The 57671-nt window shown below is 63.8% G+C and carries 51 protein-coding genes and 1 tRNA gene (1 of these 52 running past the window's edge); 24 read left to right on the top strand and 28 right to left on the bottom strand.

Translation table 11 applies throughout. From position 1 onward, the window contains the following. From topA to PQ627_RS10390, 3 genes are all read right to left on the bottom strand, one after another. Positions 1-2627, bottom strand: partial view of a type I DNA topoisomerase gene (topA, locus tag PQ627_RS10400; RefSeq protein ID WP_274260698.1) — the 5' portion only. It extends 97 nt beyond the left edge of the window; the window shows 2627 of its 2724 coding nt (coding positions 1-2627); its start codon is at positions 2625-2627; the stop codon falls past the left edge of the window. A gap of 124 nt (positions 2628-2751) precedes the next feature. Continuing rightward, positions 2752-3462, bottom strand: coding sequence for a helix-turn-helix domain-containing protein (locus PQ627_RS10395; protein ID WP_337993560.1), 711 nt, complete (start codon positions 3460-3462; stop codon positions 2752-2754). Then, positions 3459-5108 (bottom strand): DUF7059 domain-containing protein, encoded by a 1650-nt coding sequence (locus PQ627_RS10390; protein WP_274260694.1) that lies wholly within the window; start codon positions 5106-5108, stop codon positions 3459-3461. Before PQ627_RS10390 ends, PQ627_RS10395 begins: the two co-directional genes overlap by 4 nt. Positions 5109-5202: 94 nt before the next feature. Between PQ627_RS10390 and PQ627_RS10385 the strand changes: the two genes are divergently transcribed. Then, positions 5203-5646, top strand: coding sequence for a hypothetical protein (locus PQ627_RS10385; RefSeq protein ID WP_274260692.1), 444 nt, complete (start codon positions 5203-5205; stop codon positions 5644-5646). 53 nt (positions 5647-5699) lie between these two features. Further along, complete coding sequence (locus PQ627_RS10380; RefSeq protein WP_274260690.1) at positions 5700-6227, top strand: hypothetical protein; 528 nt, start codon at positions 5700-5702, stop codon at positions 6225-6227. An 8-nt stretch (positions 6228-6235) separates the two neighbouring features. Here PQ627_RS10380 and trhO read toward each other — a convergent pair whose 3' ends face one another. Beyond that, positions 6236-7132 (bottom strand): oxygen-dependent tRNA uridine(34) hydroxylase TrhO, encoded by an 897-nt coding sequence (trhO, locus tag PQ627_RS10375; protein WP_274260688.1) that lies wholly within the window; start codon positions 7130-7132, stop codon positions 6236-6238. Positions 7133-7259: 127 nt separating this feature from the next. Here trhO and PQ627_RS10370 point away from each other — a divergent pair, with 127 nt between their 5' ends. Both PQ627_RS10370 and PQ627_RS10365 read left to right on the top strand, forming a co-directional pair. After that, on the top strand, positions 7260-7955 hold the full coding sequence (locus tag PQ627_RS10370) for a GNAT family N-acetyltransferase (RefSeq protein ID WP_186313490.1): 696 nt from the start codon (positions 7260-7262) through the stop codon (positions 7953-7955). An 84-nt stretch (positions 7956-8039) separates the two neighbouring features. Next, on the top strand, positions 8040-10382 hold the full coding sequence (locus PQ627_RS10365; protein WP_274260686.1) for a DEAD/DEAH box helicase: 2343 nt from the start codon (positions 8040-8042) through the stop codon (positions 10380-10382). Positions 10383-10397: 15 nt separating this feature from the next. Here the strand turns inward: PQ627_RS10365 and PQ627_RS10360 are convergent, their stop codons facing one another. From PQ627_RS10360 to ssd, 7 genes are all read right to left on the bottom strand, one after another. Then, positions 10398-10760 carry an Rv3654c family TadE-like protein gene (locus tag PQ627_RS10360; RefSeq protein WP_274260684.1) on the bottom strand — a complete coding sequence of 121 codons (363 nt, stop codon included), beginning with the start codon at positions 10758-10760 and terminating at the stop codon, positions 10398-10400. Further along, positions 10757-11083, bottom strand: coding sequence for a TadE family type IV pilus minor pilin (locus PQ627_RS10355; protein ID WP_337993559.1), 327 nt, complete (start codon positions 11081-11083; stop codon positions 10757-10759). Before PQ627_RS10355 ends, PQ627_RS10360 begins: the two co-directional genes overlap by 4 nt. A gap of 56 nt (positions 11084-11139) precedes the next feature. Continuing rightward, positions 11140-11469, bottom strand: a complete 330-nt coding sequence (locus PQ627_RS10350) for a DUF4244 domain-containing protein (protein ID WP_337993558.1) — start codon at positions 11467-11469, stop codon at positions 11140-11142. Positions 11470-11623: 154 nt separating this feature from the next. Then, entirely contained in the window at positions 11624-12211 is a 588-nt protein-coding gene (locus PQ627_RS10345) for a type II secretion system F family protein (protein WP_274260680.1), read from the bottom strand. Then, positions 12211-13062, bottom strand: coding sequence for a type II secretion system F family protein (locus PQ627_RS10340; protein WP_274260678.1), 852 nt, complete (start codon positions 13060-13062; stop codon positions 12211-12213). Before PQ627_RS10340 ends, PQ627_RS10345 begins: the two co-directional genes overlap by 1 nt. Then, positions 13017-14210: a TadA family conjugal transfer-associated ATPase gene (locus PQ627_RS10335; protein ID WP_274260676.1), complete on the bottom strand. Its 1194-nt coding sequence runs from the start codon at positions 14208-14210 to the stop codon at positions 13017-13019. Before PQ627_RS10335 ends, PQ627_RS10340 begins: the two co-directional genes overlap by 46 nt. After that, entirely contained in the window at positions 14207-15325 is a 1119-nt protein-coding gene (gene ssd / locus PQ627_RS10330; protein ID WP_337993557.1) for a septum site-determining protein Ssd, read from the bottom strand. The genes PQ627_RS10335 and ssd overlap by 4 nt, the downstream gene beginning before the upstream one ends. Before the next feature lie 188 nt (positions 15326-15513). On the opposite strand from ssd, the gene PQ627_RS10325 reads away from it, so the two are divergent. Beyond that, on the top strand, positions 15514-17202 hold the full coding sequence (locus PQ627_RS10325) for a bifunctional 3'-5' exonuclease/DNA polymerase (RefSeq protein ID WP_274260674.1): 1689 nt from the start codon (positions 15514-15516) through the stop codon (positions 17200-17202). Between the two features lie 172 nt (positions 17203-17374). Then, a complete protein-coding gene (locus tag PQ627_RS10320) occupies positions 17375-17575 on the top strand; it encodes a YegP family protein (RefSeq protein WP_144659114.1) in 201 nt (66 codons plus the stop codon). A 21-nt stretch (positions 17576-17596) separates the two neighbouring features. On the opposite strand, the gene PQ627_RS10315 is transcribed toward PQ627_RS10320, so the two are convergent. Genes PQ627_RS10315 through PQ627_RS10305 form a run of 3 tightly spaced genes read right to left on the bottom strand, consistent with a single transcriptional unit; the run spans position 17597 to position 20576 of the window. Beyond that, entirely contained in the window at positions 17597-18274 is a 678-nt protein-coding gene (locus PQ627_RS10315) for an NUDIX hydrolase (RefSeq protein WP_144659113.1), read from the bottom strand. Next, positions 18271-19065, bottom strand: a complete 795-nt coding sequence (gene nth, locus PQ627_RS10310; protein WP_274260672.1) for an endonuclease III — start codon at positions 19063-19065, stop codon at positions 18271-18273. The genes PQ627_RS10315 and nth overlap by 4 nt, the downstream gene beginning before the upstream one ends. An 11-nt stretch (positions 19066-19076) precedes the next feature. Continuing rightward, positions 19077-20576, bottom strand: coding sequence for a hypothetical protein (locus PQ627_RS10305; RefSeq protein WP_274260670.1), 1500 nt, complete (start codon positions 20574-20576; stop codon positions 19077-19079). 428 nt (positions 20577-21004) lie between these two features. On the opposite strand from PQ627_RS10305, the gene acs reads away from it, so the two are divergent. From acs to PQ627_RS10285, 4 genes are all read left to right on the top strand, one after another. Beyond that, positions 21005-23050, top strand: coding sequence for an acetate--CoA ligase (gene acs / locus PQ627_RS10300; protein WP_274260966.1), 2046 nt, complete (start codon positions 21005-21007; stop codon positions 23048-23050). A 147-nt stretch (positions 23051-23197) separates the two neighbouring features. Then, the gene (locus PQ627_RS10295) at positions 23198-23992 is read left to right on the top strand and encodes a DeoR/GlpR family DNA-binding transcription regulator (protein WP_274260668.1); all 795 of its coding nucleotides are present in this window, start codon (positions 23198-23200) and stop codon (positions 23990-23992) included. Between the two features lie 159 nt (positions 23993-24151). Beyond that, on the top strand, positions 24152-24919 hold the full coding sequence (locus PQ627_RS10290) for an ABC transporter ATP-binding protein (RefSeq protein ID WP_274260666.1): 768 nt from the start codon (positions 24152-24154) through the stop codon (positions 24917-24919). Positions 24920-24926: 7 nt separating this feature from the next. Then, positions 24927-26282, top strand: a complete 1356-nt coding sequence (locus PQ627_RS10285) for an FtsX-like permease family protein (RefSeq protein WP_443192754.1) — start codon at positions 24927-24929, stop codon at positions 26280-26282. 78 nt (positions 26283-26360) lie between these two features. On the opposite strand, the gene PQ627_RS10280 is transcribed toward PQ627_RS10285, so the two are convergent. Continuing rightward, a complete protein-coding gene (locus tag PQ627_RS10280) occupies positions 26361-27380 on the bottom strand; it encodes a LacI family DNA-binding transcriptional regulator (RefSeq protein ID WP_274260662.1) in 1020 nt (339 codons plus the stop codon). Between the two features lie 14 nt (positions 27381-27394). After that, positions 27395-28594: a Gfo/Idh/MocA family protein gene (locus PQ627_RS10275; protein ID WP_144663387.1), complete on the bottom strand. Its 1200-nt coding sequence runs from the start codon at positions 28592-28594 to the stop codon at positions 27395-27397. A gap of 214 nt (positions 28595-28808) precedes the next feature. Here PQ627_RS10275 and PQ627_RS10270 point away from each other — a divergent pair, with 214 nt between their 5' ends. The 4 genes from PQ627_RS10270 (at position 28809) to PQ627_RS10255 (ending at position 34403) form a co-directional block, all read left to right on the top strand. After that, the gene (locus tag PQ627_RS10270) at positions 28809-29768 is read left to right on the top strand and encodes a carbohydrate ABC transporter permease (protein ID WP_373458802.1); all 960 of its coding nucleotides are present in this window, start codon (positions 28809-28811) and stop codon (positions 29766-29768) included. 9 nt (positions 29769-29777) lie between these two features. Further along, positions 29778-30701, top strand: coding sequence for a carbohydrate ABC transporter permease (locus tag PQ627_RS10265; protein WP_274260658.1), 924 nt, complete (start codon positions 29778-29780; stop codon positions 30699-30701). Positions 30702-30773: 72 nt separating this feature from the next. Further along, on the top strand, positions 30774-32129 hold the full coding sequence (locus PQ627_RS10260; RefSeq protein ID WP_274260656.1) for an ABC transporter substrate-binding protein: 1356 nt from the start codon (positions 30774-30776) through the stop codon (positions 32127-32129). Between the two features lie 102 nt (positions 32130-32231). After that, positions 32232-34403 (top strand): alpha-galactosidase, encoded by a 2172-nt coding sequence (locus tag PQ627_RS10255; RefSeq protein WP_274260654.1) that lies wholly within the window; start codon positions 32232-32234, stop codon positions 34401-34403. 120 nt (positions 34404-34523) lie between these two features. Here the strand turns inward: PQ627_RS10255 and aroQ are convergent, their stop codons facing one another. Together aroQ and PQ627_RS10245 are read right to left on the bottom strand one after the other, a co-directional pair. Beyond that, positions 34524-34988, bottom strand: coding sequence for a type II 3-dehydroquinate dehydratase (gene aroQ, locus PQ627_RS10250; protein WP_274260652.1), 465 nt, complete (start codon positions 34986-34988; stop codon positions 34524-34526). 129 nt (positions 34989-35117) lie between these two features. Continuing rightward, positions 35118-36302 carry a MarP family serine protease gene (locus PQ627_RS10245; RefSeq protein ID WP_274260649.1) on the bottom strand — a complete coding sequence of 395 codons (1185 nt, stop codon included), beginning with the start codon at positions 36300-36302 and terminating at the stop codon, positions 35118-35120. 235 nt (positions 36303-36537) lie between these two features. Here PQ627_RS10245 and PQ627_RS10240 point away from each other — a divergent pair, with 235 nt between their 5' ends. After that, positions 36538-37215, top strand: coding sequence for a Crp/Fnr family transcriptional regulator (locus PQ627_RS10240; protein WP_011775987.1), 678 nt, complete (start codon positions 36538-36540; stop codon positions 37213-37215). A gap of 133 nt (positions 37216-37348) precedes the next feature. Here the strand turns inward: PQ627_RS10240 and PQ627_RS10235 are convergent, their stop codons facing one another. Genes PQ627_RS10235 through PQ627_RS10225 form a run of 3 tightly spaced genes read right to left on the bottom strand, consistent with a single transcriptional unit; the run spans position 37349 to position 38972 of the window. Then, the gene (locus PQ627_RS10235) at positions 37349-38260 is read right to left on the bottom strand and encodes an NUDIX hydrolase (RefSeq protein ID WP_274260641.1); all 912 of its coding nucleotides are present in this window, start codon (positions 38258-38260) and stop codon (positions 37349-37351) included. A gap of 17 nt (positions 38261-38277) precedes the next feature. Further along, positions 38278-38814, bottom strand: coding sequence for a RidA family protein (locus PQ627_RS10230; protein WP_144663380.1), 537 nt, complete (start codon positions 38812-38814; stop codon positions 38278-38280). 2 nt (positions 38815-38816) lie between these two features. Then, positions 38817-38972 carry a DUF4177 domain-containing protein gene (locus PQ627_RS10225; protein ID WP_011775990.1) on the bottom strand — a complete coding sequence of 52 codons (156 nt, stop codon included), beginning with the start codon at positions 38970-38972 and terminating at the stop codon, positions 38817-38819. Positions 38973-39009: 37 nt separating this feature from the next. On the opposite strand from PQ627_RS10225, the gene PQ627_RS10220 reads away from it, so the two are divergent. The 6 genes from PQ627_RS10220 to PQ627_RS10195 all read left to right on the top strand — a co-directional run bounded on the left by PQ627_RS10220 (position 39010) and on the right by PQ627_RS10195 (position 46774). Further along, the gene (locus PQ627_RS10220; RefSeq protein ID WP_274260632.1) at positions 39010-41304 is read left to right on the top strand and encodes a transglycosylase domain-containing protein; all 2295 of its coding nucleotides are present in this window, start codon (positions 39010-39012) and stop codon (positions 41302-41304) included. A gap of 3 nt (positions 41305-41307) precedes the next feature. Next, on the top strand, positions 41308-42255 hold the full coding sequence (locus PQ627_RS10215) for a metallophosphoesterase (protein WP_274260630.1): 948 nt from the start codon (positions 41308-41310) through the stop codon (positions 42253-42255). Between the two features lie 151 nt (positions 42256-42406). Next, the gene (locus PQ627_RS10210; RefSeq protein ID WP_274260628.1) at positions 42407-44206 is read left to right on the top strand and encodes an ABC transporter ATP-binding protein; all 1800 of its coding nucleotides are present in this window, start codon (positions 42407-42409) and stop codon (positions 44204-44206) included. Continuing rightward, complete coding sequence (locus PQ627_RS10205) at positions 44203-46035, top strand: ABC transporter ATP-binding protein (RefSeq protein WP_274260626.1); 1833 nt, start codon at positions 44203-44205, stop codon at positions 46033-46035. Before PQ627_RS10210 ends, PQ627_RS10205 begins: the two co-directional genes overlap by 4 nt. A 99-nt stretch (positions 46036-46134) precedes the next feature. Next, positions 46135-46211 (top strand) — tRNA-Pro (locus tag PQ627_RS10200). 185 nt (positions 46212-46396) lie between these two features. After that, entirely contained in the window at positions 46397-46774 is a 378-nt protein-coding gene (locus PQ627_RS10195; RefSeq protein ID WP_274260624.1) for an SdpI family protein, read from the top strand. Positions 46775-46852: 78 nt separating this feature from the next. Here the strand turns inward: PQ627_RS10195 and PQ627_RS10190 are convergent, their stop codons facing one another. Further along, a complete protein-coding gene (locus PQ627_RS10190; protein WP_144663374.1) occupies positions 46853-47071 on the bottom strand; it encodes a hypothetical protein in 219 nt (72 codons plus the stop codon). A gap of 124 nt (positions 47072-47195) precedes the next feature. Between PQ627_RS10190 and PQ627_RS10185 the strand changes: the two genes are divergently transcribed. Further along, positions 47196-48461 (top strand): helix-turn-helix domain-containing protein, encoded by a 1266-nt coding sequence (locus PQ627_RS10185; protein ID WP_144663373.1) that lies wholly within the window; start codon positions 47196-47198, stop codon positions 48459-48461. Between the two features lie 76 nt (positions 48462-48537). On the opposite strand, the gene PQ627_RS10180 is transcribed toward PQ627_RS10185, so the two are convergent. Further along, positions 48538-49476 carry a phosphoribosylaminoimidazolesuccinocarboxamide synthase gene (locus tag PQ627_RS10180; protein WP_274260621.1) on the bottom strand — a complete coding sequence of 313 codons (939 nt, stop codon included), beginning with the start codon at positions 49474-49476 and terminating at the stop codon, positions 48538-48540. Positions 49477-49478: 2 nt separating this feature from the next. Then, positions 49479-50789 (bottom strand): phosphoribosylamine--glycine ligase, encoded by a 1311-nt coding sequence (purD, locus tag PQ627_RS10175; protein ID WP_144663415.1) that lies wholly within the window; start codon positions 50787-50789, stop codon positions 49479-49481. Between the two features lie 154 nt (positions 50790-50943). On the opposite strand from purD, the gene PQ627_RS10170 reads away from it, so the two are divergent. Both PQ627_RS10170 and PQ627_RS10165 read left to right on the top strand, forming a co-directional pair. Continuing rightward, positions 50944-51960, top strand: a complete 1017-nt coding sequence (locus PQ627_RS10170) for an asparaginase (RefSeq protein WP_144663416.1) — start codon at positions 50944-50946, stop codon at positions 51958-51960. A 22-nt stretch (positions 51961-51982) separates the two neighbouring features. Further along, on the top strand, positions 51983-52393 hold the full coding sequence (locus tag PQ627_RS10165) for a sterol carrier family protein (RefSeq protein ID WP_274260617.1): 411 nt from the start codon (positions 51983-51985) through the stop codon (positions 52391-52393). Between the two features lie 70 nt (positions 52394-52463). On the opposite strand, the gene PQ627_RS10160 is transcribed toward PQ627_RS10165, so the two are convergent. The 4 genes from PQ627_RS10160 to PQ627_RS10145 form a co-directional block, all read right to left on the bottom strand. Continuing rightward, entirely contained in the window at positions 52464-53951 is a 1488-nt protein-coding gene (locus tag PQ627_RS10160; RefSeq protein WP_274260615.1) for a cation:dicarboxylate symporter family transporter, read from the bottom strand. 266 nt (positions 53952-54217) lie between these two features. Next, positions 54218-54985 (bottom strand): SDR family oxidoreductase, encoded by a 768-nt coding sequence (locus PQ627_RS10155; RefSeq protein WP_274260613.1) that lies wholly within the window; start codon positions 54983-54985, stop codon positions 54218-54220. A 20-nt stretch (positions 54986-55005) separates the two neighbouring features. Further along, positions 55006-55749 (bottom strand): aspartate/glutamate racemase family protein, encoded by a 744-nt coding sequence (locus tag PQ627_RS10150; protein WP_274260612.1) that lies wholly within the window; start codon positions 55747-55749, stop codon positions 55006-55008. Between the two features lie 75 nt (positions 55750-55824). Beyond that, a complete protein-coding gene (locus tag PQ627_RS10145) occupies positions 55825-57390 on the bottom strand; it encodes an NCS1 family nucleobase:cation symporter-1 (RefSeq protein ID WP_274260610.1) in 1566 nt (521 codons plus the stop codon). Between the last annotated feature and the right edge of the window lie 281 nt (positions 57391-57671).

Here is a 57671-nt window from a genome sequence, read left to right as displayed (position 1 = left end):
CGTTCCCGGGTCAGTTCCTCAAGGGACGTTGAGCGCGGGACAGTAATATTCGTGACGCCGTCGGTGATGTAGGGCCCGAAGCGTCCTTCTTTCACCACGATGTTCTTTTCCGAAACGGGGTCCGGTCCGAACTCAGCCAACGGCGGCACGGCCGCCCGTGCGCCGCGCTGCTTCGGCTGCGAGTAGATCTCCAGGGCCTGGTCCAGCGTGATCGTGAAAATTTCCTCTTCGGATCCGATGGACCGGGAGTCCGTACCCTTCTTCAAGTACGGGCCAAAGCGGCCGTTCTGGACAGTGATGGGGTTGCCCTCAGCGTCCTCGCCCAGGACCCGCGGAAGGCTCATGAGCTGCAGGGCCTCATCGAGGGTCACGCTGTCCACTGTCATGGACTTGAACAAGGAACCCGTGCGGGGCTTGGCCTTGACCGGCTTCTTGGGGGGCTTGGGCTTGCCGTTCTTGTAGTACTCCACCGGCTGGTTGGCCAGTTCCTCTTCGGTCATCTCCGGGATGATCTCGGTGACGTAGGCACCGTAACGGCCGTTCTTGGCCACCACCGTGTGACCGGTGTGGGGGTCCGTTCCCAGGACACGTTCTTCGGGGGCGGCCGTCTCCATCAGCTCTTTGGCTTTTTCCGCCGTGAGCTCGTCGGGGGCAAGCTCTTCCGGGACGTTGGCGCGGGCGGACTCAACCACTTCGCCTGTCTTCTCATCGACGGTGGGGATGGAGCTTTCCAGGTACGGCCCGAACTTGCCCACTCGGAGGGTGATGCCCTCAGCGATGGGAACCGAGTTGATCTCGCGCGCGTCGATCTCGCCGAGGTTGTTGACGATGCTGAGCAGACCGGGATCGGCGTCCTCACCGTAGTAGAAGTGCTTGAGCCACTCGGTCCCGGCAGCCTGGCCGTTGGCGATCTTGTCCAGGTCGCCTTCCATGTCCGCCGTGAATTCGTAATCCACGTAGTCCGTGAAGTGCTGTTCCAGCAAGCGGATGACCGAGAACGCGATCCAGCTGGGAACCAAGGCCGAGCCCTGCTTACGGACGTAACCGCGGTCCTGGATGGTGGAAATCGTGGACGCGTACGTTGACGGACGGCCAATGCCGCGCTTTTCCAGCTCCGCGGTGAGGGAAGCTTCGGTGTATCGCGGGGGCGGGGACGTCTCGTGACCAACAGCCACGATGTCCGACGCCGTCAGGGAATCATCCTTGGCAACGTTCGGCAGGCGGCGGGCTTCATCAGAATCGTCGTCGCCGCGGCTTTCGTCCTTGCCCTCTTCGTAGGCGGCCAGGAAGCCAGGGAAGGTAATGACAGTACCGGAGGCAGAGAACTCTGCGTCCCGCCCATCGGAGGCAACTGCACCCAGGCGGATCGTAGCCGTGGAACCCTTGGCGTCGGCCATCTGCGAGGCTACCGTGCGCTTCCAGATGAGCTCGTACAGGCGGAACTCGTCACCGCTGAGCTGTTTGGCAACCTGGGCAGGCGTACGGAAGGAGTCACCGGCGGGACGGATGGCCTCGTGTGCTTCCTGGGCGTTGGCGGCCTTGTTCGCATAGACACGCGGGCTTTGCTGCACATACTCGGGCCCATAGAGCTCGGCAGCCTGGCGGCGGGACGCGGTCAGTGCTTCATCACTCAACGCCGAGGAGTCCGTACGCATATAGGTGATGTAGCCGTTTTCATACAGACGCTGCGCAATCTGCATGGTGCTCTTGGAGGAGAACCGCAGCTTGCGGCCTGCTTCCTGCTGCAAGGTCGAAGTGGTGAACGGAGCTGCCGGCCTGCGGGTGTACGGCTTGGTATCGACGGAGCGGACACGGAAATCTGCGTTTTCCAGCCCAGCGGCCAAGGACGTGGCGCGTTCCTCGTTCAGGTGGACCACGTTGGAGGACGTCAATTGGCCGTTGTCGTTGAAGTCGCGGCCGCTGGCAACCTTTGCGCCGTCAACCGCGGCAAGCTTTGCCTTGAACGAGCCCGATCCCGCACCGAACTGACCGGTCAGGTCCCAGTAGGAAGCCGCGCGGAACGCCATGCGTTCGCGTTCACGGTCGACCACCATGCGGGTCACCACTGACTGCACTCGACCAGCCGAGAGGCCCCGGGCAACCTTGCGCCACAGGACCGGGGAAATCTCATAACCATAGAGCCGGTCAAGAATACGACGCGTCTCCTGGGCATCAACGAGCGCACCGTCGACATCGCGCAGGTTGTCCATGGCCCTGTGGATTGCTTCCTTGGTAATTTCACCAAAGGTCATGCGGTAAACGGGAACCTTGGGCTTCAGGACCTCCAGGAGGTGCCACGCGATGGCTTCGCCTTCGCGGTCCCCATCGGTTGCGAGGTAGAGAGCGTCAGCGTCTTTCAGCTGGGCCTTGAGTTCGGCAACCTTTTTCTTCTTGTCCGGGGAAACGACGTAGTACGGCTTGAAGTCGTTTTCGATATCGACGGCGAACTTGCCCAGCGAGGTCTTCTTCAGTTCTGCAGGGAGGTCGGAGGGCTGCGGAAGGTCACGGATGTGGCCGATGGAAGCCTCGACGATGAAGCCCTCGCCAAGGTACTTGGCGATGGTCTTGCTCTTGGCCGGAGACTCCACGATCACGAGTTTCTTGCCGGTTTTTGCCTTGCTGGGCACGGTGCTCCTACAGAAAAAATGTGTAATTGGGCTGCTGCCCATATTGGCCTAGTTCACCATAGTTTGCAGAATCCTGCGCTTTGGGCCGGAAAACCAGGCGGTCCTTCGGGGACCTGGGATGGCGCTACTGCCCCGGCGCCACGCGGTCGTCCGGGATCATCGACCACAACGTCGCCATCCGGACGGCGCCCTCGGGAATCCGGGTGGGATCCTCAAGTTCGTACTCGCGAACGACCTCCCGGATTCGGTCCGCAAGCTCTTTCCTTTGCGGATTGGTCAAGTACAACAGATTGCTGGAGAGCACCACGGCTGCCGGTTCCTCCGCCGTTTCTCCCCTCTGCCGGCGCTCACCCCTGGCTTTGGCAAACGCCGAAGCACGGCGCCGGAAGGCATCGAGTTCGAGGTCCACCACTGCGATCTCCGGGCTGGCAACGCTGCCGCCCGAGATGGTGAAGTCCGTACCGGCCGCTTTCCATCGCCTTTCGCGTGCGTCTCCGGAGTTCTCCGCCGGAGCCACGATGCCCCATTTCTGGAGTGCCCGGAGGTGGTAGCTCATGGCGCTTGGGGTGAGGCCCGTCCTTGCGGCGAGTTCGGTGGCCGTGTGGCTGACCTGAGTGGCGTAGAGCTCAGAGATGACCTCAATACGGGCAGCGTGCGCGAGGGCGCGGATGGCCTTGGGGTCGGTGATCTCAACCGTCTTCTCTGCCCGCTTCCGCCGAGGAAGGTCGCCTGAGGTTGAGGATGTCTCGTTGTTCGCAATCACTTCATCAGTGTAGTCAGCGTCACTAACAGGAGGGCCGGTCTTGGACGCACGACGCATGTCCGGGCCATTCATGCGCTTGGCCCGTCGGAGTCGGGAAGCAGGAAACCGTCCAGGACAAGGTTGGTGACTTCGTTGAGGAGACCTTCACGGAAAGCGTCCTCGTCGAAGGATTCGTCACCGCCCAGGAGAGCCACCAACGCGGAAACAATCTGTCGGACCGACAGTTGTCCGTCGCAAGCCGAGACGAAGCCCGCCAGTTCTGTGCTCAGCAGATTGGTTCTCCGCAGGCCGGCGCCCTGTCGTAGGAGTATGACTCCCGGGTGTTCGGCTCCCGGGCGCTGGTGCCGTTCCTCGGTAACGTCCTCGGCCACGACCAGATGTGCCTCGTCAATGGGGGTGGCGGCCACCCAATCGGCCCGCTCGACCGCAGCGCCCAGATGTGGACCGACCGGCTGTTCGATGGGGTAAGTGATCTCCTCGAACCGGCTCATGACTGCACGGTGCCCCGGCGCGGGGCGGCGCAGCCAGATCATGCCAAAGCCGATTCCCTCCACATCCCTGGACGCAAAGTCGTTGAGGTACGCGGCGTAGGCGGCTTTGTAGTGTTCGCCGTCTCGGTTCTGCGAGGCATCCTGCAACCAGGTTTCCGCATATTGTTCAGGACCCACCTGCTCGCGCTGGATGAACCATGCATCCAGGCCGGAATCCTTGAGCCAGGCCTGGGGACGATCCTTCCAGTCAGTCCCCGCAGCAACCTCCCAGTTACCCAGCATCTGCGCAGTGCCGCCGGGCTCCAGCACGGAGGCGAGGGTCTGCACCAGGGATGCCACGATCTCATCGCCGGGCAGTCCGCCGTCCCGGTACGTGAACTGGTCAGCGGAGGATTCCCCGCCGGTCCGGGGCGTGATCACGAACGGCGGGTTGGACACCACCAGGCCGAAAGATTCCCCGGTCACTGGCTCCAGCAAGGAACCCAGCTTCAGGCTTACGCGGCTCTCAAGGTTGTTCGGGTCCAGATCCAGCTCCGCTGCGTTGAGCAACAGGTTGAAGCGGGTGAAGGCCAGCGCCCGCTCGGAGATGTCAGTCGCGGTGACATGCTCGCAGTGGTGCAGGAGGTGGAAGGTCTGGATTCCGCAGCCGGTCCCCAGGTCCAGCGCCCGTCCGGTGTGCTGCCGGATGGTGGTCTGGACGAGCGTTGTGGACGCACGTCCGATCCCCAGGACGTGATCGTGCCGCAGGACCCCCGGTTGCTGATGGGCAGCGAGATCACTGGCCACCCAGAGTTCCGCGCCACCACTGCCGTCGGCATTGGCGTCCCAGCCATAAGGGCGAAGGTCCACTTTGGCGCGGACCATCCCGGAATCGAGGACTACAAGCCCCAGAGCATCAAGGCCACGGGAACCGGTTCCGGGAAGTGCGGCATCGACGTCGGCCACGGTCTGCGGAACCGCCAGCAGCCACAACCGGACGATGGTCGACAGGGAGCGGACGGCGGGGTCTTCGGAGACCGCCAGCCGTTCACTGGCCAACAGCGCAGGTACCAGCTGGTCCCGGGACAACGCCTGCGAGGCCGACTCTCCCAGGAATTCCGCCACTCTATCCACGGTGTAGGAGATCGCACGAAGATCTGCGGCGAGGGCCAGGAGGAGCTCCGGCCGGTCACTGCGGGGAGCATCGTCAACGGAGCCGGCGGTAAACAAGGAAGCTGTGTCAGTCACCTTGCCAGTGTAGGGGTGGCACACCCGGCCAGCGGGTTCCTTGGCCGCGCTATGTGGACAATCAGGCCCTCCCGGACCCGGTAGCGTTGGATTCATGCTCAACTTCTCCTCCACAGGGCGCGCTGCCGGCCTTGTAGCCCTTTCCGCGGCGGCTCTTCTTGGGGTCTCAGCTTGCCAGGCTCCGGTCAACATCCAGGACGCGGACGTTCCCGCATGGAAAGGCAAAGTACTCCCCGCAGCCAGCAACACCGTGCTGGAGGATTCGGGCAAAATTCTCAACAGGGATCCGCTGGTCAAGGAGTCCGCCAACGTCCCGGCCGGAAACTACACGCTGACCATGGCCTGCGATGGCGGCGGCAAAGCCTATTTTGCGGTTTCTTCGGACGGGAAGAACATCACCGACGCCGCTGCAGCCTGCAACGGAAGCTTGGACGTCGTCAAAATCAAGGTACCGACGACGGGCCCGTTGAGCATCTCGACCAGCAGTGTGGACGCGCCCTTGATCTTCGCTTACCACGTGGTACCGGCAGCAAGCTAGAACGTCACCACCGCTGCCTTCAGCCCGGGCCCGCAGCGGCGTAAAGTCAGTTCATGGGCAGCAAGGCAGCTCCCTCCGTAACGGTACAGCGGCTGGCGAGGACCGCCGTCGTACTCTTGATGCTCTGCGGAAGCGTGGCTGCTTGCGAATATACGTATGAGGACGGCGGTCGCGGTGAGCCCAGCGCTACCTCGACCGCGGCGAACGTAGTCCTGCCACCGGATCCTGCCTTGTTGGAAACCGTCACCGGGCAGGCTTTGGATGAGTGGGCGGCCGCGTCCTTGCCCGAATCGCAGGGGCAGTCGTTTTATTCAAGCAACGGCTATCTGGCCGCCGGAGAGTCAAAGACCGAGCAAACAGTGGTGCTGCCGGGTGGCACCTACGCGGTGACCTTGGCGTGCCGGGGCACACGCCGGGTGAAGTTCGCGGTGAAACTGGGAGAGGCAGAACTTATCGACCTTACCCTCGGATGCGCCAACGCGCCGGTCAGCGTAGTCCAGCTGGACAAGGACGCAGTGCTTTCCATCACCGTGGGGGCGGGGTCGGATGCCAACTTTGCCTACCGCGTCAGCAGGCTTTGAACCATGTCTCAGGCAGCTTCGCAGCCACCCGGGCAGCGGAGGGTCTCCGGGCTTGACGCGCATTCGGCGCAGTAAAGGGTCAGCGTGCGGCAGCTGGGATTGGAACAGTTCTCGAATTTGCTGGTGGGCGCAGCGCACCTCACGCACTCGCCGATGGTCTTGGCTTCGTCGCTGAATTCGACGTGCATGCGCTTGTCGAACACATACAGGGAGCCTTCCCACAGGCCTTGGTCCTTGAAGGTTTCTCCATAGCGGACAATGCCGCCATCAAGCTGGTAGACCTCTTTGAAGCCCCGGTTGACCATCAGGCTGGAGAGCACCTCACAACGGATTCCCCCCGTGCAGTACGTGACCACAGGTTTGTCCTTGAGGTCGTCGTATTTGCCGGAGTCGAGTTCCTTGATGAAGTCATGGGTGCTGTCCACGTCCGGGACGATGGCGTCCTTGAATTTGCCGATCTGTGCCTCGAACGCGTTGCGGCCGTCGAAGAACACGATGTCTTCGCCGTTGGACTTCTTGGCGTCAACCAGGGCGTGAAGTTCTTCGGGCTGGAGGTGCTTGCCCCCGCCGACGACGCCATTCGCGTCAACCTTCAACTCGCCCGGTGCGCCGAAGGACACTATCTCGTCGCGGACCTTGACGCTGAGCCGCGGGAAATCATCTGCTCCGCCTTCGGACCATTTGAAGTCGATGCCGTGGAACCCCTTGTACTCCCTGGTGGTCTTGACGTACTGCTTCATGTTGTTCAGCTCGCCGCCCACGGTGGCATTGATGCCGTCCTTGGAAATAAGGATCCTGCCCTTGAGGCCAAGCTTTTCGCAGAGGGCACGCTGCCATAGACGCACGGCGTCGGGATCAGCGATCGGGGTAAAGCCATAGAAGAGCACAATTCGGTTCAAAGCCACTGTTAAAGGGTACTTGGTGCAGTAAAACGCAGGTGCGGGAGATAGCCCACGTCACAATTCCATAAGCAAAGATTCTTCCGTTGACATCGCTCTGTTCCTTCAGGGAGCGCTGGCATACTCTCTCTACATGAGTCCAGACGCCTTGGTTGAAGACATTGCGCACCTTTTGGAAGTCTGGGTGGCCGGCTGGTCCGGCTGCCGGGGCTACGAGTCACGCCAGGAGGGCCGCTTCCCTGCGGCTTTTCGCGCCGACAAAACCGGTGACTGGGAGTATTTCGCCTATGATCCCTCCGACGACGAGTTCGCCGCACTGGCCGGCAAGACCGCAGAATCCTCCAGCCGGATCCTGACCATCCTCACCAATGACGTCCAACGGTACAAATACCTTGCCGAACAACATGGGCTGACCGTGACCTCCGCTTCGCAAACCATGATGATCGTCGACATGGAAACCCAGGACGCCGAGGACCCCTGGCTCCCCGACGACGACCTCGAACTTGCCACCTCCGAATCCAATGGAGTCCATCACGCAGTAGTGCACGCCGGCGAGCAGGTGGCTGCAAGCGGCAGGGTCTACGTGGTGGACGGGACCGCCGTGTTTGACAAGATCGTCACCGAGCCGGGGTTCCAGCGTCGCGGTCTGGGCAGCTTCATCATGAAAGCCTTGGCCGCGCAGGCTTTCTCGCACGACGTCGAAAACGGCCTCCTCCTTGCATCCCTCGACGGCCAAAAGCTGTACTCGCACTTGGGCTGGGACGTTGTCTGCCACGTCCTCATGATGTCCGTCAGCGGCGCGGAAGGTTCCGACCTCTCCGTGGCGTAGCTTCCGCCGTTGTGCGGCCATGGTCGACGGCGGTTCCCTTGGGTGCCGCCATCGGGCGTCCCTGCAGGGTGACAGAATGATTTGGTGGCTGCACCTCATTCGTTGATCTCCCTGCTGGGCCGGACCCCGGACCCTGAGCAACTGCGCCATGTCCACACCATCCCGGCCCGGAAAGCGGTCAGCGAGCCCTGGCCGGCTTGGGTACACCCGGATGTCGTGGCCAGCTACGGGACACTGGGCATCCACGAACCGTACCGGCACCAGATCCAGGCCGCCGACATCGCCCATGACGGCCAGCACGTTGTCATTGCCACCGGGACAGCTTCGGGAAAGTCCCTGGCCTATCAGTTGCCGGCACTGGATGCGATCCATCGTTCCGAGTTGCGTGTCTTGTCCGACCCCGGAAAAATCCACGACGACGGCGCCGTCACCCTGTATCTCTCGCCCACCAAAGCGTTGGCCGCTGACCAACTGGCAGCCATCAGGGCGCTGAACCTCCCGACTGTCCGTGCCGAAACCTACGACGGCGATACTGATCCCGCCTCCCGGCGCTGGATCCGGGACCACGCCAATTTCATCCTGGCAAACCCGGACATGCTGCACTTTGGAATCCTTCCGAACCACACGTGGTGGGCAAGGTTCTTCCGAAGGTTGCGATACGTGATCGTGGACGAAGCACACAGCTACCGTGGGGTCTTCGGATCGCATGTGGCAAACCTCATGCGACGCTTGCGCCGGATTTGTGCCTACTACGGTGCAGGGACTTCCTTCCCCGAGCCGGTGTTCATTGCGGCCTCGGCCACCGCGTCCGATCCCGCTGTTTCCTTTGGTCGCCTTATTGGTGCACCCGTTCGTGAAGTGTCCGAGGATTGCTCCCCGCACGGGTCCACCACAGTAGCGTTCTGGGAACCCGCGCTGACCGACATCAAGGGCGAAAACGGCGCTAAACAGCGCCGGACAGCAGTGGCAGAAACGGCCGACATCCTGGCCAACCTCGTGTCTTCGCGGATCCGCACCATCGCCTTCATCAAGTCCCGGCGCGGGGCGGAGTCCATCGCTTCCATCACCAAGCGGCTTCTGGACGAGGTTGACCCCAGCCTTCCTGGGCGGGTGGCAGCCTACAGATCCGGCTATCTGCCCGAAGAACGGCGAGCCTTGGAACAAGCCCTCAGGTCCGGTCAGTTGCTTGGAGTTTCGAGCACCTCTGCCCTGGAACTCGGCATCGATATTTCCGGGCTGGATGCTGTGCTGGTGGCCGGTTGGCCGGGCACCCGCGCTTCCTTGTTCCAACAGATTGGCCGGGCAGGACGGGCCGGGCAGGACGCAATTGCCGCCTTTGTCGCCAGCGACGATCCCCTGGACACCTACCTGGTGAACCACCCGGAGGCCATCTTCGACGTGTCCGTGGAAGCCACCGTCTTCGATCCCGGCAACCCTTACGTCCTGGGACCACACCTGTGCGCAGCGGCCGCCGAGCTGCCCATTGGCCCGGCCGAGCTCGATCTGTTCGGTCCCACTGCAGAGGGATTGCTTGATCGCCTGGTGACACAGGGGTATCTGCGCAAGCGACCCGCCGGGTGGTTCTGGACCCACCCCGAAAGTGCCGCAGGAATGGTGAACCTGCGGGCTGATGGCGGCGGCCCGGTGAGCATCGTGGACGCCGAGACCGGTTCCCTCCTGGGAACGATGGACTCGCCGCAGACGCATTACCAAGCCCACACGGGCGCCATTTATGTCCATCAGGGCGACAGCTACCTGGTGGAAGATCTCAACGAGACCGACCATTGCGTCATGGTGCGGCGGGTGAACCCCGACTTCTACACCACTGCACGGGATGTGACGCAGATCGAGGTTCTTGAGACCACGCGCTCGGTTCAGTGGGGAGACATCACAATTCACTTTGGCGACGTCAAAGTGACCACCCAAGTTGTGTCCTTTCAGCGTAAGGCGTTGATTTCAAACGAGATCCTTGGCGAAGAACCCTTGGATCTGGGTGCCCGTGATCTGTTCACCAAGGCGGTCTGGTTCGTGGTGGACAACAGATCACTGCATGGAGCCGGCCTGGTGGAGGCCGAGTTCCCCGGCGCCCTCCATGCGGCAGAGCACGCGGCCATCGGGCTCCTGCCGTTGGTGGCATCAAGCGACCGGTGGGACATCGGAGGAGTCTCCACAGCCCTGCATGCTGATACCGGCGTTCCGACGATTTTTGTCTACGACGGGCATCCCGGTGGCGCCGGCTTCGCGGAGCGGGGCTTCGAGAAAGCGAAAACCTGGTTGACCGCCACCCGGGACGCCATCAAAGCCTGTGAGTGTGAAGACGGCTGCCCGTCCTGTGTCCAGTCGCCCAAATGCGGCAACAAGAACAATCCTCTGGACAAGACAGCCGCCATCACCCTCCTTGGCGTCCTGCTCAAGGATGCTGTCTAAGCACCCGGCGCTCGCTCACGGCGGTGGCCCCGCCTTGGCATGTCCCGTAGCAACGCCCCAGCTGAACGGATAGGCCAGTTCCGTCACGACCTCTACCACCTCGCCGCCGGTCACCACGCAAGAGCTGAGCGTTGCATTGTGATGTGCGAGCACCTCCGACACCACGGCACACGGCTCTCCCGAGGTCAGCCCACGGGCGGCATCTGCGCCTGCGAGGGCGGCAAGATCGGCAGCAGACGCGGCGCGTGAGGCCATCACCCCAGCCTGCGCCAAAAACAGCACGCCGACCAAGAGGGCCATGACCACGGCTCCCAGCGCCAGGGCAAGCACCGATCCGGAGCCGCGCTCGCTGTTGAAACTGACCGATCGCCGGATCACGGAGTTCCTGCCTCTGCGCGGGCGGACGCCGACGCCGTCAATCTCCACGGGATCAGTGACCCCATGGCTCCCCCGACCGGTGATGAAGCAGTGACCGTAAGCCAATCGCCGTCGGCTGCCAGCGATGAACTGGCGCCTTCCCCGGCCAGCCGCGTGACGGTCCCCTGCACAACAGCTGGGGTTTCGCCCCGCGCGGAAGCCCGGGCACCGGCCCTGGCCGCCTCCTCCAACCGCAACTGGGTGATGCCGGCAGCGCCGCCTGCCAGCAGGAAAGCCAGCAACAGAACCGCAGCCGGCAACGCGACAGCGAACTCGGCAGTCACGGCTCCGCCCTCCCGACGTTTCGGGGCGGCCCTCCTGCGGACAAGCAGCACCTCCGTCATGGCAAGGACAGGGCCGTACGGATCACGTTGAGCAGGAAGCCGCGGACTTCTTCGCTGCGGAGGATAACCACCAGCAAACCGGCCAAACCAACTGCGGCCAGGGTGGTGATTGCGTACTCCGCGGTGGCCATGCCCGACTCCGAACCCATGAGCAGTCTCCGGGGTCTTGTCCGGGGCCGACTCCGCCGCCTCACGGGCTCGTTCCCGCGCTCCGGGCCCCGGACCGCCACCATGGCCTGGCGTGATTCCGCTCCGGCAGTGGCGGGGAGGGACGAGACGTGGCGGGCTACCGACCCGGCAGCAGGTGGAGTGAATGTTGATATCACGGTGGATTCCTTTCTAGGGGTGCCAGCGGTATCTGGCTGATTCGACTCTTCCGTGGTCCGGCAGGGGCTGAAAGTATGCGATTCCTGCAAGTGGATAACCCGTTCAAAAGGCCGAGTGTGGAGGAAGAGTGCAGGTCGGGCGGTGGAGCAGAGTTCAGGCCGAAGGCAGCATGGCGATCAGCACTGGAACAATGCCCAGGCAGATGAAGGCCGGCAAAGAGCAAAGACCCAACGGCACCACGAGCTTCACGCCCAAGGCAGCCGCACGCTTTTCAGCGGCCCTGAAGCTTTCGCGCCGTTCTCTGGCGGCTTGGGCGTACAGGATCGAGGCCGACGGTGCTCCTGTGAGCGCAGCGAAGGCAAGTGCTTCCTTCAGCCGCAGGACCTCAGGTGTATGCTGTGCAGGCGTGCGCCAGGCAGTTTCCCAGTCGGTGCCAATGGCCAATGCACCGACGACGGGTCGCAGTGACTGGCTGATGGGAGGCGAGGCTGCTCCGGCGATCAGGTCGAGTGATCTCCCGATTCCGGCGCCGGCGTCCAGCATGCAAGCCACGAGCTCCAGCATCATCGCCGGATCGCGAAGGCCGTCCACGGAAGTGCCCGCGCTACCCGAAGCGCCGCTGGTCCCCGACGACCCGGGGCGGGCGGCAAGGAACAGGCTCGCCCTGGTGGGGACAGCGAAAGCGACGAACGCCGCGAGGGCCAGGATTCCCACCATCACCGGGACGCCGGCTCCCGTCATCACTTGCCTCCCGCTGCCGCAGCGACCAATGTTGAGGACCAGATACGTCCGGCACCTGTGAGCAACAGTCCGGCGGCAAAGGTGGCAACGCCCCAAGGGTTTCCCAGCAGGATTCCCAGCGGGTCCACACCCAGGATCATGCCGAGAACCAAGCCGAACAAGGGAAGCCATGACAGCAGCCGAACAGTGGCCTTCGGACCTGCGAGCGCGGTTTGGCGGGCAGCTTCGGCGTCTTCCTCAGCTTCGAGCTGTGCAGCGAACCGGGTCAGGAGATCCGCGAGCGGACAACCGCTCGCTTCGGCAACGTCCATACAGGAAGCCAGCTCCATCCACACCCTCCGTTCGGAACTCCCGCGCGGTGGGTAAGTTTGCGCTGCTGTCCGGCGGATCGCCTCAGCGGGAGAATTCCCCAACGTGGAGGCGGCCCGTGCTGCGCCCAGCACCTTAAAGGACTCAGCGGAAAGGGTTGACCGAAGGGGCAGGGAACCCGTTCCACGGCCGGCTCCGGTCTGCGCGGCAGGTTCGCCCGCGGATCGCGGATCATGGACAAGCCACAATTCTTCCCACAGTGCCGACGTGCCGCGCCCGCCGCGCAGGAGGGCCGCCAACTGCTGAACGAGGACCACGAGTTTGAGCGGCTCGGGAGAACGGCGTCGCAGCAATCTTTGGGCCGGGGCTGCCCTGGACGGACGGGAACCGGGGTCCCCCGGCTTGCCCAGGCTTCGTCTCCTGCGACGACGGCTCGCCTCGTCGCCCCGGAACTGCAGCCACGCCGCATAGGCCAGGACGAGAACCATGATGCTCATCATGGCTGCAGCTCCGGGAAAAGGCGCCTGGACAACTCCAGCCATGCCGGTCCTTCCACAATGCCGGCGGGGCCCAAGGTCAGCGCGGCCACCACTTCCGGACCTTTGGGGGTCTGGAGCATCATCCCGATGGACGTCACTCGTCGCCCTGCCTGGGTCCTGGCCACATGGATGACTGCGTCCAGGGCAGAGGAGACCTGCAACTGAACGGCCTCGGCGTTCAAGCCCGCGAGCGCACCGAGGGCCACGAGTCGTGCTGGTACCGCTTCGGCTGTGTTGGCGTGGATGGTGGCCCCGCCTCCGGTATGCCCCGTGTTCAGCGCCGTCAGCAATTCCCTGACCTCAGCGCCGCGACATTCTCCGACGATCAGCCGATCGGGCCGCATGCGCAGCGCCTGCCGGACCAGTTCAGCCAGGTCCACGCTGCCTTCGCCTTCCAGATTCCCGTGGCGTGATTCAAGGCAGACCACGTGTGGGTGGACCGGGTTGAGTTCGGCGGCGTCCTCGATCAGGACCAATCGCTCGTCCTGATCGCTAAGGCCCAGCATGGTGGACAGGAGGGTGGTTTTTCCTGAGCCCGTTGCGCCACTGATCAGGAAGGTCAGCCTCCGCTCAATGATGGCCCGGAGAACTGCCTCAATCCTTTCGGAGAACATGCCGCCTGCCCTCAGCTCGGACAAAGTAAACACTTCTTCACGGCGTATGCGGATGGACAGGAGGGTCCCTGCAGTCGAGATGGGGGCGAGCACGGCATGGATGCGGTAGCCGCCTTTGAGCCGGACGTCGACGCAGGGCGAACCATCGTCCAACCGGCGTCCTCCTGCGGCTACCAGCCGTGATGCCAGGGACCTGACATGGTGCTCAGCGTCGAACCGTACCGAACTGCGTTCCAGACCCCGCCCGCGGTCGAACCACACCGAGTCCGGCGCGTTGACGAAGATATCGGTAACAGAGGGGTCTTGGGCCAGTTGTTGCAGTGGGCCCAGCCCGCTCAGTTCGGCGTTGATGGACTCTGCAGCTTCCAGGGCACCGGCGGTCCCCAGCAACCTGCCACTGGCCTGGATGGCTGCCGCCACGGTGGACGGCGTGACCGGTCCCCGGCCAGCCAGGACCGATTCGCGGACTGTTTCAAGTAGCACCGTGTCGAGCTTTGGTGCCTGCTGGCGGCGCGGCCCTTCACGGAACCTGCTCATCGGTGGGCTCCGTGCAGCTCCAGTACGCTCCCAGTGAGGCGGCTGATGTCCTTACGGCGGCCCAGTTCCAGAAGCCTGCCCAGTTCCGTACCGGCTGCCACGCCGCGTACCTCGGGAACCACCCCGACCAGCGGGATCCCGAGCGATTCCGCGATGAAAGTCGGCTGTACCTGCGAAGCGTTGCTGCCGCGCACTAGCAGGCCAGTGTCTACTGGCGGGAGCTCGTCCAGGATCCGGGCAGAAGCTACGGCCGACCTCAAGTGAGCGGTTGTCAGCAGCAACAGATTGTCGCAGTCCCATGAAAGTCTTCCCACGCCCTCACTGCTCCGTCCGAGGTCCACGAGGGTGAGCTCGAACGCCCGGCGTGCAGCGTCCATGATGGCGGCAATGGCACCGGCATCCGGACTTTGTACCGGCTCACGGGTGCCAGGCCAGGACAAGTATGTGAAACCACCAGCGACCGGCAGGGAATCCCTGAATTGGACAGGATCCATGCTTCCCCTGCTTTCCTGGAAGTCCGGCCACCGGAGACCCGGAACCGGCTCATCCGTGACCGCAAATTCCAGTCCGCCTCCCCATGGGTCGCCGTCGATGAGAAGCGTGCTGACTCCTTGGGAGGCCGCGGCCTGGGCAAGCCAAATGGCGGCCGTTGATGCCCCCGCACCGCCGCAGCCACCCACGATCCCCGTCACAGTCCCACCGGGATCGGGTGAACCCGACATGGTCAAGTGTTCGGCAAGCCAGGAGGCGGCTTCGGGAAGGACTGCCACGCGCTCTGCTCCCAGTGCGGCGGCCATGCGCCATAGTCCGTCTCCGTCGCTGGCTTTGCCCAGCAACACCGAAGGCGCCCGCCGACGTGGCGGCAGTTCCCGAACATCGCTGCCCACCAAGACAACATCTGCGCTGTCCCATCCGTGGACGGCCTCGCTGACGCCCTCAGCGGTTCGAAGAGTTCCTCCTGCCGCGGCCACTATCCGTTTTGCTTCCTCTTGGAGGTAGGGGTCCGCCGAAACCAGGAGCACCCCTGATGCCTCCCGCGGCAGCCAGTAGCCGCCCGGATCCCCTTCTTCTGGCTGGCCGATGGGTTGCCTGTGCCGACGAATTCGCTTGCTCATGACAACACCCTCGCCCAACCCTCAAGCCCGGATAAGCCCCCAAAAACCGTATGTGCAAAAAGCCCGCCCCTTTGCAGCCGGGAACGGCTTGTGGAGGAATAGTCACGCGCCACAGGCCGCCGTCTCCGGCTCGTCCCGGGCTGAAGAGTGCACAGCAGCAGTCCTTCCAACAGGGCAGAATGGGAGGCATGTATTTGCTGCTTGCCGCCCACCCGGACGGCGCAGCCATACAGAGGATCTCTCCTGCAGGAAAAGCTACTGCGGACGCCCGCGTCGTCACCCGTGGTGAGTTGCCCGGCGTCGTCCGTGAGCTCGAAACCCAGCGGCCACGCTGGGTGTGGCACCGCGCCCAGGACTGGTATCCGGGACTGCTGGACCACGGCATCGAGCTGGAGCGGTGCCATGACCTGGCGCTCTGCGGAGCCATACTGGCACATTCGGAATTCACTGCCCATACGGACTACGCCCGGAACGCGGTTCACCTCACCCAGGACGACGACACTCCACCCCGCATCCTCCAGCCGCCACCGGCCTCCGCGGATCAAGGCGCGCTGTTTGAGGACCCCACGCCGTCGGATCCCAAGGCAGGCCTGGCGGAACTGAAAGCGGAATTCTCGGCCCAGCAAGAGGCGCTGGCACAGGTCGGCACCGACCAGCACCGCAGGCAGAGGCTCCAGTTGTTGCTCGCTGCTGAATCGGCGTGCGCGATCATCGCCGTCGAAATGCAGCACGCCGGCGTCCCTTGGCGGGAAGAATTGCACCAGCAGATCCTCGCTGATGTCCTTGGCCCCCGCCCTGCCCCCGGCAACAGGCCTCCGGCTTTGGAAGCGCTCTGCACTGAGCTCCGGACCATCCTCAACTCCCCGGGCCTGAACCCCGATTCGCCGCAGGACCTCATGCGGGCGCTCCATCGCAACGGCATCGAGGTGAAGAGTACGCGGCAGTGGGAGCTCCAGGAGTCGAAGCATCCCGCCATCCAGCCCCTGCTCGCCTACAAGAAACTCTCCCGCCTCCACACCGCCAACGGCTGGGCGTGGCTGGACGCGTGGGTGCGGGACGGGCGTTTCCACCCGGAATATGTGGTGGGTGGCGTGGTGTCGGGCCGTTGGGCCTCGCGCGGGGGCGGCGCCCTGCAAATTCCCCGCAACATCCGTGCGGCGGTGCACGCGGACCCGGGCCACAAGCTGATCGTCGCTGACGCCTCCCAGCTTGAACCGCGGGTTCTGGTGGCCTTGGCCCAGGACACCAAGATGGCTGAGGCTGCCCGCGACAAGGACCTCTACGCCGGCATCGCCGCCCAGGGGTTCGGCGGCGACCGGGCTAAAGCGAAAGTCGCGCTGCTGGGAGCCATCTACGGTGCCACCACCGGCGAATCCGGCAGACTCATGCCACAACTGGCACGCACTTATCCCCGCGCTGTGGGGTACGTGGAACAGGCTGCGCGGGAAGGCGAAGCCGGCAGGACTGTCACCACGCGGCTCGGACGAAGCAGCCCGCCGCCGTCGGCCGGTTGGCTCCGGAGCCAGCAATCAACCACTGCGGAGGAGCAACGCAGGGCCGACAACCTGGCCCGCTCCCGCGGACGCTTCACCAGGAACTTTGTGGTCCAGGGCTCGGCAGCTGAGTGGGCAGCGTGCTGGCTCGCGGAATTACGACGCCGGTTGCGGACCATGCGCGCCGAAGGCTCACCATCCGGGGAGCTCGTCTTCTTCCTGCACGATGAAGTCATGGTCCACGCCCCCGATGACGCCGTGGACGCGTGCATCAGGGCCATCGAAGAGTCCGCCGCTGCAGCCAAGGACTTGATGTTCGGACCGATTCCCGTGGAGTTTCCGGTGAGTGTGGCCGTCGTCGACTCTTATGACAAGGCGAAATAGCCGCACATTAGCGGCAAGCGTGCAGACTTTCCAGTCACATCTCGCCGGATGAGGTGCCATGACCCGCGGATGACGGGCGACTTTGGTTCGCCGCCGCTTCCCTATATTTTCACTAGGTAAGTGGACTTATCAGTCCACAGGGGCATGCAAGGAAGCATCATAAGGGGGAAGCATGGCAGGCAGGTTTGAAATTCTCTCTGACAACGGTCAGGGGTACCGGTTCCGGCTCACGGCCGCCGATGGGACTGTGGTGGCGGAGTCGCCAACATTCCCACACCTGGACGGCGTTGTGGCCGGGATCGAGGCCGTTCGGGAAAACGCGGCAACGGGGCTGATCGTGGATCGTTCGACGGCGGCACGCAAGGCCGCCTGAACGGTCCCACCGGCGGCGTCGTCAGAGGTCGATGTCGTGGAGTTTGGCCCGATCCCAAGGAACGGTCCACCCCAGCTCGTCGAAAAGGCCGCTGAGGACCATTCCCGTAAAGCCCCACACCACCACGCCGTTGATGGTGAACCCCGGGCTCGTATAAGTGCGCCCGAAGCGGGAAATCGTGGCCGTGACCCGGTTGGCAGGGTCCAGGAGGTCGCGGACAGGAACCCGGAAAACCTGCGCGGATTCGGCGTAGTCCACCACTCGGACCGGCGACGGAGCATCCCACCACGCCAACACCGGGGTCACGCGGAAGTTGCTGCGGATGAGTCCAAGCTCGGGGATAACTCCCAGGACGCGCACACCATTGGCATCCAGCCCTGTTTCTTCCACCGCTTCACGCAAGGCAGCGGCCACCACGGACTCGTCCTCGGGGTCCACGCTGCCGCCCGGAAAGGCCACTTGCCCCGGGTGGTCGTCCAAGGTGTGGGCGCGTTCCAGGAGCAGGACGTCAAGGTCGGCCGGAGCGATGGGGCGGCCCGACTCCGCGGGGACGTCGTCAAGAACGCCAAAGAGCATGAGCACCGCAGCTGCACGGTTGGTCTCGGCCGTGACGGGGAGCATGTCCCAGAGGGCGGAGTGCTCCTGCTGACCGGCCTGGAACCTCGTCACCAAGGCGGTCAGTTCCTCCAGCGCGGTCACCCGGGCCTCCTTTGCGATTCCATCCGGATCTCGGCGGCGCGGTGTGTCTCGGCCAGCAGCTTTTCCAGCAGTTCCTCGTTGCCCGGGGCGAGCTCGTATTTGAGCAGTTTGGCGCCTTTGACGGGATCCGTTTCGCCTTCACCGTAGCTCGGGCACAGGCTGGCCACCGGGCATGCGCCACAGGCCGGCTTCCGGGAATGGCACACCCGGCGCCCATGGAACACCACCCGGTGCGACAACATGGTCCAGTCCCGCGGTTCAAACAGTTCGGCTACATCGAACTCGATTTTTACGGGGTCGTCCGAAGTGGTCCAGCCGAACCTTCGGGCCAAGCGTCCAAAGTGAGTGTCCACCGTGATGCCGGGAATTCCGAAGGCGTTGCCCAGCACAACATTCGCCGTTTTGCGTCCGACGCCGGGAAGCGTCACCAGGTCCTCGAGCCTGCCGGGGACCTCGCCGTCGTATTCATCCACCAGCCGCGTGCTGAGCGCCAGGACGTTCCGGGCCTTGGCCCTGAAAAAGCCGGTGGGCTGAAGAATCACCTCCAGCTCAGCGGGGTCGGCCTCGGCCATGGCCCGGGCATCGGGGTAGCGGGCAAACAGGATCTTGGTGACCTGGTTGACCATCACGTCCGTGGTTTGGGCGGACAGGACCGTGGCCACCACCAGCTCGAAGGGATTCGTGAAGTCCAGCTCCGCGTGCGCGTACGGATACTTTTCCGCGAGGACCCTGTTGATCTTGCGGGCCCGGCGCTTGAGTGCGAGCAGCGAACCAGCTTCGGCGATGGCCACGTCGTCCCGTCCTAGCCGCGTTCGATGTTGCTGAGCTCCCGAAGAACCCCCAGCTTGCCGTCGGTGTCCTGGACCAGGAACTCATGGCCCCGGTCTTCGAGTGCGAGCACCCAGCCACCGGGTTCGATGGTGAAGGACGGGGCGCCAGTGCGTTCGTCGTAGGCAGTGCGCGGCTGGGCTACCGCGAACCAGAACGCCTCATACTGCGGCGCGTCGGACTCCTCGGGGCGGCTCGCGGGATCCACCGTGGCACCGATGGTGTCGCTGACCCTGCGGGTGTCGCCGGAGACGATCGGGGTTGCCATGGTGGCTGCCCATGGCTGCTGGGCGGCAGGCTGCTGGGCATGCTGCGTGGTGGCCGGCTCTGCAGCAGCCGACGGTGCTGCTGCAGGAGCTTCAGCGGGCTGCGCCTCCTTGGCAGAGCCCTCCCGTTCAGCTGCCGGTACCGCAGCCGAGGCGCCCGCACCCGAGCTCCCTGCGACAGGTTCCTGACCGGCTGGCTCGCCGGGGAGCTTGCTGTCCGCAGAATGCACGACGGCGGGAGCTTCCGTTGCTTGCGACGGCTCGCTTCCGTAGCTGGCTGGCGGAGCGAAGGGGCTGGGTGCGCCCACGCTGGTGGCACTGGCAGCAGCTGCGCCGGGGGCGGTTGCGCTGGCTGCGGTTGCGCCCGGGGCAGCGGGGGAAGGGGCAGCTGCGGTTGCACCGGCTGCAGTGCCGGCAGCCGGGTAAGCAGCAGAGGCTCCGGGGAAGCCCGCGCCCGCACCCGAGGTGCCGGCGCTGAAGGATCCGCCGCCGGAAGCACCAAAGGTGGCACCTGGCGTGGAGGTCGACGTGTTCGCGTTGGGAGCCTTGGGCGCTTTAGGTGCCTTCGGCGCTTTGGGAGCAGCAGGCTTGCGGCTGGGCACGGCTGCTTCGCGGGCAACCACATGGGCCGGAGTCTCGGCACGTCCCTTGAAATCGGCGGAGAGGAAGGGCAGGTGCGGGGCAAGGACGGTCGCGGCAAGCAGGCCCACGGAACCAACCAAGCCCAGAAGGACGCTGCCATTGAACGAATTGGCGATGGTCAGGAAGAACAATGGGAAGGCAAAGGATGCCGTGACGGAGGCGAACTGGTCAACGGAAAGCGAACCGACGCGGACGATGGTTCCCGGCTGCAAGCGGCGGGCGACGAAGAGCGCCACCACGACCAGCGGCAGGATGATTCCGAGCAGCAGGAAGAACAGGTTGCCGAGGTTCCAGAGGTTGTAGCGGGAGCCGAACATGGGCAAAAGGGACGCGACAAACATCAGGAGCGTGGAGCCAAAGACGGTGAGGTCCCGGATTGTAAAGGGCCCGGCTACGGCGTCGAACTTGGTGGCGCCACCGGTTGTGGCATCGCTTTTTCCTGATGCTGCAGGCGTTGACTGCGCAGGGCTGGCAGCAGCTTTGCCATCTGGTCCAGTGGCCGTTCCAGCCGTGGCGTCCGGTCCCGTCGGCTGTGAGTCGTGCGGTCCTGGGCTCAGCTGGTTCATGTATTTCTCCTTTGTACGGCGGCGTCTTAGGCAGTCCGGTCCAGTGATTTCCACGGGATTCCGCAGGATCGCCGGACACGCCTGGGGGTGCGTCCCAAGACCTCTTCAGCCTATGCCACCCCCCCGACAGCCTTCTAGCCGAAAACGGTCATACGGCATCGCCCACAGCGAACTCCAAGGTTGCTTACAGAAAGCAGCCCCGGTTTTGGCTGCTGAGAGCGCTGGGCGCGGACCGGCGTCGTACGTCATGTAAGCGTTTCCCAGCCGCCCGAGGTGCCATTCGGCGCTAAAAATGTGCCGCTCGCTGCCGTGTTTGTGACCACGCACACGTAGGACGTCTCGAGGCGATAGTGTGGAAGGCGGACAGTACTCTGCGGGCCTAACGGCGGGCTCCGCGCAGCAAAGATCGATGAATGATGAGGTTCACCATGTCCCAGGACACCACCGGATCCACGGCCACCGCTGCAGCTACAACGGCTCAGAACGGTCAGGCCCCCCACGTAGAGGCCCTTGAAAACCTCCTTCACGAGAACCGCAAGTTTGCGCCTTCGGCCGAGTTCGCCGCGAACGCCGTAGCAACAGCGGACGCCTACAAAGAGGCTGAAGCCGACCGCCCCGCGTTCTGGGTGAAGCAGGCCCGTGAGCTGCTGACGTGGAGCAAGGACTTCACCGAAACTCTGGATTGGTCCAACCCGCCCTTCGCCAAGTGGTTTGTGGGCGGAGAAATCAACGCCGCCTACAACGCCCTGGACCGCCACGTCGAAAACGGCCTGGGCGACCGCGTTGCCATCTACTTCGAGGGTGAACCCGGCGACACCCGCAGCTACACCTACGCGGAGCTGACCGAAGAGGTCAAGAAGGCTGCCAATGCCTTTGAAGCCCTGGGCGTGGCCAAGGGCGACCGCGTCGCCGTGTACCTGCCCATGATTCCCGAGGCCGTTATCACGCTCCTGGCCTGCGCCCGGATCGGCGCTGTGCACTCGGTAGTGTTCGGCGGCTTCTCGGCCGACGCCTTGCGCTCCCGGGTCGAGGACGCCGAAGCCAAGCTCGTGGTCACCGCCGATGGCACCTACCGCCGCGGCAAGCCGTCCCCGCTGAAGCCGGCCGTGGACGAAGCGCTCAGCAAGGAAGGCCACACAGTCCAGAACGTGGTCGTGGTCAAGCGCAACGGGGAGGACGTCAACTGGGTCGAGGGCCGCGACCTGTGGTGGGGCGACACCGTGGGCGTCGCTGGAACCGAGCACACCGCCGTCGGACATGACTCCGAGCACCCGCTGTTCATCCTCTACACCTCGGGCACCACCGGAAAGCCCAAGGGCATCCTGCACACCACCGGCGGTTACCTCACCCAGGGCGCCTACACACACAAGTCCGTGTTCGACCTCCACCCGGAAACGGACGTGTACTGGTGCACCGCCGACGTCGGATGGGTCACCGGCCACTCGTACGTCACCTACGCGCCCCTCGTCAACGGCGCCACCCAGGTCATGTACGAAGGCACCCCGGACTCACCGCACCAGGGCCGTTGGTGGGAAATCGTGGAGAAGTACAAGGTCTCCATCCTCTACACCGCTCCCACCGCCATCCGCACGTTCATGAAGTGGGGCCGGGACATCCCGGACAAGTACGACCTCTCCTCCATCCGCGTTCTTGGCTCCGTGGGCGAATCCATCAACCCCGAGGCCTGGATGTGGTACCGGGACGTCATCGGCGGAAACGCCGGCAAGAACGGTGAGAAGAAGGAACACCCCGCGCCGATCGTGGACACGTGGTGGCAGACCGAAACCGGCGCCCAGATGATCGCACCCTTGCCCGGCGTCACCGCCACCAAGCCCGGCTCGGCCCAGGTCCCGCTTCCCGGGATCGCCGTGGACGTCGTGGACGAGAACGGCGCTTCGGTGGCCAACGGCGAAGGCGGCTACCTGGTGGTCCGCGAGCCGTGGCCGTCCATGCTCCGTGGCATCTGGGGCGACCCCGAGCGTTTCAAGGACACCTACTGGTCCCGGTTCGAGGCCATGTACTTCGCAGGTGACGGCGCCAAGAAGGATGAGGACGGCGACGTGTGGCTCCTGGGCCGCGTGGACGATGTCATGAACGTCTCCGGCCACCGCCTCTCGACCACCGAGATCGAATCCGCCCTGGTCAGCCACCCGTCCGTCGCCGAAGCAGCAGTGGTCGGTGCCGCCGATGAGACCACCGGCCAGGCCGTCGTCGCGTTCGTCATCCTCCGCGGCGACGCCGTAAACAACGGTGACGAAACCGTGCTGGAACTGCGCAACCACGTGGGCAAGGAAATCGGCCCGATCGCCAAGCCGAAGCAGCTGCTGATCGTTCCGGAACTGCCCAAAACGCGCTCGGGCAAGATCGTCCGCCGCCTCCTGAAGGACATCGCAGAAGGCCGCGATACCGGCGACGCCACCACCTTGGCAGACCCCGGCATCATGACCCAGATCGCGGAATCGCTGCGTAAGTAGCGTCACCGGGTCCAAACGCACGACGACGCCGCTCGCCTCCCGGGGTGGGCGGCGTCGTCGTGCATTTAGCGCTTATTTACGGGGACCTCGGCCTAGACTGGTGCCAGACCCAGCCCCATGTTTGACGAGGTTCCCAGAAAGGCCCTGATGCTTCAGGCAGCACGCCACTCCGCCATCATCGAAGCCGTCCAGCGCGAGCGCGTGGTACGGGTCTCCGACCTCGCCCACTTGCTGGGTGTCTCCCCCATGACCGTGCGTCGCGACATTGAGGCCCTCGAGGAAACCGGCAGGGTGGAACGCATCCACGGCGGAGCGAAGCTGCCCGGTGACGCCAGTACACATGAACCCGGATTCGAGCTGAAATCGACCCAGCTCACGGCCGAGAAACATGCGATCGCGGTGGAAGCTGCCTCCATGGTCCAGGAGGGCATGGCCATTGGCTTGGGCGCAGGGACCACCACGTGGGCGTTGGCCAAGGAACTCGTCAACGGTCCCCGGATCACCGTGGTAACCAACTCGGTGCGGATCGCGGACCTGTTCCACCACGGCGCGTCCTCCGGTCCGGGGCGGTTCGGTTCCACCGTCATCCTGATTGGCGGCGAGCGCACCCCCTCCGATGCCTTGGTGGGGCCGATCGCCACGGCTTCGCTCAAACAACTGCACCTCGATGTCCTCTTCCTGGGGGTGCATGGCATGGACGCGCAGGCCGGCTTCACCACCCCGAACCTGCTCGAAGCCGAGACAGACCGCGCCTTCATGTCCTCGGCACGAAGCACCGTGGTCCTTGCCGACCACAGCAAGTGGGGCGTGGTGGGCATTGCCTCGATCGCCGCGCTGGAAGAGGCTGACGAGCTCATCACGGATTCGTTGCTGGGCGATGACGCGCGCCGGGTGCTTGAGGAGAACGTGGCCAGGCTCAGGATCGCCACCGCGCCCAACTAGCCGTCCTGCCCATCTAGGGGACAGATAACGCTCCAATGACGGCCCATTGGAGCGTTTGCTGTCCCCCAGTTGGGTCTCATACCGCGGGTGGAGGCCGGGCCGCGGAGTTCAACCGGCAGACGGACGCCTGCCCCTGGGTCCTTTGGGGATGCTGGCTATATGAACGCCATCCTCCACGCTCAACAACTCACCAAGCATTACCCAGGCAGCATTGCGCTGGACCACGTCGACTTCACCGCGAATTCCGGTGAATCCCTTGCCATCATCGGCCCTTCGGGTTCCGGCAAGACGACCCTTCTGCACTGCCTCGCCGGGATATTAAAGCCCGACGCCGGCTCCATCACCTTGAGCACACCTTCGGCACCGTTGCGCCTGGACACTTTGGGGGACGCAGCGTTGTCCCGCCTGCGCCGCGAGGAGTTCGGCTTCGTCTTCCAGCAGGGCATGCTCCTGCCCGAGCTGACTGCCGTGGAAAACGTGGCCCTGGCGCTCATGCTCAACGGCACGGACAGGTCCACCGCCGAGTCCCGCGCCGCGGAGTGGCTCGCTGCGTTGGGCCTGGCGGGTATGGAACAGCGCAGGCTGGGTGAACTGTCCGGTGGCCAAGTCCAGCGCGTGGCCATCGCCCGGGCACAGGTAACCGGCGCCAGGGTCGTGTTTGCCGATGAGCCGACCGGGGCCCTGGACTCAGCAACGTCAACTGAAGTTCTCGACGTCCTGCTTCATTCCGTGGCCGCCAACGGGCGAACCCTGCTGGTTGTCACCCACGATCCCAACGTAGCCGCACGTTGCCAACGCGTCGTGGAACTGCGGGACGGCAGGATCGTGGCGGACAGCGCGGGATTAGTGGACAACGCAGGAATCGCGCCTGCCGCTGCCAGCCCTGCCCCCGCAACCACCAGTTTCAAAGGTGCCTTCAATGTCTAGCCTCATCATGGCCCTCCGGCTCGGTCCCTATCTTGCGCGCAGCAGCGGGAACAGTTTCCGCGAAACTGGACTCCGTGATGCCGGGCTGCCCATCCTTGCCTTCGGCACAGTGACCGCGCTCCTGCTCACCGTCGCGGGCGGCTCCCAGGTTTTCTGGTCCTGGACCGACGACATCGCAGGGACGTACCAAGCGCTGGCCGTCGTCGCAATGGTCTTGCTCATCATCCCGCTGTTGACGCTCGGTGCCTCAGCCGCCCGGCTGGCCGCCCGCCGTCGTGATGACCGGCTGGCATCCCTGCGCCTGTTGGGCGCCAACAGCGCGACCGTCGTCTGGATGACTGTCATTGAATCAAGCATCCTCGCGGCGGTGGGTGCATTGGCCGGTGCCGGACTGTACGCGTGCGCGGCCCCGTTCCTGGGCTTGATCCAGTTCCGTGGGCAGGCGATCGGCAGCCACGCATGGCTGTCCATCCCGTCCATCCTGGGCTGCATCCTGGCCGTCTGCATCCTTGCGGCGGCGAGCGCCGCGCTTGGGCTGCGCAAGGTGGTGGTGACGCCGTTGGGCGTCAGGACCCGGCAAACGGCCGACGGCGCGCACTGGGTTCGCGGACTCATCGCGGCTGTTGTTGTGGTGATCGGAGTGGTGGCGATGGGAATGCTCAGCAGCTTTGGGGCCTTCATCGTGATCATCGCCGTCATGGGTGGCTGCTTTGGCCTGGCGTTGTTGGCGCTGAACCTCATGGGTCCCTGGATCCTGCGCCTGCGGGCATCGTCCCAGCTCAAGCGGGCGAGAAAGCCGGAGCAGTTACTCGCGGCACGCACTGTATTGGAGAGTCCCAAGGAATCGTGGCGGCAAGTTGGGGGCGTCGCGATGACCAGTTTTGTGGGCGTCTTCGTGGGCGTGGGCATGGCCATAGCGGACGCCATGGGCACCGCCGGCGACACCGAAGCTGCACTGCTCGTTCGGGACATCAATACCGGAGTGATGATTACGCTGCTGGGTTCGTTCCTGATGGTGGCGTGTTCGGCAGGCGTGAACCAGGCCGCCGCCGTACTGGACCGGGCGTCGACGCTGGTGGCCCTGGACCGGGTGGGGATGCCGCGCAAACTGATGGTGGCGGCGCGGGTCAGGGCCGTGATGTCGCCGTTGTTCCTGGTGGCTGGCATATCCGCAGCCGCTGCCGCCGTCCTGGTCCTGCCGTTGACGGGTGCGGTGCTGCTGACCCAGCCCCTGGTGCTCCTGACCATCGTGGGAGTGTTCGCGGCCGGGTTCCTTCTGGTTCGGCTTGCTGTTGCCGCCGGGACAGCTCAGATCGCCCAGGTGCTGGCCCGTCCGGAGCGCTACGCGAGCGTGGACTCCTAGCAAGCCCCGCCGAGTTGGCATTTGATGACAATGTTGGGCCCAAACATTGTCATTAAATGCCACTTCGGCGGAGGGGACCTAGGCGCAGCCGCAGGATTGCCGGATGATCAACTCCGTAGGCAGGACCTGGTGTTGCAGCTCTTCGCCGCGCCCCTTGCCGACCAAGGCCCGAACGGCTGCCTGGGCCATCGCTTTGACGGGCTGCGCGACGGTGGTGAGCGCCGGCCAGCTGTATTCGGAGTCCAGGGAGCCGTCGAAGGAAACCAGCGCCAGCTCATCGGGAACACGCACGCCCGCCTCGTGGAGCGCCCTGAGGATGCCGATCGCCTGCATGTCATTGCTCGCGAAGACAGCGGTGGGCCGGTTGGCCATGGCGAGGAAACGCTTGCCGACCTCGTAACCCCCGGGACGGCTGAACGGGCCATGCAGCATGGGGCCTTCGGCCAATCCGGCGTCGCGGAGCGCGGCAAGCCATCCCACCTCGCGGCCGTCCAACTGGTTGCCCGTGTTGGTTCCAATGGCCAGGCCTATGTTGGTGTGGCCATGGCCGATCAAGTGCTCCACGGCGGCGCGCGCACCCGCTTCCAGGTCAACGCCCACACTGCTGAAACCCTGAGGGGAGCCGGCGTTGTTCAGCAAGACGGCCGGGATTTCCGAGGCTTCAAGCTCCGTGACATCGGGGTCGAACACACAACTTGCCAGGAACACGCCATCCACCTGCCGGGCGGCAAGGGTACGGATGTTCTTGCGCTCCCGCGTCAGGCTTCCGTCCGAGTTGGTCAGCACCATGCCGAACCCCAGTTCCGCCGCCGCGTCCTCAACCGCGTGGGCAAGCTGGGTGAAGAACGGGTTGGTATTGTCCGGCACCACGACGCCGATGGTTTCGCTGGAACCCAGCTTCAGCGCGCGTGCTGCGGCGTTGGGACGGTAGCCAAGGATGCGGATGGCTTCGCGGACTTTGGCTTCGGTTGCCGGGGCTACGTTCTTTGGCCCACCATTGACCACATAACTCACGACGGCGGTACTCACCCCGGCGTACCGGGCCACGTCTTTGCGTGTAACCGGTCCGCGCGGGGTTTGTACTGCTGCTGTTGTCATGGGGTAAATGCTAGCTACTCCACAGGGGCATCACCGAAGTCGCGGATCGGAAGCCGTTCGCCGCCGCGGAGGGCAGACTCGTGGGCCACGATGCCTGGAAGGGTGAACCGGGCGGCCACCCAGGCGTTGACCGGGGGAAGGCTGCGGTTGTTCACGGCAGTCACAAAGTCGTCCACAAGGAACTGGTGGCTGCCTTCGTGTCCGTTGGGCGCTCCGAGGAATTCCTCGGGGAGCCGGGACTGATCGTGCACTGGAGCCAGTCCTGAGATGAAGGCGTCCCGGAGCTCGGGCGCCACGTCCGCCAGCGAGGGATCGTCGGCGGACATGGTGGGCCTGGTTTCCACCTGCTCGGACACATCCTGCACCGAGGACTTGTCCTGCCACACAGTGGTGGTGGCGAGCTGTTCAAAGCTGGCGTCGGTTCCGAAGAAGCGGAAGCGGGATTCGCGGATGTGGGACGGATACCCCACGCGGCGCATCTCGTTGGTGCGCATCGCACCGCCGTCGTTCATCTCGAACAGGGCGGTGGCGTTGGAGAAGTCGTTGGCGAACATACTGACGTCCTTGTCGAAGACGCCATCGCCCCGCTGGTCCTTGACTCCGATGCAGCTCACGCTGACGGCGTGGCCCTGCACAGCACCCAGCACGCCGCCGATGGCGTGGGTGGGGTACAGCATGGGCGGATAGCTCGCGGTTTCCTTCCAGCGTTCCCCGCCGCTGTATTGGTAGGCCTCGTAGAAGCCGAGGTCCATGTCGTGGACGTAGTCGCCCTCGGTGTAGAAGATCCGGCCGAACTTCCCCTCGGCGTGCTGCTGCCGGGCGAAGACAGTGGCGGGGTTGTAGTAGCTGGTCTCCCCCATCGCGTAGACCAACTTGGTTTCTCGTACGGCCTCGATGATCCGTTCGATCTCCTCTTCGGAAATTGCCATCGGCACCGCCGAGTACACATGCTTTCCGGCCCGCAGGGCCCGCTCCACCAAGGGGCCGTGGGTCCACCGCTGCGTAAAGATGGCGACAGCATCGACGTCGGACTCCAGCAGCTCCTCGAACGAGGCCATGGTGCCGTCCAGACCCCAGCGCTGCTGCGCTGCCGCGGCTCGCGCAGGGAGTTCGTCCACCGCATAGACCGCGCTGACACCGGGGTGGAGCTTGAAGAGGTGGGCGAACTGGCTGCCGAACTGCCCCACGCCAACAACACCAATCGAAAACGTCATTGTTTGCCTTTCCTGCGGCCGCGCACAGCAGCCGTTTGTCCGTCGTGTCTTGCGTACGCTCGAGTGTCGCACCCGCTATCTACACGAGTCAACAGAAACAACATTTCCGAACATTTTTCATCAAAACTTCGCGGCAGGTCTTGCCAAGGCAAAATCTACTCGTGTAGATTCGCCTCCAGCTGTTACCCGCATCACTCCCAAGAAAGGGTCGACGATGACCACGCTAACCAAGCAACCGGATCCTGGAATTGCCCCCAGGGCGCCGCGGAAGTCGCACAAGCGGGGAAAACCATCCGACGGGTTCCGCGGCATCGGAGACTTGAAAGTCGCGCTCTTCTTCATCGCCCCGGCGATGCTCGGATTGATCCTCTTCTACCTTGTCCCCACCATCCGCGGTATTTACCTCAGCTTCACCGAGTACAGCATCCTGGGCGATCCGGAATGGATCGGCGCAAAGAACTACGAACGCATAGCCAAGGATCCGCTGTTCTGGAACGCCCTGGGCGTCACGGGGGAATACGTGGTGATCAACATCGTCCTGCAGACGGCGTTGGCCCTGGGCCTTGCAATCCTGATGCACCGGGTTGCAAGGTCCACACTCATCCGCGGCGCGCTCCTGATGCCCTACTTGATGGCGAACGTCATCGCGGCTCTGCTGTGGTTCTGGATGCTTGATTACCAGATCGGCATCATCAACCAGATCATCGAATGGACCGGGCTGCCCCGGGTAGCGTTCTTCGGCAGCGAGCAATGGGCCATCCCCACACAAGCGCTCATCAACACGTGGCGGCACATGGGCTACACGGCGCTCCTGATCTTCGCCGGGCTCCAGGCCATCCCGAGCAGTGTCTATGAGGCCGCCAGCATCGACGGTTCCAAGGCCATGACCACTTTCTGGCGGATCACCCTGCCACTGCTGCGACCGGTCCTTGTACTGGTCCTCGTCGTGACCGTCATCGGTTCCTTCCAGGTCTTTGACACCGTTGCAGTCACCACGGCCGGTGGTCCTGTCAATGCGACCCGCGTGCTGCAGTTCTACATCTACCAGCGCGCCTTCAACGAACAGGACTTCGGCTACGGATCTGCCTTGGCTGTCATCCTCTTCCTCATCCTTGCCATCGTCGCTTTCATCCAGATGAAGTTCCTCCGCGGCAACCAGTCGGACCTGGACTAAGGACACGCCATGACCACATTTACCTCACGCACCAGCGCCGGCCGTCGCCCTCTCAGCCGTCCCTTCAACTGGCGCCGCGCCATCGCCCTGACCCTCCTTGCCTTGGCCATCGCGGTGAGCATACTGCCCTTCTACTGGGTGCTCCGCACAGCCCTGTCCACCAACGGCTCCCTCGCCGCGAACTCCGCCAACCTTCTGCCGGCCGACTTCAACCTGGGGGCATTCAAACGGGTCTTCGGCCTCCAGAGTGCCTCCGAAGCCATCGCAGAAGGCGGCTCGGGCGCGTCGATCAATTTCTGGCAGTACCTCTGGAACTCGTTGCTTTTCGCAGGCATCACCACAGCCTGCGCCGTGTTCTTCAGCTCAATGGCCGCCTACGCCTTCTCCCGGCTGCGGTGGAAAGGGCGCGACGCAGTCTTCTCCCTGTTCCTTGCCACCATGCTTGTCCCGCCGATCTTCACCGCCCTGCCCAACTTCCTGCTCATCAAGAACCTGGGCCTGCTCAATTCCATGCTCGGACTCGTGCTGCCGTACCTGTTCATGACCCCGTTCGCCATCTTCTTCATGCGCCAGTTCTTCCTGAACATGTCCAGGGAAGTTGAAGAGGCCGCAATGCTCGACGGTGCCAAACACTGGCGGATCTTCTTCCAGATCATCATGCCCAACGCCGCAGCCCCGATCGCGACCCTGGCACTGCTGACGTTCATGGGCCAGTGGAACGAATACTTCTGGCCCCTGTTGGTAGGCACCTCCGAAGAGTCCCGGGTGCTCACCGTGGGACTCGGGGTCTTCAAATCCCAGTCCCCGCAAGGTGCTCCCGACTGGTCCGGGCTCATGGCCGCAACACTCGTGTCCGCCACGCCCGTGTTGATCCTGTTCGCCATCTTCGGCAAACGGATCGTCAACTCCATCGGCTTCAACGGCACCAAATAGCCCGATCCACCTCCCTCACGCGGAAACCGGCCTGCACCGGCACGCACCCATCCCGTCCTGAAAGGACCAACCATGATGAAAAAGAAGGCAATCGGCGCCGTCGCCGCAGCCGCCGTCCTCGCACTCTCCGCCTGCTCGGGCGGGAACTCCGGAGGCAGCTCCGGCGGAGACTCGGCCAAGGGCGAGATCAACTACTGGCTGTGGGACGCCAACCAGCTCCCCGCATACCAGCAGTGCGCCACTGACTTCAGCAAAGCCAACCCGGACATCACCGTGAAGATCACCCAAACCGGTTGGGACGACTACTGGTCCAAGCTCACCAACGGCATGGCCTCCGGTACTGCGCCGGATGTCTTCACGGACCACCTGTCCAAATATCCGGACTTCCTCAAGACCAAACAGTTGGTGGCCCTCGATGACGCCATTGCGAAGGACAACGTAAACCTCTCCCAGTACAACGAAGGCCTCGCAGACCTCTGGGTGGGCCAGGACGGCAAGCGCTACGGCCTTCCCAAGGACTGGGACACGATCGCACTCTTCTACAACCAGAAGATGGCCGCCGACGCCGGCATCACCCCGGAACAAATGGGCTCGCTGACCTGGAACGCACAAGACGGCGGCACGTACGAGAAGGTGATCGCCCGCCTCACCATCGATAAGAACGGCAAGCGCGGCGACGAAGCGGGCTTCGACAAGAACAATGTTGCCGTCTACGGATTGGGTCTGCCGGGCTCCGACGCAGAGAACGCCGGCCAGACGCAGTGGAGCTACCTCTCTGCCACTACTGGCTGGACCACAACGGACAAGAACCCTTGGGGCACCCACTTCAACTACGACGACAAGAAGCTCCAGGACACCATCGACTGGTGGGCCTCGCTCACCGAGAAGGGCTACATGCCCAAGCTTGAAACCACCGTCGGTGCCAATGCCGCCGACAACTTCGGTGCAGGCAAGGCCGCCATCAACAGCAATGGCTCCTGGATGATCGGCCAGTACACCGGCTACAAGGGCATCGATGTCGGCATCGCTCCCACGCCGAAGGGTCCCGAAGGCAAACGTGCCTCCATGTTCAACGGCCTGGCCGATTCCGTATGGGCCGGCACCAAGAAGAAGGACGCAGCCATCAAGTGGGTGGAGTACCTCGGTTCCGCCGCCTGCCAAGACGTCGTAGCGTCAAAGGCCGTCGTGTTCCCGGCCATCACCACCTCCTCCGAGAAGGCCGCAGATGCCTTCAAAGCCAAGAACGTGGACGTCAGCGCCTTCACCCAGCATGTGAAGGACAAGACCACCTTCATGCTCCCGATCACGGACAACGCCGCCAAGGTTTCCGGAATCATGAAGCCGGCCATGGACGCGGTTGTCTCGGGTAAGTCCCCTGCCAGTTCGCTGACAGCCGCCAACGAGCAAGTCAACGCACTCTTCAAGTAGAACCCTCCCGTTGTGAGGCCTGCTCTGCGCCCCATTACCCCCGCAAAGCACGCAGAGCAGGCCTCACAACACCCAACTCCAGATCCTGAAAGCGACTCATACATGCAACCGCTCCATCTCCGTTCCGCAGGTACCAGCCTGGTGATCAGCACCCACCGAGGAGAGGCTGAGATAACCCACTGGGGAGCAGACCTGGGCGATTCCCTGCCCGACCTCGCCATCCTCAACGAGCCCATCCCACCCTCTGCCATCGACGCCAACGTTCCTGCCGGGCTCCTTCCCCAGGCGTCGTCGTCGTGGCAGGGCCGGCCGGGACTCCGCGGTCACCGCGTTATCGACGGCGTACCCGGCTTCGACTTCTCGGTGCGCCTGAGTGTGGTGAGTGCGACGGCGGACGCAAGTACCGCCGTCGTGCTTCAGTCGGATCCCGACGCCGGCATCACGGTGGCAAGCAACCTCACCTTGCATCCGGGCGGGCTTCTGGAACTGCGGCACACAGTGACCAACGAAGGCTCTTCGCCTTTCCAGGTGGATGAGCTGGCCACCATGCTGCCGGTGGCGCCGGACGCCGTCGAGCTTTTGGACCTGACCGGGCGCTGGTGCCGTGAGCGGCACCCGCAGCGACGGGCAATCCAGCAAGGTACGTGGGTGCGCACCGGCCGCCATGGCCGCACAGGGCATGATTCGTCGGTGCTGCTGGCCGCCGGGACCGCCGGTTTTGGAAACCGCCATGGCAAGGTGTGGGCCACGCATCTGGCATGGAGCGGCAACCATGAGCAATTCGCGGACAGCGTGGCCGATGGCCGCACCATGGTGGGCGGTTCGGAGCTCCTGGGCGCGGCTGAAGTGGTGCTGCAACCAGGTGACACTTACACCACTCCGGCACTGTTCGCCGCGTACTCGGACCGTGGGCTCGACGGCATCAGCGAGGCGTTTTACAGCTGGTTCCGCTCACGTCCCCACCATGTGGACAAGCCACGCCCAGTAGTCCTCAACACCTGGGAAGCGGTGTACTTCGACCACAATCTGGACACCTTGATCGAGCTGGCGGAGTCGGCTGCCGACCTTGGCGTTGAACGTTTCGTGCTCGACGACGGGTGGTTCCGCGGGCGCCGCGACGACCACGCCGGGCTGGGCGATTGGTACGTGGACGAGGCTCTCTGGCCTTCGGGCCTCACTCCCCTGATCGACGCCGTGACCTCCCGCGGCATGGAGTTCGGGCTGTGGGTGGAGCCGGAAATGGTCAACCTGGATTCGGACGTTGCCCGGGCGCATCCGGAGTGGATCGTGGGGCCTGCTGCCGAGTCCCACAAGGACGGCGGGCGGCTCCCCTTGGAGTGGCGGCAGCAGCACGTGGTTGACCTGGTGAATCCGGAAGCGTGGCAGTACATCTTTGACCGCATCGATGCCCTGCTGAGGGAGAACAACATCAGCTACCTCAAGTGGGACCAGAACCGGGACCTTTTGGAGCACGGTCACGCGGGTAGGGCGTCAGTGCACGAGCAAACATTGGCCGCCTACCGGCTGTTCGATGCCTTGCGGGCGGCCCACCCGGGTGTGGAGATTGAGAGCTGCTCCTCCGGTGGCGCCCGCGTGGACCTGGGGATCCTGGAACGGACGGACCGGATCTGGGCTTCGGACTGCAACGATGCCCTGGAGCGGCAGACCATCCAGCGCTGGACCGGCCTCGTGGTTCCGCCCGAACTGGTCGGCGGGCACGTCGGCCCCACCACCTCCCACACCACCGGCCGCACGCACGACCTCTCCTTCCGCGCCATCACTGCCTTGTTCGGGCACTTCGGCATGGAGTGGGACGTCCGGTCCGTTGCGGGCGCCGAGCGCGAGGAACTCAAGCGCTTCATCGCGTTGTACAAGGAGCATCGGGCCCTCATCCACAGTGGACGGATGGTCCGCGCGGATGTCCCTGACGAGTCGCTGATGGTGCATGGCGTGGTTGCTTCAGAGCACGACGGCGGCACTCCCGCAGGTGCCACAGCGGCACTGTTCGCCGTGGTCAAGACCCGGACGGGCTTCAGCGAACTTCCGGGCCGGGTGGCGATTCCGGGGCTCGATCCGCTGCGTTCCTACCGCGTGGAGCTCCTCTTCCCGACCCCCGCCGACGCAGACTACGGGCACACGTTCACCGAGGCCAAGCCAGCTCCTTGGTTGGCATCAGGGGCGGAGGCCAGCGGGCGTTTCCTGGGCGAAGTCGGGCTCCCGATGCCCGTGCTGAACCCGGAGCACGCCATCGTGCTGCGACTCACCGCCCTCTAACCCTCGCTCACATCCCACAGGCTTCCCGGGAACCCTCGCTCACATCCCACAGGTTTCCCGGGAACCCTCACTCACATCCCACAGGTTTCCCGGGAACCCTCACTCACCGGCACCGGCGCGCTAGACGGCGTCAGCCAGGTAATCGATCGCCAGCTTGTACCCGAGCACGCCTGCGCCAACGATGATCGCGCTGCACACCCCGGAGAGGTACGAGTGGTGCCGGAACTCTTCGCGCTGGTGGACGTTGGTGATGTGGACCTCGACGGCGGGCAACTGCACGGCCGCGATGGCATCCCGAAGTGCCACGGACGTGTGCGTGTAAGCACCCGCATTGATGACGATGCCGACGGCGGTACCGCGGGCTGCATGGATGGCGTCCACCAGGTCGCCTTCATGGTTGGACTGCACACAATCCACCGTGAAGCCATGCGCGGTGGCTGCAGTCATGGCGAGGTGCTCGACGTCGGCCAGCGTGGAGGTTCCGTACTTCTCGGGCTCGCGTGTGCCCAGAAGGTTGAGGTTGGGTCCGTTGATCACAAGGATGGTGCCGCGACCGGCTTCGGTGGCGGGGGTGGCTTCAGTCATGGCTCCCAATCTATCGCCGCGAGAGAGCGTCCGGGAATTAGGCCCATTAGGTGAGAGAGCGTGCCCTAAAAACAGTCACTATGTGAGAGAGGGCCGCCCAAATGCCCGGGTGATGTGAGAGAGGGTTGGTTACTTGCGGGTGCATTGCCCGGCGGAGACCTGCTCGCTGAGGCCTGGTGCCTGCGCCGCCACGGGTTCCACGTCGGTCATGGTCAAGGCGAACCCCAAGGCCGCGTCCGTGGTGGTCTTGGCAAAAATCAGGCCGGCTACTTGGCCGTCCATCGTCAAGAGGGGTCCGCCCGAGTTTCCGGGCTGGACATCCCCGGCCAGCTTGTACACCAGCTCCGGCGAGGGATTGTTGCCATAAATATCCGGAACCAGAATGGGCGAAATCCCCTGCACAGTGGCGGGCTTCGACTGGAAGGGACCGCCATGCGGGTAGCCGGCAAACGCCGCAGGGCTTCCACCCGGCAGGTCCGGGCTCAGCGGCAGCGGGTTGGACTTCAGGCCGTCCACGGCCAATACCGCGATGTCCCGCTGGGGGTCGAAGTAGACCACGCGACCCGGCAACGCACCGCCGTCGGGAATTTCCACAACGGGCTGCGACACGCCCGCCACGACGTGCGCGTTGGTGACGACGCGCCCGGGCGATACGACGAATCCGGAACCTGTCTGGTTCTGGCCGCACTCGAACGCTGTTCCGGCGATCTTGAGCACGGATTCAGCGGCACGGTTCAAGGCAGGAGTGTCGGTGGACTCGTTGGGAACCGGCACCGGCGTCCCTGGCCCGATGCCCTCAATCAGCTTAGGAATGCCGTCGCCGATCACCGTGGACCGCAGTTGCGCCATGGTGCTCTTGACGGGCGTGGGAGTGATGTTGTCGATGTAACGGATCACCCGGGACTCGGCCAATTGCTGCGACACAAACGGCACACCAAGGGAACTGATGCTGAACGCCAGCATGGACATCACCAGCGCGGCCACCACCACGCTCACCACGCCGCCGATCAGGCGGTCCGCCGCATGCAAGGGCTTGATCCGCACTGCGTGGCGGATTTTCCGGCCGATCATGGTTCCGAGCCCGTGCCCCAAAGCAATAAGCACGACGGCGGCCCCCACCGTGGCGGCCAGCCTCCAGCCGCTGTCGGTCACCCAGTTGCTGACGAGCGGAACGGCCACGAATGCAGCGATGGCACCGACGATGAATCCGGCAATACCGCCCAAGGTGACCATGAAGCCGTTGCGCAGGCCATAGATCAAGTAGGACAGGAGCATCAAAATCAATGCCAAATCCAATATCGTCAAGCCAAACACCAATGCTCCTCATAGCCGGGTAGCGCCAATTGTAGTTGTGGACCCTGACAGCCAACCGTTAGTCACATCACCATGGGGTCACGGTCAAAGGTTGTTTTAAAGCGGTCCTTCGGGCCTTGAACGCCGCCAACCCGCGCCATTTCAGCGTTTCACGTGCCAAGTACGTCACAGAAGCTCAAAAATTCTGAAACAATGGCTGGAGCGCCACGACCGAAACTTATATTCAGGAGATTTCATGGACATCGAGGTATTGCGCCGCGCACCCCTCTTCGCCACCCTTGACGACGACGCATTCCGCCTGCTGACGGACGAACTCACCGAGGTGGACCTTTCACGTGGGGCTTCCGTGTTCCGCGAAGGCGACCAGGGTGACCAGCTCTACTTCATCGTTTCCGGCAAGGTGAAGCTCGGCCGTACCTCCCCCGACGGCCGCGAGTCTCTGCTGGCCATCCTCGGCCCGGGCGAACTCTTCGGCGAAATGGCGTTGTTCGACCCCAGCCCGCGTACCGCCACGGCCACCGCCGTTTCCGAAACGCGCCTTGCAGGCCTGAAGAACGAGAGCCTCAACGCCCTGCTCCGCACGCGTCCCGAGGTTTCCGCCCAGCTGCTGCAGGCACTGGCCCGCCGCCTGCGCCGGACCAACGATTCCTTGTCCGACCTCGTCTTCTCCGACGTACCGGGTCGCGTTGCCAAGGCGCTCCTCGACTTGGCCGACCGCTTCGGTCGTCCGGCCACCGACGGCGTACTGGTCGCCCACGAGCTCACCCAGGAAGAACTGGCCCAGCTGGTTGGCGCTTCCCGCGAAACCGTCAACAAGGCACTGGCCGAATTCGTTCAGCGCGGCTGGCTGCGGTTGGAAGCCCGCGCCGTCGTCATCCTGGACATGCAGCGACTCCGCCAGCGTTCGCGCTAAAGAGCTTCACGAAAAAGCCGCCCCGGTTCGACGCCGAGGCGGCTTTTTTGGTGTCTTGGTGAGCGAGCGTTCGGCTCAAGCCAGTGGGATGTGAGCGAGCGTTCGGCTCAAGCGGGTGGGATGTGAGCGAGGGTCAGCGTTCGCGCTGGGGCTCGCCGGCGACGGTGCGTGCGGCCTCGACTTCAAGCAACAGCTGGCCGCCTTCGTCCACCAGCTTGGGCTGATACACGTGCGCTTTACGCTTGTAGCTCAGGTACGCGATACACCCATTGGCGTGGGCCATCTTCTCAAGCATGATCTCCGAGCCCGGCACCAAAAGCTGGCCCAAGGTCAGGCCGACCGTGTTTGGCTGGCCGATCTCATCGCCCAAGGCGGGAGTATCGCGAAGGGCAATGGCCTCGGACGCCGACACCCAACGGCCCCACACACCCTTGCTGCCAAGGATGCTGGGCTGCTGGTTCACCGGAACCGTGGCCGCGAAGTAGCGGGTGTTGAACCGCGTGTGGGCGAAGTCCGGGCTCAGCCAGTTGACCAGCGGTTTCAGCAGATCGGTCCGCAGGGCAAGCCCACGCTTGGTGAGCACCTCCGTGAAGGACTTCTCCTGGGCGGCTACGGCTTCGCGGGCCCGCATCCACTCCACGGTGGAGTTGGCCTCCACAGTCGAGGAGGCATCCGGACCTGCCAGCAGGACGCCGGTCTCTTCGAAGAGCTCACGGATGGCACCCACCACGTGACGGCGGGCGAGCCCGACGTCGTCCGTCCCCATCTGCTCAGCCCACTGCTGGGGTGAGGGACCCACCCAAGCGATGGGGTCGTCGTCGGACGGGTCCAAAGAACCGCCCGGGAATGCCACGACGCCCAACGGCGAGGAACCAGGCCGGTATCCAAGCCAGGTCTCCAAGCCGGAGGGTGAATCGCGCAAGAGGACAACAGATGAGGCATAGCGGGCGGCCCTGGGGGTCCGCTCGCCGAGCTCAAGCCAGTTTTGTGCTGCCCCCTCTAGTGCGGGGGGCAGTACAAACAGGCGACGGGCAAGCTGCGGCACTTCGGTGAACCGGTTCCTTAGCTGAATTCAGCGATGAGCTCGACCTCTACGGGAGAGTCGAGGGGCAGGACAGAAACGCCGACGGCGGAACGGGCGTGAATGCCGGCGTCGCCGAATACCTGTCCCAGGAGTTCGGAAGCACCGTTGATGACGCCGGGCTGGCCGGTGAAGGTGGGCTCGGAGGCAACGAAGCCGACCACCTTGACAATGCGGGTGACGCGGTCGAGGTCGCCGATGACGCTCTTGACGGCGGCCAGCGCGTTGATCGCGCATACGGCGGCGTAGCGCTTGGCTTCTTCGGGATCGACGGTTGCCTCATCCGACGCGCCCAACTCGCCCAACGAGACCTTGCCCGTAGCTTCGAGTTTGCCGTTAATAAAGGGCAGCTGTCCGGAGGTGTAAACGTAGTTGCCGGAGACGACGGCCGGGACGTAGGCAGCCACGGGGGCGGCGACCTCGGGAAGGGTCAGTCCGAGCTCGGCCAAACGCTGCTCGACGGCCGACGTCGGGGCGCCGGATTCCGCGGGAGAGGTGGTTTCTGCGGGGGTGGTCATGGTTACTGCTTCTCCCTCTTCAGGTATGCGACAAGGCCTTTGCCATCGGGGCCGCCGACAACCTGGACAAGCTCCCAGCCGTCTTCGCCCCACTGGTCCAGGATCTGCTTGGTGGCGTGAATAATAAGCGGAATCGTGGCGTACTCCCATTTGGTCATGACAGAAAGCCTAGCCCGTGCCGGTAAACTGGAAAACATGGTGACTCGCAAGAACCCCATATTCGACACTGCCACCACCCTCGGAAAGATATTAGGTTTCCTTGGCGTGAGTGCGATCTGTGGCGTCCTGGTGGCTGGACTTCTTGTCCCGGCCGCAGCCGTCTCGGGCAGTGCCGCAAGTGGTTCCATCCAGTTCTTTGACACTCTGCCGGCGGAGCTGCAGGTGGATCCGCCCAGCCAGAACACCACGATCCTGGCGAAGGACGGTACGCCGATCGCCTCGATCTACGCGGAGAACCGGACCAAGGTTCCGCTGGACGCGATGAGCCCGTTTATCAAGGACGCTGTCATCTCCATTGAGGACAGCCGTTTTTATGAGCACGGCGGCATCGACACCACCGGCATCATGAGAGCACTGGTGAGCACCGCGCGAGGCAACAAGCAGGGTGCTTCCACCATCACCCAGCAGTACGTGAACAACGTCATCAACGAGTCGCTGGTGGCCTCCGGCAAGGGCGACGACGTCCTGCTCAACGGTGTGAACAAGGGCGTTGGCGACAAGCTCCGCGAAATGAAGCTCGCGATCGCCCTGGAGAAGAAGTTCTCCAAGGAGCAGATCCTTGAGGGCTACCTCAACATCGTCTTCTTCAACCGCGACGCCTACGGCATTGAAGCGGCGTCGAAGTTCTTCTTCAGCACCACCGCCAAGGACCTGACGCTTCCCCAGGCCGCCCTGCTGGCTGGCCTGGTGAACAGCCCGTCGGCCTTTGATCCGATCACCAATCCGGACAACTCAAAGGTGCGCCGCGATCTGGTGCTCAACGCCATGTTGGCCCAGAAGAAGATCACCCAGGCCCAGCACGACGAAGCCGTGGCCACACCCGTCACCACCAAGGTGACCCCGGCCCGCCAGGGTTGCGCTTACGCCACCATGGCACCGTACTTCTGCGACTACGTCCTGCACCTCCTGCTGAACAACCCGGCTTACGGTGACACGCAGATAGAGCGCGAGAAGCGCATCATGCGTGGCGGTCTGACCATTCAGACCACCCTTGATCCGACGGCCCAGAACGTTGCCCAGCAGCAGGTCGACGCCACGGCAGGCGCCAACCCGGACAAGTGGGGCGCCTCGATCGTCTCTGTCCAGCCGGGCACGGGCCAGATCGTCAGCATGGCCCAGAACACCGTTTGGCTGCCTCAAGAGGGCAAGTTTGACCAGACCCAGAACTTCAACGTTGATGTGCTCGACGCCAACGGCAACGACCTCAACGGCATCGGCGGGTTCCAGCCCGGTTCGACGATGAAGCCCTTCACGTTCGCCGAGTGGCTGAATGAGGGGAAGTCGATGGAGACCACCATCAATGCTGCGCAACGCAAATACGGCGTGAACTACCCGTGGAGAAACACCTGTCCTACGCCGACCAGCGGTGTCTACGACTCCAACGTCGAGGGCAGCTTCGACCTGCAGAATGCCGAACCGCAGTACTACCGCAACATGACTGTCCTTTGGGGTCTGAAGAACTCCATCAACACCGCGACATTTGCCTCAGCGGCGCAACTTGACCTCTGTGGTATTCAGGGGATTGTTGACGCCACCGGCATCCATGGGGGACTTCCAGCTCGTGACGGCACGGGCAAAATTACGGATCCTAATCCCAAGGTTCCAATGACCACTCTGGGCAACCTCATCGGTTCAACCCAAACGGCGCCGTTGACCATGGCCACTGCCTTCGCAACCTTCGCCGCCGATGGCAAGTACTGTGCACCGATCGCCATCACCTCGGTGAAGGACCAGTCGGGCGCCGATCTTCCGGCGCAGTCGCCCAGCTGCAAGGATGCTGTGAAGCCTGAAGTGGCTCGTGGTGTCGCCTACGCCATGGGCAAGGTATTGGACGAAGGATCGGGCTCCCTGATCCGGCCGGCGTTGAACTCCAAGAACTTCCCCGTCGCCGCCAAGACCGGCACCAACGACACCAACGGCTCCACGTGGGTTGTTGGCTACACCACGGGCCTCGCCACAGCGTCCTGGTTCGGTGACCCTCTGGGAAGCCAGAAGCGTGAGGGACGCAACATCACGGTCAACGGTAAGTTCTACGATTTCGTTGACGGTTACATGATCGCCGGCCCGCAGTTCACCAACTACATGTTGGCCGTCGCTCCCGCCTACGGCACGAACCCGTTCCAGATGCCGCCGTCCAACCTGCTCGGCGCGCCGACACCGCAACGCAACAACACGCCGTCGAACACCACGCCTAAGCAAGCGCCGTCCACCGGAACCGGCAACAACGGTAACGGCAATGGAAACAGCGGCGACGCCCCGGGCAAGGACTAACGGGTGACGTTCCGGGATTCGCTGGCAGACCGCGTCCGTTCATTCGGGCGCGGTTTTGCCGTCACTGCTGCCGTGGGTGCAACGGCAGGCACGGCGGCTGCCGCCTACGGCTGGTGGGAGAAGGATCAGTTCGAGGTCCGCCACGAAACGTTGCCGATTCTCCCCGAGGGCTCGGCACCCTTTCGTGTCCTGCATCTGAGCGATATTCACTTTGTCCCGGGACAGGTCAAAAAGACCCAGTGGTTGCAGTCCCTGGCAGACCTCAAGCCGGATCTCGTGGTGAACACGGGCGACAACTTGAGCCACACCAAGGCCATCGACCCCCTCATCCAGGCTTTGATGCCCTTGATGGAGTTCCCCGGCGTATTCGTTCCCGGCTCCAACGACTACTACGCTCCGCGGATCAAGAACCCTGCGGGCTACTTTCGTGGTCCGTCGAAACCTAAGAAGGAACCGCTCCAGCTCGACTGGCCCAAGCTCCGGTCAGCCTTCGGCATGAGTGGCTGGATCGACCTCACCAACCGCGCCCAGTCTGTGGTGCTCAACGGCTTGCGGTTCGATTTCTCGGGCGTGGACGATCCCCATCTGGGCCGTGAACGCTACGCCGGCTGGCCCCGCGGTACCGTAAACCAGGACGCCCGGCCGCACCTCAAAGTCGCCGTGATCCACGCTCCCTACCAGCGAGTGCTGGACCACTTCACCGAGGCGGGAGCAGACCTGATCATCGCCGGTCACACGCACGGTGGCCAGATCTGCGTCCCCGGCTACGGCGCCTTGGTCTCCAATTGCGACCTCCCTACGTGGCGCGCCAAGGGCCTCCACGATTGGGAAAGCAAGGGACTCACGACGCCGGTGAACGTCTCGGGCGGCATCGGCACCTCACGCTTCGCTCCCGTCCGCATCGCTTGCCGCCCGGAGGCTGTACTGCTGACTCTCACGCCGCGCAACTAAACGCCGGGCAGCATTACGAACCTCAATAACTGGGTCAAACATTTCACCGACGTTGCGTGGTCCTGTGAAACGAATCACGCCATGGCATAGGGTAGTTGCTACGGGAAACTACCTCCGCACCATCTGAAGATCCAGCTGTTGAGAAGCGGGCATGTCCAAGCAAACGTCATTTTTCACCTCCGTCGGCCGCCTGTATCCCCATGTGCGGCCCATCCTCCCCCGCCTTGTCATGGGCCTCATTTGCGCCCTGCTTGCCAGCATCGTCGCACTCACCATCCCGCAGGTTTTGCGGATCCTGGTCAACAACTCGCTGCAGCCCGGCGGCTCCCCGGAAGCAGTGTGGGTTGCCGCCGTCGTGATTCTTGGCCTCGGCGTGGCCGAAGCCGGCCTGGTGGCCTTGCGCCGCCAGTTCGTGATCAATCCGGCCACCACCGTGGAGACCCGGATGCGTGTGACCCTTTACGGACACCTGCAGCAGCTCTCGGTGGCGTTCCACGACCGCTGGGGCTCGGGCCAGCTGCTTTCGCGGGCCATGACGGACCTTAGCTTCCTGCGCCGGTGGATGGCGTTCGGCGCGATCATGCTGGTGGTCACGACGCTGACGGTGATCATCGGAGTCGGCGTCATGTTTTCCATGAGCTGGCAGCTGGCGCTCATCTTCCTTGCCGCGGCCGTGCCGATCATGATCAACTCTTTCCGGTTCCGTCGGCGGTTCAGCCTTGTCACTCGACTCAGCCAGGACCAGGCCGGCGACCTCGCCACCACCGTCGAAGAATCGGTCCACGGCATCCGCGTCCTGAAGGCGTTCGGACGGAGCCGCGAGGCGCTGGAAAACTTCAATGGCCAGGCCGAGGAGCTGCGCCAGACCGAGATCGCCAAAGCTAAACAGCAGGCCGGTTTCACACTTGTTGTCACCCTGCTGCCCGAGCTCGCGCTGGGCGTCGGACTGGTGGTGGGCATCATGCTGGCCGCCAGCGGTCAGCTCAGCATCGGTGCCTTGGTCGCTTTCTTCGCTACCGCGGCGGTTGTGGCTACCCCCGTTGAATTTTCCGGCATGCTTCTGGCGATGGCGCTGACGGCAAAGACCGCCCTGGACCGCCACTTCGAGGTCATGGACACTGAAAACACCATCACGTCGCCGGACGTGCCGGTGGTACCGGAAACCGTCAAAGGCGCCTTGCGTTTTGAACACGCAAGTTTCGGGTTCGACGACGGCGGCACCCTCCTGCACGACATCACCCTGGACATCCGTCCCGGCGAAACCATGGCCCTCGTGGGCATCACGGGAAGCGGAAAGAGCGCGCTGCTTCAACTTGTCCCCCGCCTCTACGACGTGACGTCCGGTGCAGTCACCATCGACGGCGTTGACGTCCGCGACTTCGACATCGCGGAACTGCGCAGGATCGTTGCCGTGGCCTTCGAGGACACCACGCTCTTCTCCAGTTCGGTCCGGGACAACGTGCTCCTGGGCGCCCCGAATCCCAGCGATGCTGCCCTGGACGAGGCATTGGACGTCGCCCAGGCCCAGTTTGCCTACTCCCTGCCCGAGGGCGTCGACACGCTGATCGGCGAGGAAGGGCTGAGTTTGTCCGGTGGCCAGAGGCAGCGAATCGCCCTGGCCCGGGCCATCGCCGCCACGCCGAAAGTCCTGGTCCTCGACGATCCCCTGTCCGCCCTGGACGTCAATACCGAAGAACGCGTGGAAGCCCGCTTGCGCGAGGTCCTCCGCGAGACCACCACATTGATCGTCGCGCACCGTCCCTCCACTGTGGCATTGGCGGACCGGGTGGCGTTGCTCCAAAACGGGACCATCACCGCCGTCGGAACCCATACGGAATTGTTGGCCGAAAACGACCACTACCGCTACGTCATCGCGAGCCTGGACGCGGGCCCGAAGGACCTCGATACCGAACTGGACGAGCTCGAAGAAGCTGAGGAGGCCCGCCGGTGAGCGCCACGACCTTTGGTACCGCCAATGAGGACAACACCCTCCTCAGCAAAGCAGACAGCAAAGCCGTACGACGCCGGTCGCTCGCCTTGCTTGCCTCGCTGATCCGTCCAGTGCGGTTGCGTTTTTGGCTGACGATCGTGATGGTGGTGGTTTCGCAGCTGACCCGCGTTGCGGGACCGGCGCTGATCGCGTTCGGCATCGACCACGCGCTCCCGGCACTTCAGTCCGGCGACAACGGTCCGTTGGTGTTGGCTGGCTCGCTCTACTTGGCCGCCGCAGTTGCGACAGCCGGAATGACGGCTCTCTACGTGACCTCCACGGCCCGGCTGAGCCAGGCGATGCTCCTGGACCTGCGGCTCCGCGTCTTCCGGCACACGCAGCGCCTGAGCCTGGAATTCCACGAGAAATACACCTCGGGACGAATTATTGCCCGGCAAACTTCTGACCTGGAAGCGCTGCGGGAGCTTCTGGATTCCGGCGTCAGTTCCTTGGCTTCGGGCATGCTGTTCATGGTGTTCACCGCTTTCACGGTGTTCGCGTTGGATTGGCGCAGTGGCTTGATCATGCTTGCGGCCGGCGTCCCGATGTTCTTCCTGGCCCGCTGGTACCAGAAGCACTCGCAGATCGCGTTCCGGGAGTCCCGGGTGGTCTCGGCGCGCCTGATCGTGCACTTCGTGGAAACCATGACCGGCATTCGCGCCGTGAAGGCCTTCCGCAAGGAGCGCGAGAACGCAGCCCGCTATGGCGAGTTGGCTGAGGACTACCGCAAGAACACTGTCCGCTCGATCAACCTGAACGGCATCTTCCAGCCGGGGTTGGTGTTGATCGGCAACGTCTGCGTAGCCGTGGTCCTGCTGTTCGGCGGCTTCCGGGTGCTCAGCGGTGATCTCGCTGTGGGTGTCCTGCTGGCACTTATCCTCTCCACCAAGCGCTTCTTCCAGCCGGTGGACCAGATGGCGATGTTCTACAACTCGTTCCAGAGTGCCCAGGCCGCATTGGAGAAGGTCTCGGGGCTGCTTGAGGAAGTTCCCACGGTGCGTCCGCCGAAGAACCCGGTGCCGCTGAAGAGTTCACGGGGTGAGATCGACTTCAAGGGCGTGGAGTTCGGCTACAGCGACGGCCAGCTGGTTGTTCCTGCCCTGGACCTGCACATCCCTGCCGGGCAAACCGTAGCCTTGGTGGGACAGACCGGCGCTGGCAAGTCCACGCTGGCCAAACTCATCGCCCGCTTCTACGACGTCACGTCCGGTTCCATCACCCTGGACGGGGTGGACCTGCGCGACTTGGCTACCACGGACCTCCGCCGGGCCGTGGTGATGGTGACCCAGGAGGCCTTCCTCTTCAGCGGTTCGGTTGCCGACAACATCGCTCTTGGTCGCCCGGAAGCTTCCCGCGCAGAGATTGAGGCTGCAGCTGCGGCAGTGGGTGCCCACGAGTTCATCATGAGCCTTCCCGAAGGCTACGACACCGACGTCAACAAGCGCGGTGGCCGGGTGTCCTCCGGGCAGCGGCAGCTCATTGGCTTCGCGAGGGCATTCCTAGCGGCGCCTGCGGTATTGATCCTGGATGAGGCGACGTCGTCCCTGGACATTCCTTCCGAGCGCATGGTCCAGCAGGGGCTGGCCCAGCTGCTCGAGGGTGTCGCCGGCGGGAACGATGCCCGCACTGCCATCATCATCGCCCACCGGCTCTCCACCGTTGAGACGGCGGACAGGGTGCTGGTGGTCCACGACGGACGCATTGTTGAAGATGGCTCGCCGGCCGAGCTGATCAGCGGCGGTGGCCGGTTCGCCCGGTTACACGGAGCCTGGCGGGATTCGTTGGTGTAGTCGTGGCGTCTGGTGCGAGTGTGGCGAGGGACACCCACTCCCCGATTTCGCATCCCGCAGCGATTCAGCTATCCTTGAACAGTTGCTTTCGCAGCGGATCGGGATGTAGCGCAGCTTGGTAGCGCGCTTCGTTCGGGACGAAGAGGTCGCAGGTTCAAATCCTGTCATCCCGACCAATAACGAAAAAGGCGTCGAGAAATCGGCGCCTTTTTTGTTTAACGCCCAAGCCCAAGGAATATCCCGCGGCGGAAGTTATCCACAGGCGCGTGGCCGCTCGTTGCACGGCGACTCCCTTGGCCTCTAGGCTCGCGCCTGATGACTGAATACAGTCACAGCTACGTATTTTGGGGGCGGTTGCCAGATGTCCAGCGATTCGATTGGCCTTGTCATAGGATTGGGCGTGCTCGGTGCGGTACTGCTCACCGGCGGCACTCTTGGCCTCGGTGGTTGGCTGCCGATGAATCAAGTGGTTGGTATTCGCCTTCCATCGGTCATGATGTCCGATGCCGCGTGGAGGGCCGGACACAGGAGTGCCGGCCCCTACCTCATCCTTGGCGGCGCGTCGGCTGGAGCCGCCGCAGTGGTGGCCGCCCTGGTTCCCTCGGCAAATCCGCTGGCAGTTTCGCTGGCAGGCGGAGGGAGCGCGGTGCTGTTCCTGGTTATCGGAGCCGTCGTCGCCTCCAAGAGTGCGCTTCGGGCGGAAAGCCGCCAACCGGCGTCGAATCCGGGTGCGCCATGAGTGTTGCAGCCGTAAAGGGTAAAAGAAAACCCCGGGGGCATCGCTCGTCACGCCCCGGGGTTTCTTCGGATGTACTGCTTACATCGGATCCGGCCAGTTGCCGATCGACATCGGCGTGGCGGTGGTGTCCGTTGTCTTGGTCGGCGCCGAAACGCGCATAGGATCAGGCCAGTTGCCAATGGCACTGACCGATGAGTTGGAATCTACAGCCGACGCTGCAGAGACGACTGCGGGAGCCGCAACCGACAAGGTCAGTGCGCCTGCCATGGCCACTGACGCGGCGATTTTTTTGAACATGATGTACCCCAATGCGAGTCGGATTCGTTACGGAAATTGCGCGGTCCCTGTTGACATACATTGTAAAATGTTTTCCACAGAGACTGTCAAGGTTTTGGTCAAAAGACACCTGTAGGAGGAACCCGTGGGAAACGGATTCGGCGAGAAGCTACGTGCCGAACGGCTCGAACGCGGGTTAACGCAGGCCGAGCTCGGCAAAAACCTGTACTCCCCCAGCTACATCTCCCTGCTTGAAACGGGCCGTCGCGAGCCGACGGCCGAGGTCATCGAAGAGCTCGCCCGCCGACTCGAACTTGCTCCCAAGGCCCTTGAAGCGTGGAGCCAACCCGTTACCGTAAGCGACGCTGAATACGTCCTTGCCGGCTTGTACGCCCGCCAAGCATGGGACTTGCGCGACTACCAACTTGCCGCCAGCCACGCCGCCACTGCCGCGCAGATTGCCCTTGAGGCCAAGAACAACAGCGCCTGGTGGAACATGACGTACATGCAGGCCGAATGCGTCATGAAGCAGGGCCAGCTGAAGGAATGCCAGCAGATTGTTGAGCACCTGTTGGAACATCCCATGGCCACTGAGTCCGCCGGCCTGGGAGTACGCGCCTGGCAGATGCTTGCCGCTGTGTGTCACGGACAAGGGCAGCTGGCCACCGCCGTCGAGCATGCAAAACAAGCCGTCAAGCTCAGCGAGCAACTGCCCAAGGGCTCCACGCTCATCATTGGCGCGCACCGCGCGCTGATCGGCGCGCTGGCTGAGAGCGGCAAGCTCGACGAGGCCTGGGAGTACTGCCTGGCGATGATCGAGCACATGGACGAACACTCGATGTCGCAACTGGCCGGCGAGGTTGCGTGGGTGGTGGGCAACGTCGCCTTCATGCGCCACGACTACACAGAGGGCATCAAGCACCACGAACGCGCCGCGAAGCTGCTCTCCCCCGCCAACGACATCGAACTGTGGGCCCGCTTCAACAAGGCATCGGCCGCGGTACGCCTGTCCTCAGGAATTGTGGAACCGGAAACTCTGTCCGCCATTGAACGCGCCGAGCTCGCGCTGTCCATTGTGGGCGGAAACAAGACGGACCAACTGGAAGTCGCCTTCATCCGCGCCCGCTGGCTGTACTTGACCGGGGACATTCCGGCCGCCGTCGAGAAGCTGCGCGAAATCCACGCCGACCGCAAGGTTCTGGCCCGCCACACGGCTGGTGAGGTGTCGTTGCTGCTCGGCAAGTCCTTGAAGGCAGCCGGTGAAGCTGCAGAAGCCCTGACTTTCCTGGAAGAAGCGCAACACGACTTCAGCGCTGCAGGCGCCTCGGACCGCGTTCAACAGGCCATGGACGCCGTACTGGAGATCCGCCTGGCCGAGCGTCGGGCCGCGAAGGAACACTCCGAAGCCTGATTAACCAAACTGGGGGACAGCACTTGTTCCACTGAGCGCTCAGTAGAACATGTGCTGTCCCCCAGTTGGGTGCGGGCTACGCGAAGGTGCGGCCCGTGAGCTTCTCGTACGCCTCGACATAGCGGGCACGGGTGCGTTCCACGACGTCGGCGGGAAGAGCCGGCGGCGGAGTGTCCGAGGACTTGTCCCAGCCGGACTCCGCGGAGGTCAGCCAGTCGCGGACGTACTGCTTGTCATAGGACGGCTGCGACTTGCCCGGCTCATATGTGGACGCGTCCCAGAACCGTGAAGAATCCGGGGTGAGGACCTCGTCGCCCAGCGTGATCACACCGGTGGCGGCATCGCTGCCGAACTCCACCTTTGTGTCGGCGAGGATGATGCCACGTTCGCGGGCGATCTCCTCGGCGCGGGTGTAGATCTTCAGGGTGAGCTCGCTCAGGCGGGCAGCAATGTCATCGCCGACCATTGCCACGACGTCGTCGTAAGTGATGTTGACGTCGTGCTCGCCAACCTCAGCCTTGGCCGACGGCGTGAACAGGGCGTGGTCCAGGCGGGAACCATCCACCAAGCCCTCCGGCAGCGGAATCTCGCAGACAGTGCCGGATTGCTTGTACTCCGCCAGGCCCGAACCTGTCAGGTAACCACGGGCGATGCATTCCACCGGGAACATCTCCAGCTTCTTACAGATCATCGCGCGGCCCTCGACTTCGGCCGGGACACCGCCCTCAACCGTTGAGGCCAGCACGTGGTGTTCAACCTCCAGCTGCTCGAACCACCACAGGCTGAGCTGCGTCAGAACGCGGCCCTTGTCCGGGATCTCGCTGCTCAAGACGTGGTCGTAGGCGCTGATGCGGTCACTGGCTACCACCAGCACGCAGTCCTGGCCGAACTTCTCCGTAATGGATTCATCGGCGGGAACATAAAGGTCGCGAACCTTGCCCGAGTAGACATGCGTCCAGCCCGGAAGGTCCAAGGTCTCGGTCTCGAAGCCTCCGGTGGGAAGGGAGTCAGTCATGCTCAGGCCTGCACTTTCGGGATGGTGCCGGTAGCCGCGTACGGCACCCGGATTTCGCCGCGGGCGGCCTTGCCTGCGATGTCCGTACGGAACTGCGAGCCTTCAAGCTGAACCAGCTCGACGCCGTCGTACGCTTTTTCGCGCGCCTCCACCAAGTCGGAACCGAGCGCGACCACCGCCAGGACGCGGCCACCGGCGGAGACCACCTTGCCTTCGTCGTCCAGCTTGGTGCCGGCGTGGACAACGTGGACGCCGTCCAGCTCGTCGACCTTCTTCAGGCCGCGGATGCGGTCGCCCGTGCGGGGAGCGTCCGGGTAGTTTTCGGCGGCAACGACGACGGCGACTGCCGTGTCCTTGGACCAGCGCAACTCTTCTGCCGTGTCCAGTTCGCCCTTGGCAGCTGCCAGCAGCAGCGCACCGAGCGGCGTCTTGAGACGGGCCAGGACAGCCTGCGTCTCGGGATCGCCGAAGCGGACGTTGAATTCGATGACGCGCGTGCCGCGGGAAGTGAGGGCCAGGCCGCAATAGAGGACGCCAATGAAGGGTGTACCGCGGCGGGCCATCTCATCGACGGTCGGCTGGGCTACGCGGTCGATGACTTCCTGGACCAGGCCTTCGGGAGCCCACTCGAGCGGGGTGTAGGCTCCCATGCCGCCGGTGTTGGGGCCTTCGTCGTTGTCGAAGATGCGCTTGAAGTCCTGCGCCGGGGACAGCGGAACTGTGGTGTGGCCGTCGCAGAGGACGAACAGGGAAACCTCGGGGCCGTCCAGGAATTCCTCGATCACCACGGTTCCACCGGCATCGAAGCAGGTCTGGGCGTGTGCCAGGGCCTCGTCGCGATCCTTGGTGACCACGACGCCCTTGCCGGCAGCGAGTCCGTCGTCCTTCACGACATAGGGTGCGCCGAAGGCATCCAAAGCGTCGGCGGCTTCCTCGGCGTTTTCGGCTACGCGCGCCATGGCCGTGGGGACGCCCGCTTCAGCCATGATCTGCTTTGCGAAGGCCTTGGAAGCTTCCAGCTGCGCGGCTTCCTTGCTGGGGCCGAACACAGGGATACCGGCTTCGCGGACGGCGTCGGATACACCGGCGGCCAGCGGCGCTTCCGGGCCGACGACAACCAGGTCCACGCCCAGCTTGGTGGCGAGGGCGGACACGGCTTCCGGGTTGTTCCCGTCGATCGCGTGGGTGGGAACGAGTTTGCTGATGCCCGCGTTGCCCGGGGCCGCGTGGACCTCGGAGACGTTGGGGTCTTCAAGCAGAGAGCGGACAATGGCGTGTTCGCGGCCGCCTGGGCCAATGACGAGTACCTTCACGGCTTAAAGGGTACTTTGTGCAGCGCGCTCGGCCTAAGCTGTGTCACGCAGCGGACCCGGCGCGCAGCCGGCGCGCGGGGGACCCGGCGCGCGGGGACCCGGCACGCACCCGGGCATGACCAGGGAATCACGCCACCGCGCCTAGACTTGCTTCATGCCCATGAGTTCGCATGAAACGTTCAACGTTGAGTCCGCCGTCGAACTGGCAGTGATCGAACGCAGTGGCTTTATTGAATCACGGCACGTTGGTGCGGCGGTGGTCCTCTCAGGTGACGGTTCCGTGGTGACGCAGCTCGGCGACATCGACGCTCCCGTCTTCGCCCGCTCCACGCTCAAGCCGTTCCAGGCCCTGGCTTCCATGCAGTCCGGCGTTCCGCTGCGGGGCGCACAGGTTGCGGTGGCGTGCGGAAGCCACACCGGTTCCCTGGACCACATGGACGTCGTTGAAGGAATGCTCAAGGCGGCCGGGGTGCGGGAAGAACACCTCCAATGTCCCACGGCCTGGCCCGAGGACGAGACCGCCCGCAACTGGCTGGTCCGCTCTGAGCGGGGAAAGTCAAAACTCGCATTCAACTGCTCCGGCAAGCACGCGGCGTTCCTCTGGGCCTGCACCGAGAACGGCTGGGACCTCCGGAGCTACCTCGAACCCAACCACCCGCTCCAGCAGCGCGTGCGTTCGGTCATTGAGGAATACAGCGGCGAGCACATTTCCCATCTGGGCATCGATGGTTGCGGCGCGCCCGTGGCCGCGATCTCGCTGACTGGCCTTGCCCGGGCTTACTCCCGCCTGGCCAAGTCACCGGGCAACTCCGCGGCAAATGCCCGTGCGGCCACCATTGCCACGTCCATGCTCGATTACCCGTGGGCCGTCCAGGGCAAGGGCGAATCGAACACCGTAGTGATGGAAGAGTTGGATGTCCTGGCGAAGATCGGCGCCGAGGGCGTCTTGGTCCTGGCCACTCCGACCGGCGCCACCGTGGCAGTCAAAATGCTGGACGGAAACCTCCGCGCCACTTCCCTGGTTGGACTGACTCTCCTTGCCGTGAGCGGGGCTGTGGACATTCCGGCCGTCTCCAGCGTCCTGGAAAGAGTGGTCGAACCCGTACTGGGTGGAGGCCACGAGGTCGGCAGGATCCGTTTGGGCCATGCCGTCTCCGCCCTGCTCGATTAGTAGTTAAGAAGGAAAGAAACCCATGGCTGTTGCACGACGCCGCGTCGACATCTCCGAGGGCAAAGCCGCGCTGGCAGCCTGGCGGGCCGCCGTCGAACCTTCCGGCACCGAAACCGCCGGTGAGCCTGCCGCCGCTGCCGGGACGGCGCCGTCGCGCACTTTAATTGCGACGGCGGTGCGCTACTCCCTGGAGGAAGTCACCGCACGCGCGCCGGGCAATTCCGTGGAGGTCCGGGTCCCGCCGTTCGGCGTCACGCAATGTGTGGAGGGTCCGCGGCACACGCGCGGCACTCCCCCGAACGTCATCGAGACCGACGCCGACACCTGGCTTGGGTTGGTGACCGGGCGGATTACGTGGGGTGAGGCCGTGCAGTCCCACAAAGTGACCGCCTCAGGTTTGCGCGCCGACCTCTCTTCGCTCCTCCCGCTCTAACGAGTTTTTGTACAGCCAATGCCCCTAAGACCGCGTCTTAGGGGCATTAGCTGTACAAAAACCCGCCGGGTTAGTCGGGGCAGATTGGTGTTGTCGGTTGGCCTGGCTTGCTCATCTCGAACTGTGGGATCTCATCCGCTGCCGGGCCGCCACGAAACTTCGGTGAGGGTTCCTGGCCGGTGCTGATGCGCTCGAGCTCCTGCTGGGCGTAGACGTCTTCCTTGCCGAGCATGATGGCCGTGTCCTCGTTGGTGATTTCGCCGTTGAAGGCGCGGACCATGACGCTGCGGTCGAACTGGCCTTCCCACTTGGCCACTACGAACGTGGCCACGCAGTTGCCGAGCAGGTTGACCACTACACGCATCGAGTCCATGAGGCGGTCGGCGCCAAGGAGAAGCGCGACGCCGGCCACCGGGAAGATGCCGAGCGCGGCGGCGGTGGCCGAGAGTGCCAGGAAGGACGAGCCCGGAACACCGGCCATGCCCTTGGAGGTCAGGAGCAGGACGCCGAGGGCAGCCAACTGTTGGCCGAGATCCAGGTTGTGGCCGAAGGCCTGCGCCAGGAAGAGCAGCGAGATGGAGAGGTAGATCGCGGCGCCGTCGAGGTTGAAGGAGTAACCGGTGGGCACTACCAAGCCCGTGGTGGCCCTTGAACAGCCGGCGTTGGTCAGCTTGGTCATGATGCGCGGCATGACTGCTTCCGTTGACGCCGTACCGAGAGCCAGCAGGAATTCCTCGCGGGTGTACTTCAGGAACTGCCACAGCGGAACCCGTGCGAAACCCCAGGCCACCAGGAACAGCAGCCCGATGAAGACGATGGCCGCGCCATAGCAGGAGGCAATCAGCAGGGCGTAGGTTCCCAAGGTGCCCACCCCGTACTGGCCGATGATGAAGGCCATGGCACCGAAGGCACCGATGGGGGCCACTTTCATGATCCAGGACATGATCTTGAAGATCAGTTCCAGCACGGTTTCCATGAGGCTGATGACCGGCAAGCACCGTTCGCGGCCGATGACCACGATCGCGGCGCCGAAGAAGACGGAGAAGAAGAGCACCTGAAGCAGGCTGTTGCTGGCGAAAGCGCCGATCACGCTGGACGGAATGACATCCAGGATGAAGGCCGCAGCGTCCTTGGGGACTGCGTGGCCGGTTTTAGCGTCGAGCGCTTCCTGGGAAAGGGTAGCGGGATCGATGTTGAGGCCAGCACCAGGCTGGACAATGTTGGCGACGACCAGGCCGAAAACCAGGGCGAAAAGCGTGGCGCCGGTGAAGTACAGGAGTGCTTTGACCCCGACCCGTCCGACCGCTTTGACGTCGCCCACTGCCGAGATGCCTGTGACGATCACGAGGAAAATCAGCGGGGCGATGATCATTTTGATGAGTTGAATGAATCCATCACCCAGTGGCCGGAGTGCGGACCCGATGTTCGGCCAGAAATGACCGATGAGCACACCTGCGACGACGGCGATCAGGATTTGAAAAAAGAGCGACTGGTACAGCCGCTTTTTCTTCTGCGGGGCCGAACTCGCCTTCAGCGCCGCGGGGTCTGGGATCTTCATTGATCTGAACCAATCAGTTTGGGAACAGCCCCTCGTTTTGGGGGGATGTTTTCAATGTAAGCCGGGTCACATCATTCCGCAAGGGGAGATTCGATTTCCATATTGCGGAAGTCACATTCGGTTTGGTATGCCACTTTGGCGTGCCACTACGACCCACTTTGGCAGGGGAAAGCCCCCAGAACGCCGGAAAATTCGGCTTTCTGGGGGCTTGGCGGCCTCAATGTTGGTCGTGGCGGCACGGGGGCGCGCCGGGGCAGCCGGGAGTCCTAGCCGCGGCCCACGAAGGGCATGCCCGCCGCGGTCACCACCAGCGAACCGACACTGGCCGACGCCGGCATGTTGGCCATCAGCAGCACAGCCCTGGCGGCGTCATCCACAGGGAACATGGGCTCCACCTTGCGGGAACCGTCGGCCTGCAGCGCACCCGAGCCAACCCCGATGGTGTCCATGATCTCGGTGCGGGTATTGCCGATGTCGATCTGCCCGCACGTAATCCCGAATTCCCGCCCGTCGAGCTCAATACTCTTGGTCAAGCCGGTCATGGCGTGCTTGGTCACCGTGTACGCCACCGACCGGGGCCTGGGCGAGTGCGCGGAGATGGAGCCGTTGTTGATGATCCGGCCACCCTGCGGCCGCTGCGCCTTCATGGTCCGGACGGCCTCGGCGGCACAGAGCATGGAACCGGTGACGTTCACCCGCAGCGTGGCTTCCCACTCCGCGACGTCAAGATCGCCCACGTCCCCGGACGGCCCGAAGACGCCTGCATTGTTGAACAGGACATCCACCCGGCCCCACCGTTGGCGGACTTGCTCGAAAAGGCGCGCGACGTCGTCGGGCGCTGTCACATCGCACGGTACGGCAAGCGCTTCGGGGTGACCATCGGCCGTCTCCAGCAGCTGCGCTTCCCGCCGCCCAGCAAGCGCCACCCGGTAGCCGTCGTCGAGCATGAGCCTGGCCACCGCCCGCCCGATCCCGGACCCCGCACCGGTTACGACGGCGACCTTTGGGTCCGCGGGCAGGCTGGAGTCAGTCATGTGGTTGCCTTTCGGTGGTTTTAGAGCGCAGTGGACTGGGCGACGGACGTTATCGGCCAGCCTATGACAGTCTTCGGGCGCGGTGTCGCGTAGGTTCGGACCTTGGACGTGGAGAGGCCAAGCCGGACGAGGGATTCTGCAATGGTGACGGCCGAGGCCACACCATCAACCACAGGGACTCCGGTGCGCTGGCGGATCTGCTCATCAAGCCCTGCCATGCCGCCGCAGCCCAGGACAATCACTTCCGCGTGGTCCTTGCTGACAGCTTCCTCAGCCTGGCCGACAATCGCCTCGACAGCACGTTCCGGGTACTCCTCCAGCTCCAGAACAGCCATCCCGCTGGCTCGCACGGAAGCGCAGCGGGCATCCAGTCCGGCCAGCTTGAGGCGGTCCTCGATCAGCGGCACTGCGCGGTCCAAGGTGGTGACGACAGAGTACTTGTGACCCAGGAACATCGCTGTGCTGGCCGCGGCCTCGGTGATGTCCACCACCGGAACCTCCAGGAGTTCCTGCAGGCCCTCCCTGCCGTGCTCGCCGTAACCGGCCTGGATGACGGCGTCGAACGGCTCCGGGTAATTGACCACAGCGTCCATGACGGCGATCGCGGCCAGATAGCTTTCGAAGTTGCCCTCACAGGAGTCGGCACCAAAACGCGGCGTGATGCCGATGATCTCGGTTCCGGGAGCTGCGGCAGCGCGGGCCTGGGCTGCGATGGAGTCCGTCATGGACTGCGTGGTGTTCACGTTTGCGACAAGAATGCGCATGGTATTTCCTCTCAATGGCAGCGCCCGCCCTGCGGCCAGTTGACCGGAAGGACGGGCGGCGCCTTTTGTCACGTGTCAGTGGGTGCTGGCGACGGCGATCGGCTCGCCGGAAACGTCCTCGTGGACCTGCTTCTTGTCCGCAACGGCGAAGTAGGTGAGCGCTGCGACGCCGGCCCCGATGAACCAGGCGAACGGTGCCGCGGCGGCGAGTCCAGGGATGAACGCGATGGCGATCGCCAAGGCAGCAGCCGGAAGCATTGCAATGACAGCCTTCGGGTTGACGCCCCGCTTGTAGAAGTAGGCACCCTTGGGGTCTTCCGTGTAGAGCTCGGGGACATTGACCTTGCCGCGGCGGACCAGCCAGTAGTCAGCCATGACAACACCGAACAGCGGGCCAAGCAAAGCACCGAGGCCACCCAGGAAGTACACAATCACAATCGGGTTGTTGTAGAGGTTCCACGGCAGGATGATCAAGCCGATGGTTCCGCTGACCCAAGCAGCCTTGCGGAAGTTCAGGTGCCGCGGGAACAGATTGGTCAGCGCGTAGACCGGAGCCACGAAGTTGGCCATGAGGTTCACCGCGATGGTCAGGATCAGCAAAGCAAGGCAAGCCAGGACCAGCAGCAGCGTGTTGGGGATGCTCTGGACGATGTCCGAAGGGCTTTGGATGACCGTTCCGTTGATCTTGTACTGGCCGCCGGCCATGACGACGACGATGGCGCCAAAGACGAGCATGTTGATGGGAATGCCCCAGAAGTTTCCCTTGACGATCGACTTCTTGGACGTTGAGGACCTGGTGAAGTCGCAGAAGTTCAGGACGAACGTTCCATAGATGGACACCCAGAGGGCGCCGCCGGCAAAGATGGTCAGCCACATCTCGGTACCTTCAAGGCCCTTGATGCCGGTCCACTGGATGGCGCCACCGGCTTCGATGAAGACCCAGACGGCGATCGCGGCCATGGTGACGAGGATGACGGGGCCAGCGAAGGCCTCGTATTTACGGATCATCTCCATGCCGAAGCTGACGATGACCAGCTGCACGATCCACAGGGCAACGAACGAGAACCAACCGAGCGTGGAAAGGCCCAGGATGGAGTTGCTGTCCAGGTCCTTCAAGCCAGGAGCCATGGCCACGAGCATGACGCGCAGGACGACGGAGGCCAGGTAGGTCTGGATGCCGAACCAGGCGACTGCGACGGCGCCACGGACAAGGCTTGCGATCTGGGCTCCCCTGATGCCGAAGCTGATGCGGCTCATCACTGGAAAAGGTACGCCCGTCTTTTGGCCCATGAATCCTGAGAAGTTCAGGAGGGCGAAAAGAAGCACGGCACCGATCCCGAGGGCAACCAGGATTTGCCAGCCGCCCAAGCCAAGGGAGAACAGGCCGATGGCGAAGGCATAGTTACCCAGGCTGTGGACGTCGTTGGCCCAGAGGGTAAAGATGCTGTAGCTGGTCCACTTGCGGCCTTTGGCTTTGGTGGGGGCGAGGTCGATGTTGTAAAGACTGGGACTGATGGTACGGCCTGCGGCTTCGGAAGCAATCGCACAAAGATCCGTGTTTCCCACGACCGGGTGGTTGGGGTCACCCGTCTCTGCGTCTTCCGGAGTCTCATTGACGCCGACTGATGAAGTCGTCTGCATCGTGGATCTCCACTTCGTACTGATTCCACAATATGGAATCAAGTTATTGAATAGTGAAAGAACTCTATGACGCAGGTCACCTCCAGTCAAGGTTGAGACTGTACGCCGGGTCACATTCGGTTGTTTGACGTGAGGATTGCCGGTTGACTGTTTCGGACGCGTGATCCGTGTTGACGCTGCCCACCGGCGCACGTAATCTCGAATTGCAGAATTTTATTCTCACAATACGAAATTCCCTTGAGCGCCCCCACAGAGCAAGCGCCCATACATTCAATGAAGAG

Source organism: Paenarthrobacter sp. AB444, from assembly GCF_028736865.1.
GTDB classification, from domain to species: Bacteria; Actinomycetota; Actinomycetes; order Actinomycetales; family Micrococcaceae; genus Arthrobacter; species Arthrobacter nicotinovorans_B.
The sequence above is the reverse complement of the archived record's forward strand: the minus strand, read 5'-3'. Positions and strand labels throughout refer to the sequence as shown.

Bases quoted from the DNA above. Each gene is read 5' to 3' on its own strand.
- PQ627_RS10220 (WP_274260632.1), top strand. From the start codon at position 39,010: ATGGTGACTCGCAAGAACCCCATATTCGACACTGCCACCACCCTCGGA.
- PQ627_RS10370 (WP_186313490.1), top strand. From the start codon at position 7,260: ATGAGTCCAGACGCCTTGGTTGAAGACATTGCGCACCTTTTGGAAGTC.
- PQ627_RS10155 (WP_274260613.1), bottom strand. From the start codon at position 54,985: ATGACTGACTCCAGCCTGCCCGCGGACCCAAAGGTCGCCGTCGTAACC.
- PQ627_RS10210 (WP_274260628.1), top strand. From the start codon at position 42,407: ATGTCCAAGCAAACGTCATTTTTCACCTCCGTCGGCCGCCTGTATCCC.
- PQ627_RS10295 (WP_274260668.1), top strand. From the start codon at position 23,198: ATGCTTCAGGCAGCACGCCACTCCGCCATCATCGAAGCCGTCCAGCGC.
- PQ627_RS10190 (WP_144663374.1), bottom strand. From the start codon at position 47,071: ATGTTCAAAAAAATCGCCGCGTCAGTGGCCATGGCAGGCGCACTGACC.
- PQ627_RS10180 (WP_274260621.1), bottom strand. From the start codon at position 49,476: ATGACTGACTCCCTTCCCACCGGAGGCTTCGAGACCGAGACCTTGGAC.
- PQ627_RS10280 (WP_274260662.1), bottom strand. From the start codon at position 27,380: ATGACAACAGCAGCAGTACAAACCCCGCGCGGACCGGTTACACGCAAA.
- acs (WP_274260966.1), top strand. From the start codon at position 21,005: ATGTCCCAGGACACCACCGGATCCACGGCCACCGCTGCAGCTACAACG.
- PQ627_RS10150 (WP_274260612.1), bottom strand. From the start codon at position 55,749: ATGCGCATTCTTGTCGCAAACGTGAACACCACGCAGTCCATGACGGAC.
- PQ627_RS10335 (WP_274260676.1), bottom strand. From the start codon at position 14,210: ATGAGCAGGTTCCGTGAAGGGCCGCGCCGCCAGCAGGCACCAAAGCTC.
- PQ627_RS10305 (WP_274260670.1), bottom strand. From the start codon at position 20,576: ATGAACCAGCTGAGCCCAGGACCGCACGACTCACAGCCGACGGGACCG.
- PQ627_RS10260 (WP_274260656.1), top strand. From the start codon at position 30,774: ATGATGAAAAAGAAGGCAATCGGCGCCGTCGCCGCAGCCGCCGTCCTC.
- aroQ (WP_274260652.1), bottom strand. From the start codon at position 34,988: ATGACTGAAGCCACCCCCGCCACCGAAGCCGGTCGCGGCACCATCCTT.
- PQ627_RS10265 (WP_274260658.1), top strand. From the start codon at position 29,778: ATGACCACATTTACCTCACGCACCAGCGCCGGCCGTCGCCCTCTCAGC.
- PQ627_RS10230 (WP_144663380.1), bottom strand. From the start codon at position 38,814: ATGACCACCCCCGCAGAAACCACCTCTCCCGCGGAATCCGGCGCCCCG.
- PQ627_RS10320 (WP_144659114.1), top strand. From the start codon at position 17,375: ATGGCAGGCAGGTTTGAAATTCTCTCTGACAACGGTCAGGGGTACCGG.
- PQ627_RS10275 (WP_144663387.1), bottom strand. From the start codon at position 28,594: ATGACGTTTTCGATTGGTGTTGTTGGCGTGGGGCAGTTCGGCAGCCAG.
- PQ627_RS10395 (WP_337993560.1), bottom strand. From the start codon at position 3,462: ATGAATGGCCCGGACATGCGTCGTGCGTCCAAGACCGGCCCTCCTGTT.
- PQ627_RS10380 (WP_274260690.1), top strand. From the start codon at position 5,700: ATGGGCAGCAAGGCAGCTCCCTCCGTAACGGTACAGCGGCTGGCGAGG.
- PQ627_RS10255 (WP_274260654.1), top strand. From the start codon at position 32,232: ATGCAACCGCTCCATCTCCGTTCCGCAGGTACCAGCCTGGTGATCAGC.
- PQ627_RS10225 (WP_011775990.1), bottom strand. From the start codon at position 38,972: ATGACCAAATGGGAGTACGCCACGATTCCGCTTATTATTCACGCCACC.
- PQ627_RS10385 (WP_274260692.1), top strand. From the start codon at position 5,203: ATGCTCAACTTCTCCTCCACAGGGCGCGCTGCCGGCCTTGTAGCCCTT.
- PQ627_RS10290 (WP_274260666.1), top strand. From the start codon at position 24,152: ATGAACGCCATCCTCCACGCTCAACAACTCACCAAGCATTACCCAGGC.
- ssd (WP_337993557.1), bottom strand. From the start codon at position 15,325: ATGAGCAAGCGAATTCGTCGGCACAGGCAACCCATCGGCCAGCCAGAA.
- PQ627_RS10325 (WP_274260674.1), top strand. From the start codon at position 15,514: ATGTATTTGCTGCTTGCCGCCCACCCGGACGGCGCAGCCATACAGAGG.
- PQ627_RS10340 (WP_274260678.1), bottom strand. From the start codon at position 13,062: ATGGCTGGAGTTGTCCAGGCGCCTTTTCCCGGAGCTGCAGCCATGATG.
- PQ627_RS10270 (WP_373458802.1), top strand. From the start codon at position 28,809: ATGACCACGCTAACCAAGCAACCGGATCCTGGAATTGCCCCCAGGGCG.
- PQ627_RS10170 (WP_144663416.1), top strand. From the start codon at position 50,944: ATGCCCATGAGTTCGCATGAAACGTTCAACGTTGAGTCCGCCGTCGAA.
- PQ627_RS10195 (WP_274260624.1), top strand. From the start codon at position 46,397: ATGTCCAGCGATTCGATTGGCCTTGTCATAGGATTGGGCGTGCTCGGT.
- PQ627_RS10285 (WP_443192754.1), top strand. From the start codon at position 24,927: ATGGCCCTCCGGCTCGGTCCCTATCTTGCGCGCAGCAGCGGGAACAGT.
- PQ627_RS10145 (WP_274260610.1), bottom strand. From the start codon at position 57,390: ATGCAGACGACTTCATCAGTCGGCGTCAATGAGACTCCGGAAGACGCA.
- PQ627_RS10160 (WP_274260615.1), bottom strand. From the start codon at position 53,951: ATGAAGATCCCAGACCCCGCGGCGCTGAAGGCGAGTTCGGCCCCGCAG.
- PQ627_RS10165 (WP_274260617.1), top strand. From the start codon at position 51,983: ATGGCTGTTGCACGACGCCGCGTCGACATCTCCGAGGGCAAAGCCGCG.
- PQ627_RS10240 (WP_011775987.1), top strand. From the start codon at position 36,538: ATGGACATCGAGGTATTGCGCCGCGCACCCCTCTTCGCCACCCTTGAC.
- PQ627_RS10345 (WP_274260680.1), bottom strand. From the start codon at position 12,211: ATGACGGGAGCCGGCGTCCCGGTGATGGTGGGAATCCTGGCCCTCGCG.